Source organism: Verrucomicrobium sp. BvORR034 (assembly GCF_000739635.1).
Classification (GTDB): Bacteria; Verrucomicrobiota; Verrucomicrobiia; order Verrucomicrobiales; family Verrucomicrobiaceae; genus Verrucomicrobium.
In genome coordinates, this window is sequence record NZ_BATQ01000125.1 from 1 (window position 1) to 57,499 (window position 57,499).

Below are 57,499 nucleotides of genomic sequence, written 5' to 3' on the forward strand. Positions count from 1 at the left end.
AACTCATCAGATATTTCCTCCACCCTCAGAGGGCGGTTGAAACTGCGTTCAGAATACAAGGCATCAAATTGATCCAAAGACAAGTCTGTCATACTCAATATATTGGATAGTTACTCTAATCGATTCGCCATATCCCTCCATCAGCCCAGTATGAGCCTTTCCCATACCGTTGCGCAACCATTTCTTGCCTCAGTTCAGAGTGCAAGTCCCTTAAGGCCTCCTCTCGTTCGGAGGTATAGCATGGGCTAAAGGTACCAAACAAGTTATGTGCAACCCTCCCAAAATATCCCGGATTCTTATCCGGTGGAAGTAAATCGCCCGCCAATTGAGCAGCCACAAGATCAATCTGTCCCGCAGGCGACTCGAAGTAGACTTGTTTGGCCATTGCATTCACGTCCAGTATAGGAGCTAACACAGCAATACATGCTGTTGCACCTCTCATTCCTACACGAGTCGATGCGCGGATGCGCTTGGTCAAACTTTTTGAGAATGGTTGCCCTTTCGAGATGCGGTTGCTGGCTTCAGCAAATGGCGACGCCTTTGCAATCGTCGCTTGCGACTCAGTCCGACTGACCGAATCAAACCACTTGATGTACGCATCGTTCGAATTGGTGACTGCACGCTTTATCAGCTCCGAGGCTCGCAATTCTGCCTCTGCAGCAGTTAGGCTTTGGCCTCGCGTGGGATCTAGCCCATCCTTTTTCATGCTAGCGATGACACCAGGCAGAGCTTCGTCCACGAGCTCGGTGTAGTATGGATGACCTGCATTACCATGAGGATGAGCGCTCTTCAACCTCATCAAGTCAACTTGCTTTGCAACAGCACCGTTAATTCCCGCTTTCTCCATCGAACTTACCGGGATTTGACGGTAGTCCCTCATAGCCTGTCTTGTGGCATTTTGCCCAATGGTGGCTGTTGGCTCGGCCTGTTATGGGGTGTCACTTTTCTTCTTTGGGGTAGATTTGGACCCTTGGCTGAGAGCCCGACCGAAGGACGCCCTGCAACCACAACGTACCGTCTGGCTGGCACCCAAGCGTCAGAGTTCCACCGCCACCGCCACCTTTTGTAAAACTGACCATCAAACTATCATCAACCATATAGAGCATCTTGGGATCCAAGAATCTCGAACGAGGCGACAAGCCTGCGAGCCAGTCGTTTGACAGAATCAGGTTGTCGCGAGCTTCAGCTTCCAAGATTGCCTTAAGATCCTTGGAAAGCCACTCCAAGTCAGACTCCGTGGTTAGGTAATCCCGCAATCGATAGAGCCGCTCATCCGGCCGCGTCGCTCGATCCACATAGCCCACGAAAAGAGCGCATGCACTTCCAAGCACAAACAATAGTATCGCATTCACCGTCCTCATCATTGTCTATTCACCTGCCTGCGCCTCCAACTTCTTGATCAGTTCGAACAACTCCACAAAAGTGCTGCCATCAGGATTCACACCGGGTATCGATCTCAGTTTCTCGGCATATTTCCTCAAAGGCCCCACCGAGCGAACCGTGCCGACTCTTCTCAAACCCATAGCGGCTACTGCAGAGTATCCAAACTCGTTGTCCCCTTCCTTCTTGTCGCTGAGGAACTCAATGAGGATCGTCTCGTTCTCCTCGCAGGGGTACTTTGAAAGGATCGACAAACACCTGTCCTTCACGACATCTCCCAACGGGCCATCGTTCCTTCCCAGCAGCGGTCTTAGCCTGAATCGGACCCACTTCAACTCGTCATTCCCCAAATCACCACGCGCCCGAAGCGCATCGAGAACAAAGTACACATGTTCGAAATCCGCCCTCCCGCTGATCAACTTCTCCGAGAGAGCCACAAGCGCCGGTGCAAGCCCTTCAATGTGCGCAGACCTTTCAATCTCCCAGCCTTCAAGCGTGCCTGTAGCCAATCTCTCGCATAAGTAACGCCCCGAGGAAGGCTCACCGACTTCATCCAAAGACGAACTCCCCGCTGCATGCAAGGCGACGATAGCAGCAATGATCTGAAGACTTTGAAGGATCATCTGGGGACCGTTTCCACCACTTCACAACAAAAAAGCCGACGAGGCAATCCTCGTCGGCTTTTTAAATGATGCGACATACTAGATGCTACTTCTTGGAAGCAGCACCCGCAGGCCTGCTTACTTGCCAGCGATGTACTTCACGAGGTCAACGCAGCGGTTGCTGTAGCCCCACTCGTTGTCGTACCAGGACACGAGCTTGAAGAAGCGGCTGTTGAGCTCAAGGCCGCTGCCGGCGTCGAAGATGGAACTGCGGCTGTCGTGAATGAAGTCGGAGCTGACCACTTCGTCTTCGGTGTAGCCGAGGATGCCCTTGAGGTAGGTCTCGCTGGCATTCTTCATAGCAGCGCAGATTTCCTTGTAGCTGGTTTCCTTCACGGTCTTCACGGTGAGGTCCACCACGGAGACGGTCGGGGTCGGCACGCGGAAGGACATGCCGGTGAGCTTGCCCTTCACTTCCGGGATGGCAAGGCCGACGGCCTTGGCAGCACCGGTGGTGCTGGGGATGATGTTGATCGCAGCGCTGCGGCCACCTTTCCAGTCCTTCTTGCTCGGGCCGTCCACGGTCTTCTGCGTGGCAGTGTAGCTGTGGACGGTGGTCATGAGGCCCTCTTCAATGCCGAAACCTTCTTTGAGGAGCACGTGCACCACCGGGGCAAGGCAGTTCGTCGTGCAGCTCGCGTTTGAGATGATGTTGTGGGACTCGGCCACATACTTCTCGTGGTTCACGCCCATCACCACGGTGATGTCTTCATTCTTGGCAGGAGCGGAGATGATGACCTTCTTGGCACCAGCCTTGAGGTGGCCAGCGGCCTTCTCAGCTTCGGTGAAGAGACCGGTGGACTCGATGACGATGTCCACGCCAAGCTCACCCCAAGGAAGGGCGGCAGGACCTTCTCTCACGGCAAGGCACTTGATTTCATGACCGTCCACCACGAGCACGTCGTCTTCCGCAACATCGGGGCTGGACTTCTTGCTGTACACTTCCTCTTTGGCCTTGCCCTGCGTGGAATCATACTTCACGAGGTAGGCGAGGTTGTCAGCCGGCACGAGGTCGTTCACGGCGACGACGTCGATTTCCTTACCGAGGAGGCCCTGGTCGCAGATAGCGCGAAAAACGAGACGCCCAATGCGCCCGAAACCATTGATGCCGATTTTGATCATGTTGCTAGGGGAGGTAGTAGTTTGAGTCTGACCGTCATCTTGGTTACGACGGGAGTTAGGCTATAGTTGTGATTGGAGGGGGCGTCAACTTGCGAATGATTCACCCAGAAGCAGGAAAAGTGCCGCACTGATGGAGAAACCCGCCCCATCATGCCGACCGTACTGGCCCAATGATGGCCTCTGTCATACGCATGGCCTGCGCGTTCGGCTTCACATCATGCACCCTGATGATTTCCCCGCCCGATTCACGCATCCACGAGGTAAGAGCCACCGTGGGCCACGCGCGATGCTCCAGCCGGGAGTCGCCCAGCAACATGCCCAGCATCGACTTGCGGGAGACACCCAGGACGAACGGCCGATCCTCCATCCGCAATTGGTCGAACCCGTTCAGCAGTTCCAGATTGTGGGCCAGGGTTTTTCCGAAGCCGAAGCCGGGATCCAGAGCCACGCGCAGGGGATCAATGCCCGCCCGGGCCAGCGTGTCCAGCCGCTCGACAAAGAAGTCTCTCACGTCCTGCACAACATCCCGGTAGTAAGGTTGTGCCTGCATGGTGCGTGGGGTGCCCTGCATGTGCATGACGATCACCCCTGCTGAGGTGCCAGCCACCGCCTCCAGCATGCCGGGCTCACGGAGACCGTTCACGTCATTCACAATATCTGCCCCCGCAGCCACGGCCTCCCGGGCCACCTCAGGCTTCATGGTATCAATAGAGATGAGCGCCCGCGTCCGCCCACGCAGCTCGCTGATGACGGGGACCACCCGTTTGATTTCATCCGCCACGTTCACCGGCTCGGCACCGGGGCGGGTGGACTCACCACCTATGTCCAGCACATCGGCCCCATCTTCCGCCATCTCCATCCCCCGCTCCACCGCGAGCGCAGTGCCAAAGAACCTGCCGCCGTCCGAAAAGGAATCGGGCGTCACATTGAGCACGCCCATGACCCAGCCGCGGGTAGTGAACTCATGGTTCTGATGATGGATGCGCCAGAGAGTGCCCATGGGAGGAAATGAAAAGCGCATGGTGGACAGTCCCTTCCTCCCTTCAAGCGCCATTCCGCAGATTCGACAAAATCTGTTTCAAAATACGAGATTCATTGTCCAACAACCTTCCGCTGAAAGTGTCTCAGGCTGCGCGAGATTCCTCAATCGACAATCCCCCCAACTGATCTACGATTTCCCATGGCCCGGCCTTTTATTCTTCTAACAGTGCTGGTGGCGTCGGGTGTGGGTGCAGGTCTGCTGATGCAGCAGCTACAAAAGCCCTCCTCCCCATCGTCCCGCCCCGCCCCTTCCTCCTCCCCCTCGTCTGGCCAGACGTCCTCCAGTAATCAATCGCCAGAGCCAGGGGCGGAACTCGGCTCCATACCCCCACCCCGCCTGCCCGGGTTGGATCCCTCCGTGGACATGGAGGCTCCTCCGCTACCGGGGACTTCTGGTTCAGCCGAGGAGGTCAAAACGCTGCAATCGCAGGTGACCTACCTGCAGGAACAGGTGGACATCCTGCGCAATGAGAACTCCACCCTGCTGGACAAGCTGGCCTCTCTGACCGGGAAAAACCCGATTCTCACGCCTCCCTGCAGCCCGGGCATGAAGTCCCCCTCCAACGAGGAGGCACCTGACTTCGTAGGCATCGGGATCGAGCTGGTGAAAACGCGCGAGATCCAGGACATCCCCCTGCCCACCCTCTCAGTGGACCGCGCGGAGGTGGAGAATCGAATCGCTGCCTGGCTCGCCAAGCAGTTTCCGCCCACCTATGGCAAGCAATTCGGCAGGGCGCTCGCCGCGGTCGGCGCGATACCGGAGCCCGTCGATGCCATCGCGCTGAAGGCCGCCTTCCTCTCCCACCAGATCGGGGGCTGGTTTGATCAGGAGAGCCAGACCCTCCTCATGGCGGAGCATGGGAGCGAGCGGGAGAACGCCCTGGCCCTGGCCTACGGCTATCTCTTCAAGCACTACGGCAAAGCCGTCTTTCCCGCCGAGACCAAGCCTCTGACGCTGGATCAGCGCCTCGCCCGGGAGTCCCTACTGGCAGGCGACGCCTCCCTGACGCGCTTCCTCCACGCACTCCGCCACCCTGACAAAGGGGGCGGCGGCGGCGTCGGCGAGGATCCGGACGACCCCTCCCGGGCGGTCCCTATTCCCAATTTCCTGCGCGAACTGGAGTTGCTCCCCTTTGGGATGGGGTTCGACTTCATGCAGTCCATGCACAGCATCGGCAGCTGGGAGCAGGTGAATGCCACCTACGACCGCCTCCCCACAGCGTCCGCCGAGATCCTGGATCCCCAGCTGTACCTGGCTGAGGAGCCCTTCCGCCCCCTCACCCTTCACCTTCCCGAAAAGAAGATCGCTGGTGCTGCCCCCGTCTGGGAGGATACCATGGGACCGCTGGGCATGGTGCTGCTGCTGAAGCAGCACGTGGCCGAGCCCATCGCCGCTGGCACCGCTCCCGGTTGGGCGAATGACACCTGGCTCACCTACTCAGCGGGAGAAGGGACCCAGCGCGACCACGCTGTCTGGCAGACCCTGTGGAAGGACAGCAATGCGGCGGACGCCTTTTTCTCCGCCATGCGCACCGGGCTCCTCAGCCGGTACAAAGGAGCCACCCCCTCAGCCAAGGCTGCCAAGGGAGTCTTTCAGCTCGATGGCCCGGAGCGTTTCGTGGTCATGGAGCGCACCCACAACGGTCAGGGCGTGCTGTTCATCGATGCCGCCACGGAGGCGTTTGCCAGGGCTGCGGAGAAAACCCTCCTGACACCGTCAAACTCGGGCAAATAGCCGCCCCTCCCGCCCCCTCGATCGCTGGCTCTCATGTTGCCTTCCCAACGGGAACGTGGCATGAAATAGCATCGCTTCTTTTTTCAATCGCACCCATGACCTCAAAGCAAGTATTTTACTCTGGCCGAGTCCAGGGCGTAGGATTTCGATACACCGTCAAGCGCCTTGCCTCTGGCTTCGAGGTCACAGGCTGGGTGAAGAACCTGCCCGACGGCCGGGTGGAGCTACAGGCCAACTCGTATGATGAGGAGGAGCTTGATGCCTTTCTGGAGGACATTCAGAACAGCTCACTGGGCGGGAACATCAAGGAAGTGGAAGTGAACAACATCGCCCCTCTGACCGGTGTCAGAGGCTTTACCATCGTTTCCTGAATACGCGGCCATGGATGCCCCCTCTCCCTCTGCCTCCCCGACACCCGCCGTGACGGTTGAAAACCTCACCAAGGTGTTCAAGTCGGGTTTTACCAAGAAACCGCTTCTGGCCGTCAAACAGCTCAGCTTCGAAGTGAAGGCAGGAGAAGTGTATGGCCTGATCGGCCCCAACGGCTGCGGCAAGTCCACCACCATGAAGGTGATGCTGGGTCTCCTCAAAGCCACGCAAGGCAGAGCCACCATCTTTGGCCGGGACAGCGAGGAGGTGGCCAGCCGGCAGGACGTGGGCTTCCTGCCAGAGAATCCCTATTTCTACAAGCACCTGAGCGGCCGGGAGACGCTCAACTTCTACGGCAGACTCTGCGGCCTGCGGGGTGCCGAGCTCAAGGACCGCACAGAGGCCATGCTGGAACTCACGGGCCTGACTCACGCCGCCGAGCGCCGGGTGGGAGGCTACTCCAAGGGCATGCTGCAACGTGTGGGCCTGGGCCAGGCCCTCATCCATGAGCCCCGCCTTCTCATCCTGGACGAACCCACTGCCGGGGTGGACCCCGTGGGCTCCCGCCGCATTCGCGATCTCATTCTGGAACTCAAACAACGGGGCATCACCATCGTGGTCACCTCCCACCTGCTCGAGCAGATGCAGGAGGTGTGCGATCGCGTGGGCATCATGTCCAACGGCCGGATGGTGAGCGAAGGCAAACTGGAGGAGCTGATCTCCGTGGAGAACCAGACGGAACTCATCCTGCAGGATGCACCGCCGGAACTGCTCGCAAAGATTCGCGCCCTCGTGCAGGAGGCGGGCGGCAAAAGCCAGGTGGTCTCGGAGGGCAAACCTCGCACCACGCTTGAAAAACTCTTCCTCCAGTCCACCACCCAGACGGGTGATGGCGAATGATCTCGATCTGCCCTCAGCCTCCCATGTCCTCAGCCTCCACCCGCTCTGCCTACACGTCCTTTTCGCCAGGTCGCATCTGGACCATGGCCACGCATACCGTCACGCAGCTGATCCGGATGCGTATCCTCGTCTTCATGGGGATCATCAGCATGGTCATCGTGATCGCCGCCTTTGCCTTCCCGGCGGTGAGCCCTGAGCAGCAGTTGAAGCTGCTCAAGGACTGGACCTTTGGCGCGCTTCAGGTGTTCTTCGTCATCATCGCCATCGCGGCCACCGGGCTGTTGATCCCCCGCGATCTGGAGGATCGCACGCTCTACACCACGCTGAGCAAGCCGGTGCCCCGCTATGAGTACCTGATCGGCAAGTTGCTTGGCGTCATGCTGCTGCTGGGGAGCGGCTTGTTGCTGATGGATCTGGTCTTCAGCCTCATGTTGTACGTCAAGCAGTCCCTCATCATCTCCAGCCAGATCGCAGCTCTGGAGAAGGAGCAGGCGGCGACCCCGGAAAACATCGCCTTCATCAAGGATCTCAACTCGCGCTTCGGCCTTACTTATAGTCTGCATGGTGCGGTCTGGGCCATCTTCCTGAAGGCCTCCGTCGTAGCGGCGGTGTCGCTGCTCATCTCCTGCTTTGCCAGCTCCACCCTCTTCACCATTTTGGTGGGCATCGCCTTCGTGATTGCTGGTCAGGGTCAGGCGCTGCTGCGGGAGTGGTTCCTGGACAAGATGTCCGGCTTTTGGCAAAAGTTCTTGAGCGGAGCCATCGCGGTCTTTTGCCCGGATCTCACGCTCTTTGACATCGCTGAGCCCGCCATCCGCGGCGAGATCATACCACTAGGAGTGCTCACAGAGGTAACCGGCATCGCGCTGCTTTACATCGTGGGATACACCAGCGTGGCATACCTGTTTTTTGTGGAGAAGGAACTCTAGTCCGACCACCCATCCCATGAAGAACAAGATCCTTGGAGTGTTGCTGCTGGTCGCCATGGGAGTGGCCAAGGTCCCGCTGGAAGATCGTGTCGCAGCCACGCTGAAGGCGGCCGATTTGAGGGACGCCCCCATTCCGCTGAGCCTACAGGAGGCGATGGGACAGATGGCCTTCACCGCCGCGCTGGGTGGCCTCCGCTCTCTGGTGGCCAGCATCACCTATCTGCGGGCCTATGTGGCCTTTGAGGACCGCGACTGGGGACGAGTGGACAGCCTCATGACCCTGACCACCCGCATGCAGCCCCGGGAAGCAATGTACTGGGATGAAGCCGCCTGGCACATGGCCTACAACGCCGCCACCAGCACCCAGCAGCGCGAGGATCTGCGGGCGGCCATCCGGAACAAAGACTTCCGCGACTACGTCCTGCGAGGGCTCAAGATTGTGCAGGAGGGGCTCGTGTACAATCCGAACAACCCCAAGCTGCTCGTGCGGGAGGCGGAGATCTACCGTGACCGGCTGAAGGATCCCCGCCCCGCGGCGGAAGCGTTCCTGCTGGCCGCCAAAAATGGTGCCAAGCCTTTCTACGAGCGCATGGGGGCCTATGAGCTGGTGAAACTGGGCGAGCCCCCGGACTTGCAGCAGGCGTACGAGATTCTGAAACGACACTATGACAAGGGCTTCCGCTACCCCTCCGTGCTCAGGGATCTCGACATTCTGGAACGGAAACTCAACATCCCCGTCGGTCAGCGAGTGGGGCAGCCTTTGCCCCCCTCCCCGCAGCCTCGCCGGAAATAGTCCCTCTGGAGAGCATTTTTCCTCCACAGACTGCTACGAGTGCTTGACCTGAACCCGGTCCGCGCCACGTTTAGACTTCGCCATCTTCCATGCGTTACGCCATCTTCGGAGACATTCATGCCAACTGGGAAGCCCTGATGACCGTCATGGGTGACGCTCAGGAGCAGGAGTGCACCCACTATGTTTGCGTCGGGGACATTGTCGGCTACAACGCCAATCCGAGCGAATGCCTGGAGTACGTCAAGGCGCTCAATTGCCCTGTAGTCAAAGGCAACCACGACGAAGAAGCCACTCAGGACCGCACGCTCGACGAGCTCAATCCCCTCGCGGAAAGCGCCCTGCTGTGGACCCGACAGAAACTCACCCCTGACCAGAAGCAATGGTTGCGGGATCTGAAGCTGGTGCGCCAGGTGCGGGACTTCACCATCGTCCACGCCACCCTCGATTCCCCCGGCAGCTGGGCTTATGTGACCAATCGCTTCGATGCGATGGCAAGCTTCAGCTACCAGTTCACGCAGCTCTGCTTCTATGGGCACACCCACGCACCTCGGGTGTACGAGAAGGACGACACCGTCCGTTGCCTGCGGGAGACAGATGCGACCCTGCGCCGCGGCGTGAAGTATTTTATCAATGTGGGTTCTGTGGGCCAGCCTCGCGACGGTGACTGGCGGTCCTCCTACGCCGTGTACGATGTCGAAAAGCAGACGGTCAACATCCGCCGTCTGGAATACGACTTGCGCACCGCGCAGCAGAAGATTTGCGACGCCGGACTGCCCCCTATACTGGCGGAACGCCTTGCCCTCGGAAGATGATGGTTGAGCCGTTGCCGGATCTCGCGCAGTACAAGTCGGTCTTTCTGGTCAAACCCAGCTCGCTGGGGGACATTGTGCACACCCTGCCCGCGGCACGGTTCCTTAAGAAAGCCCATCCCGAACTCCTCATCCGCTGGGTGTGCAATCCCGAGTGGATGCCCCTGCTGGAAGGCAATCCGGACATCTCAGAGATCATCCCCTTCCCCCGCAGCCAGTTTGGCCGGATCAGTACCTTCCCCAAGCTCTTTGGCTGGGCGAGAAGCCTGCATACCAGCGCTCGCGAAAAACCCGAGATCGCGCTCGACTTTCAAGGCCTGCTACGGAGCGCCCTCATCTGCCAGGTGCGGGGAGTGAAGCCCATCGTCGGCCTTTCGGACGCCCGTGAAGGAGCCACCTTCTTCTACAAGCATGTGGTGGACGTCGATCCCAAGGCTCACGCAGTCGACCGTTATCTGACGCTGGTGAGCGCCCTGGGCATCCCGCCCCCTGCGGAGGACATCAGCTTCACCCTGCCGATCGGCACCGCTCCGGCAAATGCCCCCAAGGAGGGCAAATTCCTCGTGCTGCACCCCTATTCCCGTGGCGATGGCAAGTCCCTCACCACAGAGGCCATCCAGGCCCTATGCGATTGCCTGGCACCTCACCCGGTGGTGCTGGCTGGCAAGTACGCCAACCCGCCCCAGATTCACGGAAATCACGTCACCTCCCTGCTCAACCAGACCACACTGGAGGAGCTCATCTGGCTGCTGCGCCATTCCCACGCCTGTGTCAGCGTGGACAGCGGCCCCATGCACATGGCCGCCGCCCTCCAGCCGCGGACGCTGGCCATCCACACCTGGAGCAATCCTCGCCAAGTCGGGCCCTACAATGCGAATGCCCGCGTGTGGAAAGGTGGCCGCATCGCCCCGCGTCTCGATTTCTCCGAGGAAGAAGGCGAGGCGGATCAGGCCGTGGCCATTCGGGACATCCGGCGCATTTCAGATTTCATCCTTGGCGAGTGGTATTGATGCCGCGGGCTGCCCGTTTACGGGGACCGGACGCAGACCACCGCGCGATCAAGATGTCTCCCTGTTGAGGAAAAGCGAATGACATCCGCCGGGCTCAGGCTTTCATGAGCCATGCCCCTCCCTGACAACAACTCCCGACCCTGGCGGGCTCGTGCCTTTTTTCTCACCCGCAACAAGCGCTTTCTGGTTCAAGGGGTGCTCCTCATCCTCGGCTTTTTCGGCGTACTGGCAGCACTGACCCACGTCATTCTCCAGTTGGACGCAAAACCGGTCAAAGCTGCCACAGCCGAGGAGGACGAACAAATCGTCGAAGAGTTCCACCGGCTGGAACAGATCCCCAACGCCCAGCCCAGCCGCTTCTCCGCCTGGGTCCGCAGCACGGCCATTCTTCTGATCGGCTTCGAACCCGCGGATCGACCGCCCTTCGATCCCGTCGCACTCACTTTTGGTGACCTCCACCTGGAACCTGTGGTGCGAAAGCATGCCTCCTCGGCAGATGCGTACCCACTCTTCAGTGCCTATGTACGCTGCCTTTTTGCGGCACCCGGCACCGACTTCCGCGCTGACCGAAACCTGCTGGTGGCAGCAGCACAACAACGCCCCGCACTGCGTCACGCTGGCGAATTCCTGGGAGATTTTTACTACTACGGTGACTCCGATCCTGCCAAAGCCCTTCCCTGCTACATGCAGGAAGTGCCGTATGCCGATGCTCAGTATGCCCGTCGCATGGCATTGCATGTGGCCCTCCAGTTGGATGACGTGGACGCATTGCGACAACTTGCCTCGAACCCGGTGGTCCTCAGTGATGCCAGCCCGACGCAACTCAAGAATCTGGCATACAAGCTCAAAGATCCAAAGATCGCCCTGCGAGCCACCGCCGCACTACAAGTGTCTCGCTGGTCCTACTGGCCGATGGTGTGTCTTGCGCTGTTCGCAGCCGCCATCTGGTATCTTATTCTCATACAGTCTGGCCAACTTCGACCGCACCGCTGGGCGCGCTACCTCCCTGCCGTGCTGGCCGGAGTTCTGAGCGTGGTCCTTCTGAACTGGCTGCAAATATACAATGACTACCAGCCAAAGCCAAACCCTGAAGACAACCCCACCAAGCAGCTGATCCACTGGATCCTCTATGTCGGCATTCCTGAGGAGGGCTTCAAAATCGCCTTCTTTGCGTTGTTCCTGCCTATTCTGCTAAGACAACGGTCTCGCAAGGAAGCCGCCCTCACGGCTGGATGTGTAGGGCTGGGGTTCGCCTTCAACGAGAACATAGCCTATTTCGTCGACCCCGGTCCACATACCGCAGCCACGCGCCTGCTCACCGCCAATGTGCTTCACTTCACTCTCACCGGAATCCTGGGCTTGCACCTGTATGAACTTTTCCGGAGCCGCTTCCATTCCGCCACCAACTTCATTATCGCCTTCCTGGCCGTCAGCGCCGCTCACGGCATGTACAATTTCAGTGGCAGCTCAGTCGGGCTGAACTGGGAGATAGACATCGCCCACATCATCATCGTTGCCGTCGCGACCAAGCTGTATTTGCAGATCCTGCATGAAGATCACGAGCCCGCAGGCTCTGGCAGCCCCATCTCACGCACCAGCGTGTTCTGGTTTGGCACCTCCTTCATTGTCGGCATCCTGATGATCGTCGCGGTCGTGCTGAGCGGGAGCCTGGAGGGCATCTCTGCCACCCTTGCTCAAGCCATCGCCATGGTCCCCGTAGCGTTGATCTACCAGCATGAGTTCAATGAAATGAGAAGGTAGGCGGGTGGGACACGTCGCCAGATTGCAAACCGGGCGCAGCCGTCCGGCAATCTCGCACGTGCAACCGGAATTACCCGGCACCGTCTGACCACGCTTACGGATCAATCACATTGTCCCGCAACACCGCTCCGCCATGAGGCACGGAGATCGGCTTTTGCTCCCCCAAGCCGTAGTCGGCGGCCATTTTCGGACTGTCCACCAGGTTCACCTTCCGGATCGTGTTGCCCGTGATCTCCACTTCTCTGGCGGCACTGACGGAGATGCCATTGACAGGGCAGCCTTGAATCACATTGCCAGCAACAAGGATTCGGGCGTTCCCCTGAAAGTGCGATTTGTCATCCTTCAAAGGATCCCTCCTGCCCATGATGGTGATGGCTCCGGTGGTGTAGTTGTCCGCCTGCCTGAGATTGGCCCCCAGCCCCACGTCAGTGATGTGATTTCCGCGAATCACAAGATCGCTGCACCATCCCGCTTCGCGCCAGAAGGCATACTCAGGACCGACGCTGATGGCCACTCCCTTCAGACGTTCAAACCGGCAGTTCTCAACCACACCGTCATTGCTCATCAACCGCAGTCCGCGCGCCCGGTGATCATGAAAGGCGCTGTCTCGAATCTCAAACCCAGGGGCACTGGTGGCGGGAATGTCGCAGAAGTCCCCGGGCTCCACGCCTGCCACCTGTTCCTTCAGCTTGATGACATAGAAGACGCCCTCCCCCTCCCCTTTGGAAGTCGGCCAGATCTTCTTGATATCAGCCAGCACGCCGGCGTCTGGCTTGTCCCACAATGAGGCTGCCTCGACCCTGCCAGTCGCCGCAATCGCATAGGTCGGTGGTTTCAGGAAACGAACTTCGTCTCCCGGGCGGATCAGAAGATCAAACCTCTCGCTCTTGTGCGCTCGCATGGAGACGAAGGAACGGTCGTCCAGCCACTTGACCACCGGCAGCATCACGCCATGCAAGTTCACGGCATCATCACCCATGAAGGAGAAGTCACAGCCCTTGAGCACCGGGCCCTTGCGCGCATAGGCGGCGTTGAATGCGTCCGCGGAGGTGGAGAAAAGACGATCCTCCCCAGCTCCCTCAGGTCGTGGGCCAGGAACCACCCTGACGTTCTCGTACACTCCGGCGTCCTCCGCAAAACGGACCAGAATGCCGATGCCCGGAGCAGAGTGGATCGTGGTGTTGATGAATCGAACCTTTGCACAACCGCTTCCCACCAGGACCCCAGGCTTCTTCCGGACGTTGAGCACGACGCGGTCGCCCACAGTGAGGTGATCCATTCCCGCAGCATGTTCGCTGAAGACCAGCCGGCCTTTGTCCGGAGCCAGCCTTTCGATCTTCCTAGGGTAGTAGTCGGGCGCCCCCTCCTTCCATCGGGGCGAGTCTTTCTCGAACAGATGCACATTCTTCCCCTCCAGATAGACAGGTCCGAGCTCTGGATATCCAGGGCTCACCTGAAAGTCCGCCGTTCTTCCCGTGCGATCCACCGCGGTCAGTCGCCCCTGGGTGAACGGTAGCGGATCGTAATCCAGCGTCAGACCATCCACTGTGACGTCGACGCACTCTTGAAACTGCAGCGCCGTGGCATCAAGATCCGTGCCCACCAGTGTCACCCCTCTGGCGATGATAGAGCGGCCCTTCAGCTTACGCAGGACAAGGCCCTCCTTGGGCAGGACATATCGACCGGGCGGAAGGACCAGCGTGGTATCCGCGCCCGCTGCAAACTCTTTCACTTTTGCCTGAAGATCCCATGTCGACTGGGCAGCAACCAGCCCACCATTGAAGACCGAGATGAGGCAAAGGCACATGCCCAACGCCATTGGGTTCCGTTTTTTCATTTCCGTGAGTGTTTTCGCATTCATCCCGTACACCGTCGGTTTTTAGAAACAACTGATACCGGACGTCGCAATCTCAGTTCCCAAAAAACAGGAACGGCGGCCCGCAGGCCGCCGTTCAATTGCTTGATCAGGTTGCCACAAGGGCGGCCTATGCCGCCTGGCTGGTGGCGTCAGGTTCGATCATGCCGTACTCACCGTCCTTGCGACGGAAGAGAATGGCGAGACGGTTGCTGTTGGCGTTCTGGAAGACGACGAACGGGCGCTCACTGAGCTCCAGATCCATGATGGCCTCATCCGGAAAGAGAGGCTTCATACGGAAGTTCTCGCGATGGATGATGACCGGCTCGATGTGATCGTCCTCGGTCTTGTGAAGGTCAACTTCGTGGAAAACATGCTCCGCCAGATGCTTGATGGATCCGTTGCGCGGGCGGTGGTGGGTCTTGAGGAGACGGGTCTTGTACTTCCGCATCCTGCGCGCCAGCTTGGAGATGCTTTCATCAATGCTGGCGTAGATGTCGGTGCTGACGCTGTCCACCTCAATGGTGATGTGGTTCGCGCAGTGGAGGATGATCTCGGCTTTTTGTCGCTCTTTCTTCTCGACGTCGAGAATCACCTTGGCGTCGATGATTCGCGGGTAGTCGAGGTGGAGGTTCTCGATCTTCTTCTGGGCATAGTCACGCATGGACTCAGTCACACTGACGTGGCGTCCCGTTACGGTGATTGGCAGGTTTACGTTATGCACTTGCATGGTTGTTCCTCCTTGTGGGTTTCCACCATCCACTTGATGGGTGGTGGTTTACATACTGAAGTTTTCGCCAAGGTATCGCTCCCTTGCCAGGGGATTGTTGACGATCTCATCCCGGGTGCCGTGAAGCAGCACGCGTCCCTCATGAATGAGGTAGGCGCGATCCACGATCCCGAGAGTTTCACGGACGTTGTGATCCGTAATGAGAATGGCCAGCCCGACGCTTTTAAGCATGAGGATGATTTTCTGAATATCCTCAACCGCCAGAGGGTCAACCCCTGAGAACGGTTCGTCGAGCATGATGAGTTTAGGCTCGGTCACGAGGGACCGGGCAATGGTGAGCCGGCGCTTCTCACCACCGGAGAGGGTGAGCGCCAGGTTGTCCGCCACGTGGTCAATGCCAAACTTCTCCATGAGTTGCTGGCACTGCATTTCCCGTTCCTCGGGCGTATAATTTTGCGTCTCCATGACGGCGAGGATGTTGTCTCTCACCGAAAGCTTGCGGAAAATGGACTCTTCCTGCGGCAGGTAACCCATCCCCAGACGCGCCCGCTTGAACATGGGCTCGTTGGTGGTGTCCAGGCCTTCGAAGAAGACCTTGCCGTCGTTGGGCTGCACCAGGCCAACGATCATATAGAATGAGGTGGTTTTGCCCGCGCCGTTGGGACCAAGGAGGCCCACAATTTCGCCGCGACGGACTTCAATATCCACGCCATTTACCACAGTACGGCCATCATAGACCTTTTTCAGACCGCGAGTAAAGAGGAGAACTTCACCGTTTGCAGAGGTGTCAAAATTCTCCTGCTGACGGGCGAAAAAGTCCTCTTCCTGATCGGAGGTTTCATTCTCCCCGAGGTCGAGTTCATCAACGGCCTGGCCGGAGTTTCTGGGCTCTGGCAGCTTTGTCTTCCCTTTTTTCCTCACTGTGGTGCTCCTTGGGGCTTGCTGAGAGTGGGTGTGACGGCACCGGGAACCGCAGCAGCGGCAGCCGGTTTCTTCTTCTCCTCTTGCTGAATGATCTTGGTGGTTGCAGGACCGTTTACCTTGAGCTGTCCATTGTTGAGGATGGTGATCGTCGTAGAAGGATCGGTTGCCAGGATCAGGTTGGTGCCCTTTTGAACCTGCGGATAATCACGCATGATCATGTCACCCGTGGAGCCGACAAAGGTGGCGTGGCGGCACGTGCCAATCTGCATCTCCCCAGTGTCGCTGAGTTTGTTGATGACGACCTTTCGGCCCTTGGCAATCGCCTGCTTGATATTGCTGTTGTCAGTGGACTCACTGACGGCGCCTGACTTGCCAGCGGCACCTTCCTTGGCCAACTGCCCCGCCGTGGCACCCGTCGCAGCGGGCTTCACCTCTTTTTTGTCAGCGTCCTTCACCATGTAAACCTCAAGGGTGTCGCAGGTCAGATGGAACTGCGGGTGTGTCACTTCTACATCGCCTGTGAACACGCCCATGGACTGGCTTCCATCGAAGAAGCTGGCAGAATCCGGGCCGGTGGCCGTGATGGTGGTCTGCTCCGGGGCTTTTTTCGCCACTGGCGTCAAAGGAGTAGCTTTGAGCGGCTGCGGCTTGGGTCCGGGACCGTCTGCGGTCAGCACGGAAGGCTTCGTGGCGACGGCACGCGGCGGCGCGGGGTCCGGCACCCGCAGAGTGGGGATGACCGTCTCATTCTGCGCCAGCAGGGCCTTGCCTTCGGGAGAGATGGTGGAGATCGCCTGGCTCAACCGCGCATCTGACTGGGCCACACGGGCTTTTTCAGGCGCTTGGTTCGAGGGAGCAACATTCGACTTGGCGTCCGCCATGAGTTTTTCCATGCGTCCGGTGTCGGAAGCCTGCTCTCGGGTCCGGCGTTGGAGTTCAGTCTGACCGCTGGCGCGGGCTCGCTCCAGCACCCGGGTGGCCTCGGCCAGAGCCTTGGCGGCCTCATCCCGGCTCTGCGAGGCGGAACCAGGCGTCCGGTTGGTCTGGGCCAGCAACCCTTGTGAAAGGGCGGCGAGGCCGATCATCGTCCAAAGTGTCTTCATGGGGGGCTTGCGGAGTGGGATCATTCGCGGGGAGAAAGAGTAATCATCAGTCAGGGGCCTTTGTGCAGAGGGAGGCAGGCCCATCATTTCGCACGTACAGCGGGAGGAGTCGCCGGAACAGCTTCAGCCTTCGGCACAGGCGCAGCGACTGCAGGTTCACGCAGGGCCGGAGCAGTCGCCGGCGCGCCACCTGCCGGTGCGGAAGCAGCAGGTCGCTCCACAGCCTTGGCATTGATGTCCAAGGTGGAAACCTTCGGAGCCGGGTCGCTAGCGGCCCCTTCGGTCGAATCTTCGTCCAAATTCATTTCCAAGGGCTGCCCATTCGGTGCTGGAGCGGTATTGCTCATCGCATCGCCATTGGTAAAACCTTCCGTGTCGAAGATGACCATGCGCACATTACCGGTCATCTTGCCCTGCTGGGTCTTGGTGTCGAAGACCATGCTGTCCCCTTCCATCTGGAAGTCCTCACGGCTGATGCGGCTGCGCTGCTCGCTGCTCAGCGTAGCGCTCGGCATATGATAGGTGGCGGTCTTCAACTGCACACGCACATCCCGGTCCTTGGTCGGGCCGAACATCCGGATGTCCATCTTCTCGATGGCCATGTTATCCTCGTCCAGGCGGGTCATGCTGCCAGCACGCATGAGCGAGTTGGGCCGGCCATCACGAAACGAGGGAATCTTGACGTCCAGATTGCGCTGTCCCACCGGAAGCATGCGGCCAAACGGACCCAGCCCCTGGGAACTCGTCACCGCAGCCACACCTGTCGCTCCATCGGGAGCGCCAGTCAGAGACTTCTCCCCGCCCTTCTGGGCTTGGGCGAGCATCGGCATGGTGGCCAGAAGGAGCAACTGCCATGCCACGCGAGGCAGCAAGGAACGGCGCCAGGAGGCACGGGGGCCATTATTCACGGGCGATATCATGGATTCGCAACAGTTGTTGAATCAACGCCGGGAGATCCGCCAGGGGAATCTGGTTGGGCCCATCCGAAAGAGCTTCGGCGGGATTGATGTGGGTTTCAAGGAAAACCCCATCGCAACCCGCAGCCACGGCAGCACGGGCCAGCACCGGTGCCAGCTTGCCATCACCTCCCGTAGCAGTACCCAGTCCACCGGGTCGCTGAACGGAGTGAGTGGCATCCATCACAACTCTGTAGCCAAGTTCTCTCATCCAGTAAAGCGACCTCATATCGGCGACGAGGTTCTGATACCCAAAGGTGGTTCCGCGTTCAGTAAACGTAAAATTTTCACAGCCAACCCTTAAGAGCTTGTCCGCCACGTTCTTTACATCCCATGGGGCCATGAACTGCCCCTTTTTCACGTTCACCGCCCGGCCTGTCCGGCCTGCGGCGAGGATGAGGTCCGTCTGGCGGCTCAGGAAAGCTGGGATCTGCAGGAAGTCGATCCACTCGGCCGCTTTCGTCGCCTCCTCCGGGCTGTGCACGTCGGTGGTCACCGGCACTCCAAGTTCTTTGCCAATGGCACCGAGGATGCCACACCCCGCCTCAAGACCCAGTCCGCGATAGCTGTTGCCTGCGCTGCGGTTGGCCTTGTCATAGCTGGCCTTGAAGACCCACTGAATGCCCAGGCCATCGGCGATGCCCTTGAGTTTCCGGGCCATGTCCCAGACAAAGGCCTCACTTTCGATCACACAAGGACCAAGGATAAAAACAGGGCGCACGCCGTCAAAGCGCACACCTTGGCCAATTTCAACGACGGGGAGGGAGGAAATGAAGTCAGCAGGCAAGGGAAGAAGGGAGCGATAGTGTGAGAACGATTGTACGAAGGACCCGGAAAAAGGCAATGAGGCTTTAGCCCCGCCTTGCCACTCCGTCCTCAGGAAAACTTGCCCGTTTTAACAAATTCCAAAATGCGGGCAGTATCGCCTTTTGCAGCCCATACGACGCGCAGGAAGTCAGCGGGATGCAGGTGATGCCGGCTCAAGAATGCGCGATCACCACCGCAGAAAAACATGGTGTCCGGATCCATCTCCCCCCGCAGCTTGGCCTCTGCCTTGGCAATGATGCGGGGCAGCCAGGGAATGCCGTCCAATTCCGCCGTCTTGGCCGGGAGTTCTGAGGGCGGTACCACGTGAGTGCTGGGCTGCCCCTTCTGCTCGATCAGGAAGTAGTCGCGACGGGCAGCAGTAATAAGCAGCGCTGACTCCGGTGTGGGCTCCAGCCCCTCTGCGGCACAGCAATCCTCCACAAAGTCAAAGAACTCACGGGGCTTGCAGCCGATGGCCTTCAAATTAGCGAGATCCTCCTCGTCGAACCACGCCTCATAGTCGGTGTTACCCTCTTCGTATTCGTCGCAGCAGCTCACGAACATTTCGCCAAATCGGGCGGCCCACTCGTACGCGTCACTCATGTTGGATGGGGATCTTTCTGGGGTTTGCAGTTTTGAATGCGGAAACACGTTGCGCATAAGGCGCCTGCGGCATCATAGGGATAACCGCCCGACCGTCAAACGCCCTTCTGCACCACATGAGTTTGTCCGCCCCTCTCACCCACATCCGCCAGCAATGGCAGCGTCTCACCACGCAACATGGACGGGCGGGAGCCGTGCTGCTGCTGGTGTTGGCAGCTCTGCTGGTGGGCAGTGTGGTGTACACTTTGGAAGCAGAAACCCCATGGGGCAAGACGGTGCAAAAGCGTCTGGCAAAAGGACGCGAGCTGGACGTGCCGGAGTACCGCATCATGGGTCTCTGGTGGGCCAGCATCGCCAGCGCCGCGGGAGCTGCCCTGCTGCTCGCCACCTATCGTGCCTGGTTGCCCAAAAAGACGGACAAGCTGCCTTCTCAAAGCCGCGGTGCGCCAGCATGGTTCTGGGCGGCAGTGCTGGCTATCACGCTGGTGGGCACTTGGGAACGCGCGCCTCGGCTGCATCACAGCCTCTGGAATGACGAGGAATATTCTCTGCGCGTCTACTCCCACGGGGAATGGGTGCACAAGGACGGTACCACTATTTTCAAACCGGCAACCTGGGAGAAGACCCTCTTCGACAACGGACATGGAAACAACCACGTCTTCACCGCCGCCGCCGCACGCGTTTCGCTCCACATCTGGCGGGCCTTCACTGGGGCCCCTGCGGGAGCGTTCGACGAGGCCGCGCTGCGCATGCCTTCGTTTCTGTCATCGTTGGTGACGATCATCATCGTGGGCTGGTTGGGCTTCCAGATGGGCGGCCCCGCGGTGGGCTTGACCGCCGCAGCCATGCTGGCCATCTCCCCCTGGCACATACGTTATTCAGCAGAGTCCAAAGGCTACTCCACCATGCTGGCCTTCATGACGGTGAATCTGGCCGCAGCTCTGCTGGCCTCCCGGGATGGCCGCCTGCGCTGGTGGCTCATCTTTGCCGTGGCGGAGGCCGGTTACCTGCTCTGCTTTGCGGGATCTCTGTATGTGGCGGTAGCGGTGAATCTCTTCCTTGCGGCAGAGTTCTTGATCTCCGGACGTCGCCGGGAAATTCTGAAGCTCATTGGCTTCAATCTGCTGGGAGCCCTGCCGGTGATCTGGTGGATGGGACCCAGCGTCCCGCAGATCGTGGCGTATCTGAACAACCCCGACTCACCGCGCCTCGACATGGGCTGGCCCTGGGTGCGGGATTTGCTGTCAGGATGGGCCGTTGGCTGGGGGCACACCAATCCCCTCCCCGAGCTCCACACTGGCTCCAGTTGGGAGCTGGAGATGGCGCATGCTGGATGGCCCTTCAAGATCCTCATGCTGGGTGTGCTGCCCTTGCTGGCGCTTCTGGGTTTCGTCGCTGCCTGCCGCAAGCCAGCATCCCAGTATCTCGGAGTGACGGCTGTGACTCTGGCTGCCGCGCTGGCCTATGCTCATACCGCCCTGAAGCACCAGCCCATGTGGGTGTGGTACTTGATCTACACCGTGATCCCCATGGTGCTCGTCCTGCCTCTGGGCGTCCAACTTTTGACCCACCGCAAACCTCGACTGGAAGCCGGATTGCTGACGCTCCTCGTGGGCGCATTTGCGTGGGCCACTTGGGACTCCACCGGCAAGATCCGTGAACACGACCGCCAGCCCATCCGTGAAACCGTGGAGTACGTTCGTTCGCAAGCCCCCAATGCCCTCACCGGCACCTTCGGCGTGAGCGATCGCCAGGCCGAAAGTTACGACCACGATGTGCAGGTGCTGAAAACCCCCGCTGATCTCGACGCCCTCATCAAAGACGCCCAGACCCGCTCTCTGCCGCTCTACATCTACCTCTGCGGAGAGTCCGTCACCGGCCCCCGCCACCCAGAGATGTTCCAGCGGGTGAAGCAATCAGGAGAGTTCGAGATGCTAACCCATCTCCCGGGGACGGAAGAGATGTTTGGGTACCACGTTTATCGGTGGAGAGGAAGTCAGGGGTAGGATGGTGATGCAGATCAAACCACAGAGACACAGAGGAATGACTTTTTAGACAGAATTTACAAAATTAACAGAATGGGATTGGGGTTCGAGAAACACGCTGCTCAAAACCTGAACCCTAATTTTGTGAATTCTGTCTGAACCTCAGTTTCGTTTCTCCATGCTCGCTGCGCCTCACGGCTTATTTCAACGAACTTCCGCCACCTCCACCGTCTCCGCGCCTTTCCCCAAGGTCGGCAGGATATCCGCGATGAGCAGTTCCTCGCGCTTGCGGCATCGGAAGATGCTGACACGATCATAACCCGCATCCTGCACGGTGCGCAGGGCGTTGACGAAACTTTCCGCCACCCGGCTGGGCTTGTGGGAGTCGGATCCCAGCACCACAGGAATGCCGCGCTCTTGCATGAGCTTGAGCATGGGCAGACTCGGGTTCATCTCTGAGTAGCTTTTGTGCACGCCGGAGGTGTTGAGCTCCATGGCCACGCCGGTTTTGGCAATGCGATCGAGCGCCTGCACCGCCTCGTCTTCCCAGTCCTCAAACTTCCAGTCATCAGCATGGTAGTTCTTGATCAGGTCCGGGTGAGCCAGGCTGTCGAACAGGCCCGTCTCGGCGGAGGCGGCGAGGTTGTCAAAGTAGCTGCGGCGGAACTCGTCTGGGCCCTGCTGCTCGAACCGGGCCCGGTACTCTGGTCCCTGCCAGTGCACGGAGCCAAGGATGTAGTGAAAGTCCGCCCGCTGGTGCAGCCCCCTCGCCCAGTCTTCAAAGCCCGGGAAATAGTCGCTCTCCAGCCCCAGCCGCACCTCCAGCTGACCGGCAAACTTTTCACGACACTTCTCCACGAGCCCGACATACTCGTCGAACTGCGAGTCTGCCATGCGGACGCCCGGCCAGAAGCCGCGGGGCATTGGGCTGTGACAGGTGATGATGATGCCTTTGAGCCCCTGCTCCAGTGCGCGACGGGCGTATTCCTCGGGTTCTCCCCACGCATGTTTGCACAAGGTGGTGTGCATGTGGGAGTCGAAATAGATCGGAGCGGAACGGGGCATTTTCTCAACTAGCATCAATCACGGTACGCGCAAGGTGGCGTCCCAGATGATGCGGGCGGCAGCCGGGATCATCGCACCCGCCCGCGGAGGAAGCGCACCTCCTCCCGCAGGGTCTCCAGTTCCTGCTGAAGTTCCTCAATCAGATGGAGTCCTGCCAGATTGATGCCAAAGGCGGATCGCATGGACTCCATGCGGCGGAGTTTCCGGACCGCCTCATCGTCAAAGGTCCAGCCTCCATGCACCTCCTCACTCAGGGGGGCAATAAAGCCGTGCCGACAGTACACTGCGACAAGGTGACGCGAAGTGTGAGTCAACTCCACCACCACTTCCAGAGAATGTACCGTCTGGGTTTCAGAATCAGCAGGATCAGTCGGATTCATGGTTGCTCAGGATCGGGGGTTAAAGTGAGACTCGGACGCGAGCTTCTGCCAGAGTGCGAGTTCTTGATCGCTCAATTGAGTGGGCACCTGAATGTGGGCGATCACGTAGAGATCGCCTCGCTCGCCCGATTTGCCTTGGGGCAAACCCTGCCCTTTCAGGCGAAGCTGACCATCCTGGGTGGTTCCAGCGGGGATACGCACCTTGATGCCGCCCTGAAGACCACGCACGACCACCTCCGTGCCCAGCACAGCCTCCCAAGGGGCTAGATCGAGGTCGTAGTAGAGATCCCCTCCCCGGGCGCGAAAATCAGGATGCGCGGCGTAGCGCACCTTCAGGTACAAATCCCCTGCTCCGCCGCCCCCTGTCCCCTCTCCGCCATGGCCCGCCACACGAATGCGCTTGCCCTCCGGTGCCCCTGGGGGAATGCGCACCGTGAAGGACTTTGTGTCCTGCTTTCCAGTGCGAGGATCGGTGGTGGCCAGGGAAATCGGACGCTCCGTTCCATGCAACACCTCATTAAGCGTGACCAGGATGTCCCCCTCCACATCGTGCCCGCGTCGCGGTCGGTTCGCCTGTCGGTGCATTTCTTCGGCAAACCCTTCCTCATCGCCAAATCCGTGGAACTGGCCGCTGCGACCGCCGCCGCCAAAATACTGCTCAAAGAAGTCACTGAAACCCGTGCCATCGAAATGGAACTCCTGGGCAGAACCTTGGCCCTGCGCTCCCGTAGCGCTTGCGTAGCGTCGTCCTCCACTCCATTGCGGCGGCGCCTGCCCCTGATACTGCTCCGCTTCGCGCCAGTTCGACCCAAGAGTATCGTACTTCTGACGCTTCACGGGATCACCCAGCACCTCATAGGCCTCGTTGATCTCCTTGAACTTCTCCTCCGCCGCCTTCTTGTCCTCAGCCACATCCGGATGGTGTTTCCGGGCTAGCTTGCGGAAGGCCTTCTTGATGTCTTCCTCCTTGGCGTCCCGGGCGACACCAAGAGTTGCGTAGTAGTCCTTGAATTCCACAGACATGATACGGTTGGAAGCACAGGTCTGAAGCTGTCACGGACAAAAAATCTTCGCTTCCCCGCCCGCCTCGCAACACAATTGTAATTGACCGGTATCCACTGTGAAAGACAATGGCAAAAACCGCTTGGCGTCAACCTTCCCTCATTGCTGGGCCTGCCTCGAAGACCAACGAGGGAACTCGCACCAAGTATAGCCGCCCGCCTCCGATGAACTCCCCCTCTCTGCAACAATCTGACAACTCCGACCCAACGGCAAAGCTCCTGGCCCAGAAGGATGCTGTCCTGCTCAGCACCAAGAATTACCTTCGAGCAAAGCTGACGCGCTGGATCATACGCACCGCTATAGGCGCAATCCTGTGCACCTTCCTCGCAACCCAGTTCACTTGGGGCAAATGGGTGCTCATCGTCTGGCTCCCCTTGGCCATCTTGTCTTTGACCACCCTCCTCTTGGGCAACCGTAAGATGCAACGCATGGCGGCAAAAATCGAAGACACCGTTGCCGCCATTCAATCAAACAACTCGCCGGAACGCTGACTGGCGCACCATTGTAAGAAGCGAAACACCCCCACCTCTCCTTGTCCTACCCTCCATGAAGCAACTTCTGGCTCTGTGCATGATGGCTGTCGCTGGACTGCCAGCCTCAGCGGCCGAATCCTGGTTTACCTGCACGATCGCCGCCGAGAGCGTCACCATTCGCGAGGGAGAGGTGCCCTGGATCAAGGTCAGAATCGGCAACCATCTTGGTAGAGATGTGGTCTTGGTAGGCAGCCTGGATGGCTCAAGCTATGGGATGCGCTATCCGAAGTGTGGCTTTGAACTCAAGGATCCCGTCGGAAAGCCGCTCAAGCTCTCTCCCGACTCCCGGTGCGGCAACATGAACGAGCTTCGGGCCGAGGACTTCGTTACGGTGCCCACCGGAAGAGATTTTGATCCGTACGGACCCGGCTTCTTTGGCGCGTGGCAGATCCATCAGTTTTCCCAGCTTCCGCCGGGAACGTACATCGTCAGATTTTACTATCAGACCTCCACGAAAGGGATGCAACAGTACTTCGGCGACGAACAGATGTCGGCAGAACCAAAGGTCTCACCGGCGATCCAACAGCTGTACGAAAAGGTACCCGGCCTCAATTTGAGGAGCAATGAACTCAAGATCACCGTCACGGCCAAAAATTCCGGGTCAGTCCAGCCCGCAACCCGTGCGAAATAAGCTCAAAGCACCTCATACCACCCCCGTCCGTGGAGCACGGAAGGTGAACAGACCCGCGAACGCCCCGCCCTTCATGGGCCTCGCCCCCTGCTTTCGTCGGGCATCAAATTGTTCACGACGGGCTTCGAAGAACCCATCCACAAACGTCCTTCGCCCCAGGGCCACGCCTTCGGTGAAATACGTCACCCGATGCCGCAACGTCTCTGCCAGTGTGAGTGTGCCGCCTTGGGCGTGCACCTGCTCTACGACCTCGCGCTTGATCCCCTTGCGCAGCACCTGGCTGTCGGAACCGTGACCACCTCGAACCTCCTCCCCTTGACCAAAGAGCCACACCCGATAGCCAGAAAGCACTCGGTCCGCACTGGGCAGCCGCTGCGCGGCACCAGACAGATTCCGCTCGTGCGCACGATGCTCGTTGGTGATGGTGTAAAGGGCTGACAAAGCCTTGCGCCCACCCGCCACCGCCTCGGCATAGCTACACCAGCGGTAGTCCTTGGGATCATCCACGAGTCCCGCGCGCAGCGGGTTGAGATCAATATACGCACTCATGATGGAGAGAGTGGCCAACTCACCTTCCAACAGCACGCTGGTGAACCGCTCCTCCCAGAGCGTGCCCTTGCGGCTCTCCCGCTTATTGAACCAGAGACTGAAACGCTGCTTCAGTTCTTTCATGAACTGGCTCACATCCCACATTCGGCCCAGGTACCTCTCTTTGATTTCATCGGCCGCGCCGTTATGCCCTTGGCTGCGAAATGTCTCCAGCGTCTCTTTGAGCATCCGCACTGCCGGCTTGGAATAGATCAGTGCGGCCTGCTTGAGCAACCAATCATCAGAGAACCCCTCCCCCTCCGGCCGCTTCCTGACCTCCACCAGGATGTGGAAGTGATTGGACATCACGCAGTAAGACAACACACGCACCTGGCAAAAGCCCTCATAGGCCCGCATGAGCCGGACAAACTGCTCCTTCTCCTCCGGCCCAAACGCCAACCGCCGCTCCACCACCCTGGAAATACAGTGATAGTAGGCAACCGGAACCATCGGATCGGCAAAGTAGCGGGGCGAGGCCATGCTCGCCCATCGCACACTAGATATTTGTAGTCAATCGATTCCCCTACAAATAGCCTGTCTTTTAGTGAGTGAGAGTAAGAGTGATCGCCTTGATCCCCATAAATAGCCTGTCTAATTGGAGGAGAGATGGCCAAATAGACCGACTCCAGTTTCAGGCCTGCGCACTCATCGAACTGCGCTCGCCTTGGCCACTCGGGCCTGCCCCGCCTCCACCCCACCCGCGGACGATTCCACTCCATCGATTCGGTAACGCCTGTTCATGTAGAGATCATCGGCCACCTGAAACAACGCCGTGGCGTCATCGACTATCGGGGCGCTGCGGGGGTCCACGCCGGGCAGTGGCGCCATCTTCCCACTTTTGGGATTCCCTCCAAAGAACTCCATGCTCTGGTTCAACCCAAACACGACCATCCGTTCATCCCGATAGGACGCGACTTCCCGATTGTGGTGCATCAGCACCTTGGCAAAGGGAGTCTCAGGGGTGTGCAGAAGATCCCTGCCGAAGAAGAGAGATTCGTAGGGCTGCCCGGTGAGTCCCAAAATGGTCGGCGCCACGTCCAACTGGCAGGCCAGCATGGACTGACGTTGCGGCTGCTTCACTACAGCGGGGCCAAGTACGAGCATGGGGATCTCATAGCTCTTGATCGGGACCGCCTGGCTTCCGTAGACCCGCGCCCCATGGTCTGCCACCACGACAAACAGCGTGTCCTGCCAGAAGGGTTCCTTCTTCACCTCCTGGAAGAAGCGTCCCAGACACCAGTCCACATAGCGCACAGCGAATTCTCTCCGATGCTCATCTGGGCTCTGCGAAATCCGCCCTTGAGGATAGTCTGGCGCCACTTTCCCATCTTCGGGATGCAGCGCATCCAAAGGCGACGGCCCACTTGCGGGATAGGTAAAAGGCACGTGGTTTGAGACAGACAGCATCGTCAGGAGGAATGGTTTCCCCGTCTCATGCATTGACCTCATTTCCAGGATGGCCCGGGCATAGAGGTCCTCATTGCTGACGCCCCAAGCATTCGTGAAGACAGGCTTTTCGAAGTTCCCCTGATGCAGAAAGCGCTTCCACCCATTTTTGATCGCAAAGGGACCCATGCCGTCGAACAGGCTGCGTCCGGCATACATGAAGAGTGTCTCATACCCCTGACGGGTCATCACCCGGCCCAAGGTCTCGACGTTCTCCGTCCGGTCGCGCGCGACAATACTGTCACCTGGGAGCGGCGGAAAGCTTGCCAGAATACCCTCGAACCCGCGAATGGTCCGGTTGCCGTCGGCCCAAAGGTTGTCAAACAGCCAGCCTTCCTCGTTTGCCAGCCGGTCCAGGTGCGGAGTGAGGGTATGAGGAGTGCCGTCTTTCTTGGTGCGGCCCAGACTCCCCCAGAACTCGCTGCCCAGACTCTCTTCCATGAGCAGACACACGTTGAGAGGCCGGGAGCCCGGCCGTCCATGAATCTGACGGCGGAGATTGTAGACATCGTGCGGGTCCACGTAGGTCGAGTCCGGCGTGGCCAGCAGCGCCTTCACCCGGCGGTAGGCTGCCTCACGGTCCATGTGGGGATAGAAGGCAGTGTAGTCAAGATTTCGCGTCACGGCCGCCGTCACACCAGCGACCAGCCCGTTGTTCCCCAGCTCGTTCATCACCCGGTCATGACTCTGCTGCCACGGGACCAGAGGCAGAGTCGCCGTAAGCAGGACCACGGGCAACACCCAGCTCAACGCAGATCCAGCGCGCCGCGGTGAAGAGGCGGAAGAACTCCGGGCCGTCTGACGGGCCGGGCCTGCCAGCTTCAGCAGCAGCCAGGTGATCACTGAGCCCCCTGCCATCACGCCTCCTAGGATCCAGCCCAGCGGAAACGACTGGTACATGTTGGCAAACACCTCATGCGGATAGATCAAGTAGTCGATTGCCACCGTGTTGAACCGAGAATTGAACTCGGCAAAGAAATTGAACTCCGCCACCAGCAGGAACACCTGGAGCAGCCAGGAAAACGCCAAGAAAACGGGGAGTAGCGCACGGGACCATCTCCCGGGAGTCTTTGGTCCGCGGCTCGACGTCATGGCACACCACAACCCAAGCGGTGTACTCAGCAGCAGAGACACCACCAGATCCCGGTGCAAGCCCACCAAAAAAAGGCGCGCGTAGGAGCCCAGAGGCTGCGGCTCCACTGGGTGGAATCTCGCTACGAGCAACACCCGCACCAGCTGAAATCCTACGAAGAGGAACAGCGCATTCCACAAAGGCAGCCGGAACCGGCTCACTACCTCCATCAGACGGACGCGGGCCGACCGCGGAGGAGCGGAAGGCGTAGAACTAGAGGAAGAAGGAGCAACATCAGAAGGGCGCGACATGAGGATTCTGTCACGCTATCGGCCCGATCTAACGGTGCGGTGACAATCCTGTAACATTTGAGTTAGACTCTCGGAAAGATCCGCATTGGCAATGCCTGAGTCGCTCGCGCGAACTCCCCCAAACAAAAAAGCGGGACCCCTCGGGCCCCGCTTCAAACTTGTCTGGAAATGGACCCCTACAGCGTCAGCCGGTCAGGCTTGCCGACGAAAGTCCTCTTCAAGCCTGGCAGATTCACGAGGAAGACCAGAGCAGCCCCCATGTGATACCAGAAGTCGAGCTGCATCAGACGGCTCACACTCAGGTGGAACAGGATGATGATCACCCCGTAGAAGAAGGCCCAGCGCCGCCCCATCAATGCCAGGAAGGCAAAGAGCTCGATCAGCAGGCCGCTGCCGAACAACACCCGGGCAAAGTTGGGATGCTCGTTCATCATCGTCACCACCGACTGCAGGGAGTCTGGCACCGGAGTGAGAGTGTCGTAATACTCGCTCCAGTTGCTCTTTTGGAGCTCAACCGAAAGATTGGGGACATTTTGAATCCACTTCCAGTCCGAGTTGTCCAGCTTCACCCAGCCGCAGACCACGTAGCTGGCGGCAAAGATCACCATCGAGACATAGATCACCTTCTGGTGCACGGCCAGATCGGGGAACGCCCAAGTGGACGGCGGACCGCCCAGTTCCTGCCTCCGGGGCCAGATGTAGGCGATGAACTGCCCCAGCACGATCATGGAAATCAGCTGCGTGCTGTGGTTCGCAGCCCCCTGAGAGTTGGCCAGAGTGCCAATCCCGATGCTGAAGAACAAGGCCGGGAACAACGCCAAAGCCGGGGCAACGCCCGCCACATAGGACAAGAGGCCCAAGATGGTGACGGTCTGCCAGAGCCAGATGGGGCTGAGGGAACGCAGCCAGTCCAGATTGACCAGATGAGTCAGGCCAGTGAGCTTTTTGGGATCGGCAGCGCCCAGGCTGGACACCTCCCACTTGATGGCAAAAAACACGAGGAGCGCGAAGCCAAGGCGCATGAGAAGGAGTTCCACGGAGCCAAGGTGGAAATCGCCCGCGTCGAACCGCGAGCGGCGATGGGAAGCTGCTGACATTGCGTTGGAGGCAGAAAGATATTTCATAGGGCTTTTTCAGCCACGAGTTGAGGGGCTCCGGTGGCGATTGTCCCCGATTCCACAGTGAAGACCTTGTAGTAGAGGCGCAGGCCCTTCACTTCCCCGCCCACCTGGGCCAGGTTGTGGGGCTTCAGCTTGGGAAAAAGCTTTTCTCCCAGCTTGGCACCTGCCGCACTACGCTCTTCCGGCAGGGCATCCCGGGTATCCCGGCCCTTCGGATTGCAGATCTCCTTCAGTTCTGTGATGAAAACCTTCTTCTGGGTACTGGAGCTGGTTCCGAAGAGCTTTTCCATGGGCAGCACCCGATCCGTCTGGTCGGTCACATAGAGAACATCCGCCTCCTTATCGAGGTGCGAATACATCGGAAAATTCGAAAACGGATACTGTTCCCCGACGACCGCAAGAAAGACGGTCGCCGCCAGGACGTGTCGAAATGGAACTTTGCGCCACAGTCGCTGCAGCATTCGGACAAATTCAGGCATGCGGCATGAAACCGAGATTGCGGGTGGAGGCTAGCAGGATTTTGGCAATTCCCTCAGAGATTTTGATCATCAATAAAAGAAACTGGGTGACAAAACGGAAAAGCTTCCTATACATTGCCAGCCCGGAACGCCGAAGTAGCTCAGAGGTAGAGCAGCGCATTCGTAATGCGCGGGTCGCGGGTTCAATTCCCGCCTTCGGCTCCATCTTTTCGTTGAAAATCAACGTGCTGCAAAAGGGGTTCCAAAAACTTCCGACTCATGGTTGCCTCACCGAGTGCCCCCTCAACCAGGGAAGTAAATCTGAAAGGGAAGTCCGCTACGACTCTCCACCCCTTCCCGCCTCTGCCATGCGGCGGAAAGCGCCGGATGAAGTGACCGACGGACAGGAGCCTCCAGATCTACGGCAGAGAGCCTTCGGGCTCTTTCCTCACTCACACACACTCTCCCGTTTGATCTAGATCATTACAGAGACTTTTTTCTTACGAGCCTTTCTCATTGGAGGACTTTCTCCTTAATATTGCGGGGGCACTTGAGGCAGACTTGAGGATTCATCTGTCGGTGATTTGCCGGTGGTATGCGGGTAGGTTGAGAGTCTCTTGCCTGTAGCTTGACGCTCCCTTGCGGGCGACTTGGGGCTGCTTTCTAGAAAGTATTGGAAATGGGCACTCGGAATGCCGTCAGTTCCTGAAAATCGTTCCGTGGGCCAGCGCGTTCCTTACCACCTTGTCCAACTGGCCGATGGCGAAGGGCTTGGCCATGTATTCGATATAGCCGGCGGCGGCGGCCATCGTCACATCCTGTTTGGTGGCACCCGCGCTCATCGCGACGGCGTAAATCGAGCCCTGACGCAAGTCAGTCTCCTTTAACAACGTCCACCCATCTCCATCGGGGAGGTGTTTGTCACAGAGCAGGAGGTCGTGTTCGCTTTCCTGAAGCTGCTTGCGGGCGCTGCCCATGTCGCTCGCCTCAGTGACGAAGTGACCATGCAACCTGAGATACCGGGAGAGAGCCTTGAGCGTATCGGCATGATCCTCCACCACCAGGATTCGGAGCTGCCTTTGGGATGGAATGTCTGCCATGCGCATCAAGGCTACCGGGACGGTTGATGGACTCAACCGCCGGCTCCCCCCTCAATTGCGGGGTATACTCTCAAAGGTGATTTTTGTAGTATGAGCTCACGAAAGGTTCAAGGCCGCTAATCCGCGAAAGCGCCTTTGAGTTTTTCAAGCTGCCCCCGTAGCTAATGCGCCTTGGGAGAGTTGGAGTCTCTCCCAAGGCGTACTGCGTCCATCACCTCGTTACCGGCTTGGACCACCGCCTGCACCTCATCATCTTGTAAGTTGAAATCGGGACGACTCGGGTTAAGGCGGGATTCAAATCCCCGCATCCTGCCCCCTCCCGATCATGCTCTACGGCCTTCTCACCGGACGAACGTCAGTTGTCGCCGCACTCTTGCTCGCTGGCGCAATCATTGGCAAAAAACTGAACTTCAAATCCATGGAGGACAGGGCGAAGCAAGATCAACTGACGCAAAAGTTTGCCCCTGCCCTGAACCAAATGTCGGCCGAGGCGCTCTCTGATTCCACCTGGCATTACGATGGCCCGCTGGGGAAGCTTGAACTGCGCTTTCTCGCTGACGGAAAACTGGAGTGCACCAGAGGCGCCTCTACGGAGTCCGGATCCTGGCGTATCAATGACGTGATGTTGTTCGCGTCCATCCCAGGCGAGACCTCCGAGCATGGCGGGATCTTCCGTGAATCGACCGCCAAGATTGAGGGAGCAACCCCCAAACGATGGTCAGCCGTGCGAAAGACCGCAGCCGACGAGTGAGCGACCGAGAGGTTGCACCATCGAACCTGAACGAGTTACCCCGGTCCAGACGCGAGTCAGGCCGCCTGCCGCACGGGCATGGTGAAGGTAAAGCACATCTCACCTTCTTCTGACACCGCCTCAATTTTTCCACCGTGAGAGGCGGCAATTTCTGAGGCGATGTAAAGTCCCAATCCCAGCCCCTTCTCCTCCTTAGCACCGGGTCCGCGCATAAACGGGAGGAACAGTTTTTTCAACTCCTCCTGGGAGATCGGGTGGGTGCCGTTGCGCACTGAGAGAGTGAACTTTTCCTGATCTGCAGACGCCCGGACCGCCACGGGCACACCCGGGAGGCCGTATTTCATCGCGTTGGAGAGGAGGTTGGAGAACAACTGCCCCATCCGGTTGCGGTCATAGGAAACACGCTGGTTGATGGAAAATTCGCATTCGATCACCGGCTGCTGCTTGATGGTCTGCTCCTGCTCGACGATCTGGCGGAGCATAGGCTCCAGGGGAGCATCGGTGAGGTCCTTCAGGGAAATCCCGCCCCCCAATCGGCCGCGCGTGAGATCCATGACATCGTCCACGAGATCAGAGATCTTCGCCACGTTGCGCTCCATCATGGCGACGGTGGCTTCCTGATCCTCGTTCAGCCCTCCCTCCTTCAACATCAGGGCTCCCATGGAGATGGCTCCCAGAGGACTGCGCAGATCATGCCCCAACACGCCAATGAACTGCTCCCGGCGCTGGGAGACCTGACGCTCAGCATTGACCTGCTGTTCGCTATCCGCGATCCGCTCCAGCGCTCCCAGGTGGCTGGAGATAAGTTCGGCAAAGAGCCGGAACATGCCCAGGACCTCCGGCGTATTCAATCGGTGTGGCCGGGGGTCAAGGGCGCAAAGCGTCCCAAAGAACTCTCCCCCTGGGAGAAAGATGGGCATGGAAATGTAGCTCTGGAATCCATACATCTTGGGCGTGTGGTGATCCCGGTACAGGGGATCCTCGCTCACCTCATCGATCACCACCGGCAGCCTCACACACCTGACCTCATTGCAAATGGTCGTCTCCAACTTGAGCTCCCCACCCGGTTTCAGGCCAAACTCAAGGTAGTCCAACACGCTGCAAACCATCCACCGCTCTTCCGTCACACGGGCGACGGCGGCAAATTTCATCCCAGTCGTGCGGCACACGACATCCAGGATGGTCGGTACCGCCGAGATGCTGTTGATCGCAGCAACATCGCGTTGCAGGAGGTCTTCTGGCTCTGGCATGGGTCGGAGGTTTGGGAGAACCGCAAAATCTAACCCGCTTATTTCCTATTGGGAAATAAATATCTAGCACTCCCGGCTCTGCGAAGATCAGGGGTCCACTCTGAACTTTTGCACCTTCACCCTTGGCGACTGGTCCAGCCGCCAGGGATGCGGCCAGGGAGATTTCCCTCCAGCATCCTTGTCAGGTCGAACTGGCATTCCAGATTCTGAGGCTTCAGGCACAATGAGAGCAGCACTGATCGTTGCACGCGTCTGTTCACTGATTTCAGGCCGGGGAAGGACAAACTCCACGAGGGGCTTTAGCTTGAGGACTCCACCGTCTTCTCCCCCTTCCATCAAAGGCCACTGCGGTACAACAGGAGCCAACAGATCAGGCATTCGGAACTCCGCAGGTGACTGCCCCAAGAGGAAGGGCACCCAGGCAAAAGTTCCCAGTAAGATGGCAAACGTGATGGACGGAGCTTTCATCATGGATAGGTAGGGCCTTTGAACCTCCACAAGCCCATCGGTTCAAAAAGCTATTTCGCGATCTCCTTCTTCTCAGGCTCGCCGCCCTTCACCACCACCTGATCCTTCTTGTTGTACACGATTTCCGGCTTTCCTTTGTAGATCTTGATCTTGCCCGTAACAGCAATGTCCTTGCCCCGGAGGCTTTCCAGATACTCCTTGCCGAAGATCGGCACGATGACCGCGGGCACGTAAGCCGTAAAGGTGTGGTTGGGATAGACGCCCCCCATGTTGATGAAGGCGTGACCGCGCTCGGTGATGTTCACGTCACTCACGATCCCCTCTATGGTGCCGTTCTTGCCATCGAGTTGCAGAGCCTCCTCAGGCGTAACAGCTTGAACCCTCCCCGGCAGGCCTGCAAGCCAGAGGCAGAGCACCATGGCAAAAGTACTGAAAGCAAGCGATCCACGTGAAGTCAGGCGCATGGCGGCATTATCTCCAATCTGTGGGGTGACGTCAAGACTCGCGCTCCCCTGTCACCGCCCCACCCTGCCTTTGGCACTCATGTAGAGCGGCTTCCCTTTGGCGTACTGCAGCCTCATGTTTTGCAACTGGTTGGCTGCCGACTCCGGGAGATCCTTGAGCGCCAGTGCCCGCTGCAGCACCTTGTCTGCCGCTTGGAACTCCCCGCTCTCCGCATGAGCCGAGGCGAGGTGGGACATGTTTTGCCAGTCCTGCCACTGGGTCAGTTCACAGGCCCGCGTTCCCTTGGCCACCGCCCGTTTCCCATCCCGAATGGTGGGATCGGGCGCCATGGCGAGCACCAGGGCCTGCATGCTGAGCGCCTCGGACATGTCCGGTTTCAGTTCCAGCATTCGATCCCCGTCGCGCAGGCATTCGATCCAGCGCCCTTCATTCAGATAGAGCAGCGCCCTCAGTGTCCAGCCTTCCAGGCTTTTGGGCGAACGTTCGACCACGGCGGTAAAGTCTTTCTCAGCGAGATCGGGCTTGCCCAGCATCTTGTACAGCCTCCCTCGCTCACATTGCACCTTCGAATCACTGGGGGTGATGCGGAGCACCTCACTGTAGTCAGCGACAGCCTTCTCCTTCTCCCCTTTTTCCTGCCAGGCCTTGCCCCGCAACTGGTAGAACGTCTCCTCTTTGGCTGAAATCCCGATCGCCTCCGTGGCAGTTTGCACCGCCTGATCCCACTGCCCACGCTGCACATGGATGAGAGCCTGCCCTCCCAGGGCTGTCGCCCGATCCTTGGGCTCAGGGTTCAGTGCTAGAACCTTGGAGAGGAGGTCAAATGCCTTGTCATAGTCCTTTTGCAGCAGGGCGATGTTTCCCGCCGCCAGCCAGCCTTCCACCGTATCGGCCTCCTTCGCGGCGGCGACCGAGCCCCAATTCTTCCCTGTCTGCCTGAAGGCTTCTTTTTTCACATAGAGCGCACGGTGCTCTTCTATCCCCTCCCGCTCAGGCGCTGAAGCCTCCAGCAGAGCCAGCGCTTTGTCGGCGGCTTCGACCGCTTTGTCGAACTCACCCGCCTGGGCATGCGCGATGCCCAGGACATCCAGTGACTTCGACGACTTCCATTGCAACAGTTCCCCCGCCTTCTTCGCGGCCTCGACCGCCAGCTTGCCATCACGAAGGTGCTCGTCGGGACAGGAACCGTAGAGAATCGCCAACCCCGTCCAGCTGGTTTCGTCATTGGGAAAGAGCTTCACGGCATTTTGATAGTCCCTCTTCGCTTGCGCCCAATCGCCCATGCCCGCATAAACTTGGGCACGATTGCACCAGGCACTGTCGTGCCCCGGAGCCAGCTTCAGCGCGAGGCTCAGATCAGCGATGGCCTTGTCCCACTGCTGGGTGTGCAGGTAAAGCACTCCGCGATTGTTCAGAGCGGAGACATTGACCGGATCCAGACGGATGGCCTCCGTGTAGTTCCGTTCCGCAGCAGGGATGTTGCTCTGTGCATAGTAAACAGCCGCCCGTTTGTCATAGTGCAGGGCTGTTTTGGGCTCGAACCTCACCGCCTCGTCACAATCCTCCAGGGCCAGATCATACTTGCCCATCTTCATATGCAGACTGGCCCGGCCGCTGTAGAATGCCGCCTCTTTGGGCAAAAGCTTGATGGCTTGAGTATAGGCCGCCAGTGACTCCTCCAGGCGGTTCAGGCCAAAAAGCGATTCCCCCATGAAGTACCACGAAGCGGGCTGCTCCGGCCGCAACTTCTGCGCCTGCTCAAAGCACGATACCGCCTTTTCCCGCTGGCGTGTCCCGTTGTAGGCAGCACCGAGATTGATCAACACCACGGTCTTCGTAGTGGTACTCAGGTCCGCCTTGAGCGCACGTTCATAGGCATTGATCGCCTCATCGAAGTTCCGGTTCCTCTGGGCCGACTGAGCCTTTGCCAGGAGTTTGGCCAAGTCTTCCTGCTCCGCAGCAGGAGCATTCAGGGCGAGCACGAAGAGCAGGCACGCAAGGCTGAGCGCTTTCATGGCGGCCATGCTTTCAGGCCGTCAAAAAACCGTCAATGCCAGAATTGTAAGCAGTCTGCGACGAAGCTTGAGACGGCACCCCCACGCCTTGACCCTATTTTCCAAAAAGCGGCACCACACCTTTCAGCAAATCAGCACCGCTTTCCATGACTTTGCCTGCGGCGTCCTCCGTGGTCTTGAGCACTTCCTTGCCCACCTCCGCGGCGCCTTTGCCGGGCTCACCTCCTGCCGTTCCCAGCACCTCGATCCCCTGTTCCGCGAGGCCCAACGGCGCGGCGATCAATTCCTTCCCCATGGCGGCCAGAAGGCGGTTACTCAGGTCTTCTCTCGGTGCGTCCACCGTGCCCGTGAGGCGGACCTCCGTCCAGGCAAAGCCGGGCGGGCCACTGGGGCGGCTCTCCGTGAAGACCTGCGTCTGTGCTCCGGGCATCCAACGCAGGGCATCTGTGGACACCCCCACCTGGAGGGTGCCGTTCAGGTCCTTGCCTTTGATGTCGAGGTCCCCTTCAATGCGAAGCAGGCCGCTGGACTGTAGGACCAGCTTTCTGATCTCCAGGTCGGCTCCACGTCGGGTCACATCTCCTTTGGCCTGCTCAAGCGCCACCCGGCGAAAACGATCGGTGCGGGTGAAGTCGGCAATGCGGGTCAGCAGAGGCAGATTCTCCACCACCCCGTTCTTCACCGTCACGCTGGCAGAGAGGACGCCAGGCTCGACAGCATAGTCCGCCTCCAAGACCCCGTGCAGTTTATTCTGCCAGGCTGGCGGCAAGACATGCCGAAGTTCAAGATGCGTGACTGCGCCGGAGAACTTCCACGAACGACCGCCCTCGAAAGGCAGCTCGCCCCGTGCCGTGATTTCGCTGTCGCCCAGCCAACGGGCCGCGCCGTGATTGATGGTGAGAGCCCGGGAGTCCAGACGGGCGTTGACCACCTGCAGTTTGAGTTCGTCTTTCCAGCCAGGTAGCAGCAGCTTGCCGCCGCGCCCTTCCAGCGCCCAAGCTCCGGCATCGACTGCCGGTTTGCCGGTCACCTGGACTTCACGCAACCGTGTGCCCACAGCTCCCTTCGAAGGGCCGACCTCCAAGGAAGCGACTTCAACTTTCTGAATATCCGTCCGCTGCGGGATCCAGCCTTGCAACCAGGCAGGTGCTGAAGGTGGAGCCACGGGCGTTGGCGGATCAACCACGACCAACACGGGAGCCTTCTCACCGACAGATATTGCCCCTGGAACCGCTGGCGACGGAGGAGGAGTGAGTTCGAGCTTCAACCAGTCCATGGCCACGACCGGGACGCGCCACACCCCTTCGCGAATCCCGCTCCAGTCCACTTGGGACTGCACCCCTTCAGCCTCCACCTTCCGCCAGCCCGTAGGTTGCCCTGGCGTCAGCGAGGCGGTGGAAATGTAGGCGGCGGGGCCGGACCACTCCAGGGTTGTCAGCTTGGCCTCCCCCTGCGCCAGCTGTCCAAGCCGGGCCTCCAGCATCACTCGGATGGCATCGCTGCGCAGGTAGTTTTGCACCCAGAAGTAGCCGTAGAGGCCGAGGGAGGTGACGATGAGGACGCACGCGAGCAAGCTCCACAGAATGAATTGCTTGATCGGACTGGGGCGATGGGAACGACGGCTCATGAGTTTGCCAACGATGGAGAAAACGGCGCGCAGGCACGTTAGACAAGTTTTTCTCGCCAGCCCATCAAATTCCGCTTTAATCCCCCGGCAGCCTGAAACGCTCTTCTCATGCTCGAACTCCGCAATATTTCCCTGACGTTGGAACGCGACGGAGAGTCGCAGGCCCTATTGGACGACGTGACCTTCTCGGTGCCCACCGGGCATCTGCTGGCCATCGTCGGCCCCTCCGGGTGTGGCAAGACCACGCTGCTGAAGACCATTGCCGGCCTCAAGGAGGAGGACAATGGCGAGATCCGCTGGCAGGGGCGCAACCTTGCTGAGGATGGAGATCTGCACCCCTCTGAGCTCGGCTACGTGCCGCAGTTCAGCATCGCGCATGACCTGCTGACGGTGGAGGAGTGCGTGGCCAGCGCCGTGGCCCTGCGCACCCGCCAGGCCGACCACGAGTCTGCATGGGCGGTGGTGGAGCAGGTGATGAAGCAGACCGGACTCACCAACCTGAGCGACCGCCAGGTGAAGGTGCTCTCTGGTGGCCAGAAGCGCCGTCTGGGGCTGGCTCTGGAACTCGTTACCAACCCGAACCTGCTGCTCTGCGACGAGGTCACGAGCGGTCTGGACCCGAAATCGGAACGGGAGATCACCCAGCTCCTGCATGATCTGGCCCGTCAGAATGACAAGCGGATCGTCATCAACGTGACCCACAGCCTCACGAACCTGTCGCTCTTCGACACCGTGCTGGTACTGCATGAGGGCCGGGTGGTGTACCACGGCCCTCCCCGGGCGCTGAACCACTACTTCAGCGTGGAGCAGGCGGAGGACATCTACCCGAAGCTCGCCCGCCGCAGTGCCGAGCGCTGGGGTGACTCCTGGGCGCGACACCGCGACTCCTACTACAAGGCCTACAAGCTGGCCCCCGCAGAGGAGGTACCGTTTGCCGATGCAAAAATCGTGGAGAACCGCGAGCCGGACCGCATCAAGCTCCCCAGCGCCAAAGCCCTGACGGATGAGGATGAGTCTGACCTGAAGCAGCCGAAGGATAGCGACAAAGACTCCGCCAGCAAAGAGCCGGAGGAGGAGGATTCCTGGGCCAAGCACAAGAAGAATCGCGACAAAAAGAAGGCAGCCGAGGAAGAAGAGCACAAGAAGCATCACAAGCGCCATGAGCACGATGTGGAGGTGGATGCGCCGCATCGACTACCAGGCGTCTTCGCTCAAACGCGTGAACTCCTGCGCCGCCGCTGGACCATCTTCAGGCGTGATCGATCCCAGATGTGGCTTCACGCCGCCATGCTCTTTGGTTTCCCCCTGCTGGTGGTGATCTTCGGCTTCGAAGGCGTGCCCCAGGTGCGCCAGATGTCCATTCGGCAGGATGCAAACGTGCTGCTGGACATCAAAGAACAGATCGCTCACACGGGGAGCCTACAGAGGGCGGGAGGCCTCGTATCCGGTCTGGTGCTCATGCAGGTGGTGCTGGTCACCCTGATGGCATCCAACAACGCCGCCCGTGAGATCGCGGGCGAGCGTGACATTCTGGAGCGCGAACGCCTGGGAGGTCTGCGCGCCATCAGCTACTTGTTGAGCAAGATCCTTTTCCTGGGGACCTTCGTGCTCGCGCAGGCTCTATGGATGGGACTCTTTGTGGAGATGTTATGCAACGGCATCCCGGGGGATCTGGTGGTGAAGTTGGTGCTGCTGGTGATGGCCTCGGGTTCAATGACGGCCGTGTGCCTGGGCATCTCAGGACTCATGCGCTCTCCAGAGAAGGCCACCATCCTCAGCATCTATCTGGTCGGCTTCCAGCTCCCGTTGAGCGGTGCCGTGCTCACCTTGCCCAAGGCGATCGAGCCCTTCATCCAGCCATTCATCGTCGCCTATTGGAGCTGGTCCGGCAGCCTCAGCACGATGAAGAGCACCTCCTTCTACGATGCCGTGAAGGCAGTGACCAACACCAGCCTGGAACCTGCCAATCTGGCCATGTTCGTGCTAAGCATCCACCTCGTCGTCGGACTCACGCTGGCCTACGCCGGGATCAAGAAATCGCAATGGGATTGACCCCCACCCTCCCGCAGGCAAGATTCACAGAATTCACCGCACAAAAGACTGGAGTTTGCCACTCTCACCTGCACAGAATCTGTGGGATTAATCCGCCCTGCTGAATTCTCCTTTCACGCCGTCACCGCACCCCATTGCCGCCCCATGGCCCGCCGAGCCAAATCTTCCCTCAGTCCCGTACACATCGTCATCATTGTCGCCGCCGTCGCGGTCTTCATCTGGGGGGGCTACACCCTCATGCACCGCACCTCGGGGGCCAGCTTCAACGGCACCGCCCAGCTGAGCGTGCGGGAGTACCTGGAGAACTCCAATGCGCTGAGCGGCAACACCTACCAGATCGAAGGCACCATCGAAGAGCGCCTGGACAACTGGCGCTCGGCGGAAGGGCGGCTTTTCAGCGTGTTGGTGGAGGACAATTCCGACGCCTCTCCCCTACCCGTGCTGGTGCCCCAGAAGCTGAACAGCACCAACATTCAACGCGGACAGCGCTTCAAGTTCAAAGTCACGGTGCAGGCTGAATCCGGCGTGTTGGAGGTGGTGGAACTCACCAAGTCCTGACCCGCTCTCCAACCTGCCTTCCGGCTCGTGCCGGACCGACGCTACCGTTTCTCTTTTTTCCTCTCAGTTCACCACCACCCTCAGGTCCCTCAACTCTTATGTCGCTCCGTACCCGCCTGCTTCTGACGTCCGGCGCTCTGCTGCCTACCCTGTTGAGCGCCCAAGTCCTGCCGTCGAATCCCCAACCTGCGCCCTCTCAAACTGCGCCCGCATCCTCCTCTGGTGGCGGAGGTCAGCAGCAGAAGAAAAGCAGCCTGCTGGGCGATGCCCTGCCCTTCATGGATCTGGGCGGCGAGAATGTAGCCTGGGACGGCAAGGTGTGGAACGTGACGAACAATCGCATGTTCCAGGCCCGGCTGGAGAAGTACCTGGCCTCGCCTGAGGCCAACACGCCGGAGGATCAGGCGTATCGCGATGTGCTGGAGCAGATCTCCAAGCTGCTCTCCCCCGGTCACAACGGGGGTAATCCCAGCCTCCCTCAGGCCGTGGCCCTGCTGCCCGAGGCGGCGCAGTACAGGATCGATGCCAAACTGTGTGACTCCCTCGCCAATGCCATCTACGGCGTGTGGCTGGCCCAGAAGAACGTGACGAGCCTGCGCCAGACCAACAGCGCCATGTCAGAACGGGTGCGTGGAGAGACCTTCCAGGCCCGGCATTCCACAGCCACGGGATCAGCCTCCGGAAGCGCCCCCCGGCCCGCAGGAGGAGGAAACAACCAGCAGGCGGCCCAGTCCCAGACGCTGCAAACCTTCGCCACCGCCAAGTACATTGCCTCCATCGCGGAGCTGGAGGCCCGCATGAAGGCCAATGAACTGGCCATGGGCACCTCCCAGCTTACGGCCAAAGCCGAGTTCCAGGCACTCATCATCCAGTTCGCCCTTCAGCGCCGGTTTGAGCACGTCGTCCTGGCCTGCCGCTTCTACCGTCACATTTTCTCTGATCCGAGCGGGATCCTCTCCCTGAAGGAAGGGTCCGATGCGGAAAAAATGTTTGCCTCCACTCTGGGCACCTCACCGACGATCAGTGGGCTGGACGCCTTTGCCAACGAGGCCATCCGCGATGTGGATGAGGCCGTGCAGGCGTTTGACAACCTGCTGGAACGCGGAGACCTGGCAAGCGGCTCCAAGCGCATCAGCGAGGCGTTCATGGTGGGCGAATACCTGCCCCGCGTGCGCCGCGTGCCCATGCAGAAGAAGCTGATGGTCCTGGATTTCACGCGGGACTACAACCAGCTCATTTCCGCCATGGAGATGAAGGACTACACCCTGGCAGAGCAGCTCGTGACCAAGCTCATGAAGCTGGCCAAGGACTTCGACTACAGCAAGCCCAAGGCAATGATCGAGACCGCCCGCACGGTGAGTGACATGCACCTGAACAAGGCCAAAGTATCCGCCATGCAGGGCGACCAGAAGGGCAGCGCTGAAGCTCTTACAGAGGCCACCATGATCTGGCCGACCAATCCGAAGCTTCGGGAATTCACCAACATGATCGGCAGCAACGCGGACGTGAAGACCCAGGCCGCTCTGGATCTGGACCGCCTCATCAGTCAGCGGAACTTCCGCCAGATTTACAACGACCAAGGGCGTTATCTCGCCGCGGTGATGGACGATCCGCAGCGCCAGGAGTCGTTGAAGAAGGTGCTCACCGACATGGGCCGGGTGAACTTCTCCATCGCCGCCGCCACGAACCTTGCCCAGTCCAGCAACCTCGCCGGTGCTTGGGAGACCATGGAAAGGACCTACTCCGAGTTCCCCGATGATCCGGAGGTCTCCCGCCTGCGCTCTGACTTCAGCATCAAGGCCACGGAATTTGTCGGGGCCCTGCAAAAAGCCAAACAGCACGAGGACCGCCGTCAGACCGGCTCCGCCCTCGCCTGGTACCTGAAGGCCAAAACGCAGTATCCGCCGAGCGAGTTCGCCCGGGAAGGCATCAATCGCCAGGTGGGCAAGCTGAACGCAACAGATCTCGGGGCCAATCCCTGACCTGAGCGCGGACCCGCCGCAGGAGTGCAGTGCACCCTTAGAACCCAAATCGTTCATCCCCGGGCTGGGTTGCATCTTGTTTGGGAGCATCCATCGTTCCGCTTTGCATCCCTCTGCCACAGAGATCGTCACGCCCCCATCCCGGCACACCCTCACCGGACGTTTTGAATTCGCCCCGGCGCTGGACCGCAAGGGCACCCGCGTGCGCCGGGACGGGTTCACCACCGAGTGGTGGCTCATCATCCGTTGCGCCCCGGATGCCGGACGTTATTTTCGCGAACTGTTTGCCGCGGAGCACCACCGCGTGCGCACCTTGCAGGAGCCCCTGTGGGGCACACATGTTTCCGTGATCCGGGGCGAGAAACCGCCCATGATGGAGCATTGGGCCACGCTCGCCGGACAAGAGGTCACACTGGAGTACTCCCATGCACCGGAGGAAACCAGCGGCTACGTCTGGCTGCCTGTCCATTGTCCGGCAGCCCTGGACTACCGCGAAAGCCTGGGCCTGGAACGGGAACCCGCGCTCCCCCTGCACTTGACGATTGGGAATTGCAAACACGCGGATTGAGGTGTGACAAGGATGCGGATGGAAGAGCGAGGCATCTCAAAAGGAAAGTGTGACATCTCAACCTCACTTCACATCCCGCCCCCAAACAAGCTGGGTTGTAGGGTGACCGCTCCGGCTGCCTCATTGAGGGATATCGCTGCAACGCAACAGCACCCAAAGCTCAACGGTCCAAGGAGCGGCGGTTTGTGCTTGCACAACCGCCGTTCGTGAACGGAGCGGATGTGATGGCCCGATCAATACGCGCCCTTTGCGCCCACGTACTGAGAACATTTCAGCCATGAACCGCTTCCGATTCCAGTGCAATCCAGACGCCACGATACGAGCTCCAACGTCCAAAACGAACCAAGCACCAGAACCCGGAGGGTTCATGACACAACGCAAAAACTTGCCAACGTCACCCCGCATTTCGCAAACACTCTGCCTTGCACAACGGATCAATTCACCCGCCCCCACGACAACACCTCCCCCGAACCCGAAGGGTTCATGATTTATCTCACTCAAGAGAACCAAGCACTAAGCCCTAAGCACCTGCTTCACCACATTCCCATGCACATCCGTCAGACGGAAATCCCGTCCCTGGAACCGGAAGGTCAGGCGGGTATGATCCACCCCCAGTAGATGCATGATGGTCGCATTGAGATCATGCACGTGCACGGGGTCGGAGATGATGTTGTAGCTGTAGTCGTCTGTGGCACCCAAGCTCATGCCACCCTTGATGCCGGCCCCAGCCATGAAGATCGTGAAGCATCGCGGATGGTGGTCACGACCATAGTTGGTCTCGGTGAGCGCCCCTTGTGAATAGATGGTGCGGCCGAACTCCCCACCCCAGACAATGAGCGTGTCCTCCAGCAGACCGCGGGCCTTCAGGTCCTTGATCAGGGCCGCGGTGGGCTGGTCGGTGTCACTGCACTGCCCTTTGATGGCCTTGGGAAGACCGCCATGGTGATCCCAGCCCATGTGAAAAAGCTGAACACAGCGCACGTCCCGTTCCGCCAGACGGCGCGCCAGCAGGCAATTCGCCGCATAGGTCCCCGGCGTGGTCACGTCCGGACCATAAGCCTCGAGCACATGCTTGGGCTCCTTTGAAACGTCCAGCAGATCCGGCACGCTGGTCTGCATGCGAAACGCCATCTCGTACTGTGAGATCCGCGTCTGCGTCTCCGGGTCGCCAAACTGGGCATAGTCCTGGCGGTTGAGTTCGGCGAGCTCATCCAGCTGCTGGCGTCGCAACGTGCGCCCCACCCCTGACGGGTTCGAGAGGTACAACACGGCGTCCCCCTTGTTGCGGAACTTCACGCCCTGATGCTGGGTAGGCAGGAACCCACTGCCCCACAGGCGGTCATACAACGGCTGGTCATCCCGCCGACCGGTGCCGAACGACGTCAGCACCACATACGCCGGGAGATCCTGGTTGTTGCTGCCCAGCCCATAGCTCAGCCAGGAGCCAATGCTCGGTCGCCCGGCCAGCTGCGAGCCTGTCTGGCAGAAAGTGATCGCAGGATCGTGATTGATCGCCTCCGTATGCATGGACTTGATGAAACAAAGATCATCCGCAATCCCGGAGAGGTGTGGCATGAGCTCACTGATCCACGCCCCACTCTGACCATGCTGGGCAAAATTGAAAATGGAAGGCGCTACGGGGAACGACTTCTGCCCCGACGTCATCGTCGTGAGCCGCTGCCCCTGCCGGATAGACTCCGGCAGATTCTCGCTGCGCCGCTTTTCCATCTGGGGCTTCGGATCAAACAAATCCATCTGCGATGGCGCGCCGGACTGGAAGAGATAAATAACCCGTTTGGCCTTGGCCGCGTAGTTGGGGAAACCGGGCAGTCCTCCACCTGCAGGTGCAACCGTGCCCCCGCCCGTCGAGGCACTGGCGGCCCGTCCATCCTGCGCCAACAGGGAAGCCAGCGCTGCCCCGCCCAACGCCGTGGCGCTGCGCCCCAGAAAGATCCGGCGGTTCAAATGATCCTGATAGTGAAAAGCGGCATTCATGGTTCGATGAAAAAGTTTCCCCACTTTCATCCTTCAGGCTCCAGCAAAGAGCCCGAATTCTGTAAATCTGTTAATTATTTCTAAAAGCTCAGTCTCTGCGTCGCTGTGGTCAATCCAAGGAGGCTCTCCTCAATCCCTCGTCACCACGCGGTCCAGGTTCAGCAGCACGGTGGCGGTGGTGGTGTAGGCGGCCAGCTCGGCAGCATCCAGCGCGGCATCAGGTTTCGAGGCGCCCTGACTCAACAAGCCAGCCGCGTCTTCCGGATGCGCTTTGAAGTACGCCAAACGGTCACGCCACCCCTTTAGCAACGTCTGCAACGCCGGCGCATCGATCTCCCGCGCCGTGGCACGCTCATACCCGTAGCGGATATGCTCCTCAGGCGTGGTGCCCTGCTTCATCATCTGCGTGGCCAGGCCTCGCGAAGCTTCCACATAGGTCACCTCATTGAGCAGCGCCAGCGCCTGTAGCGGGGTGTTTGTACGACTGCGTTTCACGGAGCAGATCTCCCGTGAGGGTGCATCAAAGAGCAGCATGGAAGGCGGAGCCGCCGTGCGTTTCCAGATCGTGTAGAGACTGCGGCGGTAGAGCCCGTCGCCCGTGTCCTCCTTGTAGCCCCGGAGGTCCCCATACTTGCTTGTTTCATCCCACACGCCCTCAGGCATGTAGGGCTTCACACTGGGACCACCCACCTTCGGCACCAGCAGCCCCGCCACCGCCAGCGCCTGGTCGCGGATAACTTCCCCACCAAGACGGAAGCGCGGCCCGCGGGCCAGCAGACGGTTGTCGGGATCTTTCTCGATCAGCTCCCGCGTCTGTTTGGAGGACTGCCGGTAGGTCGAGCTCATCACCATCACTTTCTGCATTGCCTTCATGTCCCACTTCAGGCGCATGAACTCCGTCGCCAGCCAGTCCAGAAGCTCCGGATTGGAGGGCCACTCTGACTGCGAGCCGAGATCCTCCGTGGTCTTGCACAGGCCGTAGCCAAAGAACTTTTCCCAGGACCGGTTCACCCACACCCGCGAGGTGAGCGGGTTCGATGGATCAACAATCCACCGGGCCAGCCCCAGACGGTTCAGCGGAGCGCCTGCCGGCAGAGGAGGCAGGAAGCCGGGCGTGGCCATGCCCACCTTGGCCCGGGGCTTGTCATACTCCCCGCGCTCCAGAACGAAGGCGTCCCGCGGCTGCGGCATTTCCTGCATGACCATCACATTGGGCAGCTGCTTCTCGAACTCAGCCAGTTCCTTTTGCGCGGCAGCCAGCGCACGATCTGCCTGACGCAAGGGATGGTCCACCGAGGTGCGCACGTACTTCTCCAGCGTCGCCTTCTGTTCCGGGGTCCGCTTGGCTGCGGGTGTCTCCAGCACCAGCTTCACGCTGGCCATCTCAGAGGTCCCACCTACGTTCAAGGCGGTAGCGGGCAGCGTTGAGGCCGAAATCCGGAACCGTCCGATGTTGTGGGAGTTGAGGGCATTGTGTGAAAGGGTAATCGTCACCTTCGCACCCGCTGCGATGGGCTGCTCGATGACAAACATCGCTTTTCGCGGCTCCTTCTTCTTATGCCCTTCCACCGCCCAGCCCTTGCCGAGCTGGCGCTTCTTCTTCGCCATGGCGAGCTGGCCGATGTCCCAGTCTTTCTGCGAGAAATCGGCGACCGCCTTGACCAGCTTGGCCTGGACGGGGTTACCGCCGGTCTCCGCACTGGTCACGTCCACGTCAAAACCACCGAGCACAAAGTTCCCGTTGGGAGCCCGCCCCAGGCTCTGGTTGGGCAGGCTGACATCCGGAAAACACTCCAGAAGAAACCCCGTGACAGGAGCGTCACCCGTTTTGAGCGAGATCACATAGACGTCCTTGGCGGGATTCGTGCCACTGGCGAGATAGCTGCCATCCGGCTGGCGGGTCAAGGTTGCTCCACCTTGGGACTGCACTGTTTCAGGCTCGAGCGGATGCCACATGGAAGCGGCCGCCGTCGATTCGTCCATCGCCTTTGCCTCCCATTGGGCCACCAGTTGCGGCAGAGACATTGCAGCGACCGCCACCTGATCCGAAGTGGCCGTCACAGTGGCCTTCAACTGCGCCAGCCGGATCTCCTGCTCCGGAGTGGGCACGTCCACGATGGGCGGCGCATTGCCCCCGCTGCGATTGGACGCCCCCTGGATGGTGCCCCGCTCCGGCACGTTGTTGAAGAAGGCAAACATGGAATAGAAGTCCTTCTGCGTTATGGGATCGAACTTGTGATCATGGCACCGGCAGCAGTTGAAGGTCAGCGCGAGCCAGGTTGAGCCCGTCGTCTCCACGCGGTCGATGTTGTTCTCAATCCGCCACTCCTCATCAATGATGCCGCCCTCCCCGTTGAGCCGGTGGTTCCGGTTGAAACCTGTGGCCACCAGCTGGTCCCGGGTGGGATTGGGCAGCAGGTCGCCGGCGATCTGCTGCACGGTGAACTGGTCGAACGGCAGGTTCGAGTTGAAGGCCCGGATCACCCAGTCCCGCCACGGCCACATCTGCCGGCTGCTGTCGGTCTGGAAGCCGTGGCTGTCAGCATAGCGGGCAAAGTCCAGCCACTGCCGGGCCATCTGCTCCCCATACTGCTCGGACTTCAACAGCCGGTCCACCACCCGCTCGTACGCCTGGGGTTCGGTGTCTTTCAAAAATGCGTCCACCTCCGCGACCGTGGGCGGCAGGCCGGTGAGATCAAGGGTCACCCGCCGGATCAGTGTGGCCTTGTCAGCTCCGGGAGACGGCTGCAGCTTCTCCTTTTCCAGCTTGGCCAGTACAAAGGCATCAATCGGATTCACCACACGAGCAGCATGAGCAGGGTCTTCCAGCTTCGGCACCGGGGGCGTGGTGGGCGCTATGAAAGCCCAGTGGCCCTGATACTCCGCCCCCTCGGCAATCCACTGCCGCAGCGTTTCCTGCTGCGCTTTGCTCAGGGGCTTGTGCAGCTTGGTCGGCGGCATGAGGTCGTCGTCATCCGTTGTGAAGACGCGGGTGATCAATTCACTCTCCTCTGGCTTGCCCGGCACGATGGCGAGCGAACCCGACTTGGCAGGCTTGAGCGCCTCCTCCCGGATATCCAGCCTCAGCTTGCCCTTGCGCTCGGCCAAATCAGGCCCATGGCAATGGAAGCAGGTGTCCGAAAGGATCGGCCGCACGTCCCGGTTGAACTCGATCTTCGCCTGGGCGGCTGGGACGAGCGCCACCAGGGAGCAAGACAGGAAAATGGGAGTCAAACGAATCATGAAATGGTGGCGATGAGCAAGTTCCTTGAATGCTGTCAATTGCCGGAATGACGGGATAGTGAAACGAATGTCCGTGATGGACGAAGCGTTGCTAGATTTGTCTTAAATGCGCAGGGAAACTGATCCGGCTCCACGCTGGCAAATGCCACCCAACAATGAGACAGGCAGCCCCATGGAAAACGCCAATCTTTCCTGCCTTCTTAGAGTCGGACATGAGGCAGATTCCCCGTTTGCACTTGCCTTGGGCGGTCTTTCGTCCTTTTTTACATCATGTCTCAGCCGAGTCAGGTGATCATTCCGCCCCAAAGCAAAAGGTGGCATCGTATTCCGAGCTGGATTCTAGTCGCCGTTCTGGCGATCGTCACCTTCGGAATGCTCTACATGGGCATAGTGGGTTATCTTCGGCATCGCAGTATCTGGGACTGCTCCCCCGTTCTGTTCTCACTCTACCTTTGCATCAGCGCGTTGCGGTCTCAGTGGATCAATCTCTTTCCCAGAGTTCTCACAGCAACCGCAGAGGGGCTGCAACTTCAGGCAGGCGCCTTCCCCTTCCGAAAACGGTGGCTTGCCCCCTGGAAAGACGCAGCCCTGCTCCGCTATGACGAGAAGTTGGTCCTTGCGGGAGTCGGGGCCAGGTTCTTCCGCACCGCCACCATTGAGTCCCACCTCTCAGACCCCTCACGGGACATGTTGATCGCACGCCTCAACACCCTCTGTCAGGAACAGGGTATCACATTGCCTTCTGAAGATATCAAACTCAGCCTGTATGAGGCCGAGGACTCTCAGCAGACGGCGGGCGGCACGGATCGCACCAAGTTCTGGAAGGGTTAGTGACTCCCACCATGCGTTTTCATGTCCACAGCGAACCTGGCGGCAAACCGGACAATGAAGATCACGTCCTGGTGCGGCACCATCCCATGGCGCACGACTTGCTCCTATGTTTCCTGGCGGATGGTCAGGGGGGCCGGGCTCATGGTGCAGAGGCATCTCAGAAGGCCTGTAAAGCCGCGTGGCAACTGGCGTGGCAGTCTACTCCTTCTGACCTGCTCGATGTCAGCCACTGGGAGGATCTGCTTGATGAGGTAGACATCGCTGTCAGCGAGACTGGCGGTTACACCACGCTCGTAGGTGCGGCATTTAGCATGGAAGAAATGGCAGGAGGGTCCTGCGGCGATTCCAAGCTGTACCGACACTGTCACGAAACAAAGTCCATTGAAGAATGGACCACTCTCCAACCCCGCAATCCTCCCGTCGGCAGCGGTGAGTGCCAGTTCTTGACCTTTCACCGCGAAGTGATCGAAGGAGACCGATTCCTCATTCTGTCCGATGGCGTTTGGAAGTACTGCGGCTACGAGCCGCTGAAATCCGCGTTCAATTTGCCAGATCTTGTCGTCGCCCCCCTTCATCTTCGCACCGCCACTCTTGAGAGGGCGGGCCGAATCCTGCCTGACGACTTCAGTCTCATCGCCCTTGATTTTAGCTGAACCAGCATCAAATGCTGACAACATGGGCTTCTTCACCTTTTTCAATCGTCGCCCGGCACCCGATGAGGTGTTCGTCAAGAAAAGCACCGAGCCCATCGATCTCGAGATCGACTTGGGATGGTTCCGACTCAACGGGGTCTCACTCGGTGAAGTTCCGACATCGATTGTCTCTGAAGAGGTGATCAACTCCGCCAGCGGAGTGTTTGAACTCGTTGGCCAGGGCATCGAGATTGGGACGGAGCATGGAGTCTTTGACCATGCCTTCATCACCGTGGCTGATTTCACGGGCACCTTGTCCTTAAAAGACAGCCCGCTCACCTTATCGCCCCACATGACTGAGAGGGACATCTTGGCCATCTTCGGTGAGCCCTACTGGACAGATCGGACTGAGGGCGAGACGCTGTTGTTCTATGAATACCTGCTGGGCCAGGTGGAACTGCAGTTTGAGTTTCCTGATGCGCAGGGCCTGACCTTCGTGACTTTCATGCGCAATGGCGTGCTTTCCGTCGCTGAGCAGAGAGCGGCCTACGGCGTGACCAAGCCGTGGCCGCCCGCCTGAAGACTTCTACCGTACTTTCATGAACCGCCGTCACCTTTTGGGAGTTGTCTTCATCACCAGCAGCATGGGTTGCCAGTCCCGGCCGCATGCTGCTGCCGATTCCCAATCCGCGTCTCTGTCGCTGTCACCCGCGACCATCACCCGACTGGCAAAGGCGGGGATTCCCAACTGCACACGCGTCGCGGCTTATGCCATCAATCGCCGCGTGAAGCTGCCCAGCCCCAACGCGACCCTGGTGATCGACGGGACGCTCAACCCTGATCGTCATCCCCTGGAAGGTCGCGCTTTGACCGACCGACAGGTGAATGCCTTTCTGGATGCAACCACAGGGAACGAGCATACGGGAACTCCCTCTTATTGCTTTTATCCGCATCACTCGATTGCGTTCTACAAAGCAGACGGCACCCTCTCGTCGCACTACACCATCTGCTTTAGCTGCCAGACCCATTCGGCGTCAGCAGGCAAGTTTGTCGATCAGCCCGATTTCAAGGCCCTAGGTCGTCTGTTTGAAGAGGTGAAGTTGCGGTAATGTTAGAGAACAGCCCAAGCCTTGCCCCCCTGGACAGATGAAACAACTTCTGCACACACGTTGCCTTGTTGTTGTCGCCGCATTGCTGTGCTTCAACTGTTCTCAGCAAAATGATTCCCAGGCAGACTCCACCCAAGCACAAGAAGCCACCCAGGCATTGAAATCTTTTCTGGACCCGGCGATTCACGAATCAGTCAATGAGGGCGGTTCAACAGAGAATCGATGGGAAGCCCCGCACGTGACCAAGGAGCTTTTTGTCATGACGGAGATGGAGTTTGCCAGGATGCGAGCCTTCGCAGATGGAACCAAGTATGATGGCACGGACATTTCCCCGATCAGACTGCCCATACCACGTAGTTTCTGGCTTCCCATCGCAGCAGAGGGAAGCTACACCTACGATGTGGAGTCGGTTGCCCCACATGCCGACCAGATGCTCATTACCATCCGCTTTCATTGCCATATCGGCAAGCAGGTGTATTCCGACCAGACGGCCACCTATTACATGGCGCAAGAGGCCGGCGGCTGGAAGCTCTCCGAGATCACAACACTCGGTGGGCACAGTCTTCAGGAGTTTCTGATACGTCGAAGCCTTCTCGACTACTCCGACAAATGACGGAGTCCTTCCGCCAGCACCACGCCACCCCCTCCTCCACCTTATGATCAGGCGTCGCCATTTCTGCACCCTTCTGGCCGCGAGCACTGCCGGATGCCAGCACCAGCCAGTGCCCTCCAGCCCCTCTCCGAGTCTTGCCATGACAGAGGCCACGAAGGCGCGTCTGGCAAAGGCGGGAGTCAAGCATTGTGAACGGGTGGCGGCGTATGTCCTCAATCAGAGCGTTCCTTCCCCCTCACCAAGCCTGACCCTGTTGATCGACGGAAAGCTGAACCCCGATCGTTCACCTCTCGAGGGGCGGACACTGGATGACAGGGAGGTAAACACTCTGCTGGATGCAACCACGGGCAAGAACCACCCAAGTGCCCATGCCCGGTGCTTCCATCCCCGCCACGCGATTGCCTTTTACAGACACGACGGCGAAATGGTAGCCCACATGAACATTTGCTTCTCCTGTCGCGGATACCGTGCCCAGGGCATCAAGGTGGTGAGGGAGCCCGACTACGATGCACTGAGACGCCTCTTCTGATTCAGAGGCACCGTAGGAAATCGTGACCCAGCAAGAGGGGAAGAATTCTATGCCGAAATCTCTTATTGCGAGTTAGTCGCAAATACTTATTGCAACCGCGTCTCTCTCGCAATAATGACTCGATGACAGGTGCCAACGGCATCGCAGCGACTCCACCTCGCAGCAGGTCCAATAGGGCCTTCAGCGCCGTCTGCGGGATGACGACTCCTGTTCTTGCACCTCAACCTTCCTGAATCCCTTTGAAGACACCTCAACGCCCATTCTCTATCGGCTCGGGTCGTGGTGACGGCTCCTTCCCCGAAGACTTCCGCGTGCAGATAAACTTCAACAACCTCACCGACAAGCGGCACTTCGTTGGCTCCTATGACAAACTCTACGTCATGCTTGGTGCGCCGTGCGATGTGAACTCCTGGGTGAACTGGAAGTTCTAGCCGCCAACATTCCCCTCCCCCCAGATCAGAAGGCGCGGGGCTGTCACAGCTCCCCGCGCCTTCTGCTTTTCAAAATCCTCCCTTCTTGAAAAACCTCGTGCTCCGCCAGCCGCTTCCCCTCCTCCTGTCTCTCACAGCCCAGTTCTCCGTCACCTTGCCAGGCTCCGCCGAACCACCCAGGGTGCCAGCCCTGGTCCTGGACGGACAGACCCACCAGGCCCCTGAGCTGGATGGCGTACTGGACGATGCCTGCTGGCAGGCGGCCACCCCGGCCAGCGACCTCCGCCAGGTGTTTCCCCGGGAGGGAGCCACGCCCGGAGACGTCACCGAGGTGCGCTTCGCCCACGATCACAAGCACCTCTATGTCGCCATTCGTTGTGATGACCGTGATGCAAGTCAAATCACAGCGCGCGAGCTGCAGCGCGACTCATTCAGCGGAGAGTCCTTTCCCGCCGACGACTTTGTCCAGATCGTGATTGATCCGTTCGGGCGGCAGCGGGACGGCTTCCTCTTTGCCGTGAATCCACTGGGAGCCATGACGGACGGCCGCATTGAAAACAGCACGACCACCGTGGTGGAGTGGGACGGCATCTGGGATGCACGTGCGAAGCGCGATGCCCGCGGATGGACTGCGGAGATGAAGATCCCCTTCAGCACGTTAAGCTTTGACCCCGCCCGCGACTCCTGGGGGGTAAACATCCAGCGGCTCATCCGCCGCCGTGAAGAGATGATCCGCTGGGCACAGCCGACCCAGTCCCGCGACGGTGACTGGCTCACAGACATCGGCCGCCTGGATGGCATGACCCAGCTCGACCAGGGCCTGGGGCTGGAACTCAAGCCCTACACCGTCCTTCGCCATATGGATAGCAAGGCGGATGGCAGTACCACAGAACTCCGCGGCGGTTTCGACGCCAGCTGGCTCATCACTCCGGCGCTGACAGCCACCATTACGGTAAACACTGACTTCGCCGAGGCCGAGGCCGATGTCCGTCAGGTCAACCTGAGCCGTTTCCCCCTCTTCTTCCCGGAGAAGCGCGACTTCTTCCTGCGAGACGCCCCCTACTTCAGCTTTCCCACCAACACCAGCCTGCTTACCCCATTCTTCTCCCGGAACATCGGCCGTAGTGCTGCCGGGGCTCCTGTGGACATTCTGGCAGGGGCAAAGTTCACCGGTCGGGCCGGACCCTACACGCTCGGCATTCTGGATGTACAGCAGGATGGCCACGATGGCCTGCCAGACAAGAACCTCCTTGTGGCCCGGGTAACGCGCGAGCTATCTGAGGAAACAACTCTGGGCATGCTGCTCACCCATGGGGACCCGTATCAGGGGGGCGACAACACGCTTTTCGGCGGAGATCTCACCTGGCGCACTGCTCGATTCTTCGGCAACAAGAACCTCTACACCACCCTATGGGGACTGGGCAGCGACGATGACCAGTCCGGCCGGGATGCCGCCTTTGGCTGGAGCGCAGGCTACAGCAACGCCCCCTGGGACATCTTTGCCACCGTCAGTCAGATCGGCGATGACTTTGACCCGGCACTCGGTTTTCTGGAACGCCAGGGCGTACGGGAATACTTGCTCGATGCTGTGTATCGATACGAAATCAACAACTCCTGGTTGCGCAGCTTCAACATACGGGTGGCGCCGTATCTGATCACCGATCTGGATGACCGGCTGGAATCCGCCAAACACGTCCTGCCCGGCCTACGCTGGGAGCTGGAGAGCGGGGATGAAATCGCCTTCTGGCTCAATCACAAAGAGGAGCAGCTCTTTGAGCCCTTTGACATCCGTCCCGGCAATCTCATCGAACCCGGCGACTACAAGTTCAACAGCGTCGAGGGCGAGTTTGTTGGAGCTCCCTCCCGCATGCTGGCCCCCTCCGCCGGCTTTGAGATCGGCGACTTCTACAACGGTCAGCTGCGCTCCTTCTGGACCCAGATCGACTTCCGCCCCTCACCGCATGTATTCGCCAGCATTGGTTATGAGCAATACGGGGTGGAACTCCCTGGCGGTGATTTCACCAGCCGGTTCCTGACCGCACGATTGAACCTGGCCCTTTCTCCAAGGCTGTCCTGGAACACCCTGGCGCAGTATGACAATGAGTCCGACACCTTTGGGGTGAACAGCCGCATCCGCTGGACCGTGCGTCCCGGCACGGACATCTACTTCATTGTGAACCAGGGCTATGCCGTGCAGGACAAGCGGCGGTTGAAGTACGTGCAGTCTGAAGCAGCGCTCAAGGCGGGCGTGACGTGGAGATTCTAAGACAGGAGAAATAAAAGCCCTTCGGCACTTCACTCAAATTTGCACAAGCCGAGTCGCGGCAGCAGGGCGAAACCTCCGCTCACGACCCCCAGTCTTCGACTCCCCACAGTGCCCCCAAAGCGGCGGTTCCCGCACGCACTCCTAAAACGCTTCGCGTTCAGGTGGTGGAAGTGCTTGGGATGAAGCGGATCTGGGAGCTTACGATGTCGGAGGGAGAGAGAGACGCAAGCCATCCAGGATGTCCTCCACCTGGCGGCGTAGCCGCTGTGGAGTGCGTGCGGGAACCGCCGCTTTCGCACCCCCTTGTGATCTCCTAAAACCCAAGCACTTCCACAGAGCCCATCAGACGGCTCACTGGAAACCGTTCGTAGTTCAATCTTTAGATTGCTTCATTGGGAACGCCACCGCCCGCCTCCGCTCCAACGACCGCTCCACCTTGTCCACATCGGTTGGAAAACGGTGTCAAGCCACCGTACTCCAAGACGCTTCGCGATATTCGGACCTGTTGGAGTCAGCAATGTCATTTCGCAGGCAGCATACCGATGCCCGATCTCCATCACTCCATCACTCCATCACTCCATCACCCCTCTACCCCCACCACGCAAGGGCCGGGGCCAGGCTCAGGGCTACCAGCCCCACCGCTGGCAGCACACGGGGCGCATAAGTCAGCAGGAAGGTGACCGCCAGTCCAGCTACTGCCAGCATGACCGTCCAGGCGACAAGATCCGCCGTCCACTGCCGGGATGTCAGCGCCAGTCCCAATGCCGCCAACAAGCCTCCCGCGCCCAAGAGTCGCCAGACCGCCCTGCCCGCTGGAGCAAGCTCCCGGCCAAACACCCTCCGGTGATGCAGCGGCATGGCCACGGCCAGACAGGCCAGGGAGGGAAAGATCAGGGTCAACAATACGCCACTCATGATTCGATCAGATTCGAGCCTCCTCTCAAGCAACCTCAGATGCCGGTTCATCCTGCGGAGCAGACGGTCGCGTCAGGCTCTTTTCCGGCTGCTTCACCTTCTGCCTCGTCAGCCGCACGGCCGCCATCCACGCTACCAAGCCCAGCAGCAGAACGGCCACATCAAACGCCGCATGGGCCCACTGCCCCGCCTGCATAGAGCCGCGCAGATAAGAACCCGCTGTGAATGCGTCCAGCAGCGGCAGCCCCGAAAACAGGAATGCCACCAGGATCAACTGCTCCCGCCAGGCTCTCATCACGGGCCGGACGCAGACATGCAACAAGGCCGCCCCCCAGGCATACAGGAAACAATCCACCTCCCAGTCACCGCGCCCAACCAGCGACGCGGGAAGCAGCCGGTTGGCCCAAAACAAGGCGCCAATGGCAATGAACAGGCCCGCGATGGTGGCGAGGTTCAACCTCTCCACCAGCCAATGACCGAAGGGCACCCTTCCGGCACTGAGATGCCGGTTGCGACGTTTCAAAGTCCAGAGCACCAGACCGGTGGCCACAAGCACCGATCCCATGAGCCCCATGACGAAGAACCCCCAGCGCAGCCCGCTCCCCGCGAAACGCGCCAGATGCAGACCATAGATGACACTGTGAATGGCGGTGACGATCCCCTTGGGCTCCGTTTTCTGCTCTACAGCCTCGCCGGTCAATCCATTGAACTCGAGCCTCGCTGGTCGCTGCATACCGACCCCGCCTGTATCAAAACGGGAAAAAGCCACCGAGGCCTCCGGCGTGTTCCGCGAGGACACCTCCAGCCTACGCACGCCTGGTCCCTCTCCCGCTGTCCAACTTGACTGCGCTTCGTCGTACAGGCGCAGGATCATGGCCAGATCCGGACTGCCGATTGGGTTTTCGCCCGCCATCTTGACCGCAGGAGGCGGCGTGCCAGCCTCCTTCTCCTCAGGCAACACCTTCTCCGCCCATGGCAGATACATGTGCATGAAGATGACCAGGGCCGAGTAACTGATGAGCAGGTAGAAGGGCAGCGCCAGCACCGCAGTGACGTTGTGCAAGTCCAGCGTGGTACGCGGGCCGTTCCTTCCGGATCGGAAGGTGAAGAAGTCTTTGAAGAACTGGCGATGCGTGACGATGCCGCTAATCAAAGCGAGGAACATGAACATGGCCGCGGCCCCCGCCAGATAGCGCCCCCACGGGTGTGGCAACTGCAGCTGAAAGTGAAAGCGGTAGAAGAACTCGCCTCCCCGCGTGTCCCGCACTTGTGGAGCCGGGCCGGACTGATGCAGAGCAGGCAGCACCTCCCGCTTGAACCCCTGCCGCCCCGGTCCCTCCTGCCACCAGACGGAGGCTGCACCGGAACGCGCATCGGGCAGCTCAACGCCCCAGCGTCCGGCCTTGGGGGCAATTTCCTGCAACCGCGCAAGTCCGGCATGCATCGTTTGGCGTTCTGCAGAATGAGCCGGCATCTCCGGCTGCATCCACCGGGTGATTTCATGGCGGAAGTAGGTGGCGGTGCCGGTCACCATGATGGCAAACAGCACCCAGCCGAGCAGCAGACCTGTCCACGTATGGAGCCAGGTCATGGATTGGCGGAAAGTTTTCTTCATCTTAAACAGCAGCTGCGATCACGACAGGTTTCAGCCACCACACGGCGGCTGCGAGGATCAGGACAGGTCCGCCGATGCCCGCCCAGGCCAGCCAGGCCGTCCGTGCGCAGAACGCCCAGACTACTGCCGCCGCAAAGATCAGGAACGCCGGCATGGAAGCTGCCATCACCGCCTCCTCGCGGGGCAGGGTCAATGTCAACGCCAGAACCACGCTGCTCAAGGCCGCCAGGGCATACCCGCCCCCGATCGCGGCCGCCCAGCGGGACGCCACACCCAGCTTTGCCAGCATTGAACTTCCTGATCTCTTTTTCATAACCATTCTCACTAAAAAACTGCCTGAGGC

The 57,499-nt window shown here is 59.6% G+C and carries 52 protein-coding genes and 1 tRNA gene; 25 read left to right on the plus strand and 28 right to left on the minus strand.

Annotated elements, in window-relative coordinates; all coding sequences use genetic code 11:
• Positions 1-115: 115 nt before the first annotated feature.
• The 4 genes from BV034_RS20385 to folP all read right to left on the minus strand — a co-directional run bounded on the left by BV034_RS20385 (position 116) and on the right by folP (position 4,185).
• Positions 116-880 carry a hypothetical protein gene (locus BV034_RS20385; protein WP_050028826.1) on the minus strand — a complete coding sequence of 255 codons (765 nt, stop codon included), beginning with the start codon at positions 878-880 and terminating at the stop codon, positions 116-118.
• A 487-nt stretch (positions 881-1,367) separates the two neighbouring features.
• On the minus strand, positions 1,368-2,003 hold the full coding sequence (locus tag BV034_RS20395) for a hypothetical protein (RefSeq protein ID WP_050028828.1): 636 nt from the start codon (positions 2,001-2,003) through the stop codon (positions 1,368-1,370).
• Between the two features lie 117 nt (positions 2,004-2,120).
• Positions 2,121-3,164, minus strand: a complete 1,044-nt coding sequence (gene gap, locus BV034_RS20400; protein ID WP_038167438.1) for a type I glyceraldehyde-3-phosphate dehydrogenase — start codon at positions 3,162-3,164, stop codon at positions 2,121-2,123.
• 148 nt (positions 3,165-3,312) lie between these two features.
• Positions 3,313-4,185: a dihydropteroate synthase gene (gene folP, locus BV034_RS20405; RefSeq protein WP_265593245.1), complete on the minus strand. Its 873-nt coding sequence runs from the start codon at positions 4,183-4,185 to the stop codon at positions 3,313-3,315.
• Positions 4,186-4,344: 159 nt separating this feature from the next.
• Between folP and BV034_RS20410 the strand changes: the two genes are divergently transcribed.
• From BV034_RS20410 to BV034_RS20445, 8 genes are all read left to right on the plus strand, one after another.
• Positions 4,345-5,940, plus strand: coding sequence for a hypothetical protein (locus BV034_RS20410; RefSeq protein WP_265593246.1), 1,596 nt, complete (start codon positions 4,345-4,347; stop codon positions 5,938-5,940).
• A 95-nt stretch (positions 5,941-6,035) separates the two neighbouring features.
• A complete protein-coding gene (locus BV034_RS20415) occupies positions 6,036-6,311 on the plus strand; it encodes an acylphosphatase (RefSeq protein ID WP_050028830.1) in 276 nt (91 codons plus the stop codon).
• Between the two features lie 10 nt (positions 6,312-6,321).
• Positions 6,322-7,209 carry an ABC transporter ATP-binding protein gene (locus tag BV034_RS20420; RefSeq protein ID WP_050028831.1) on the plus strand — a complete coding sequence of 296 codons (888 nt, stop codon included), beginning with the start codon at positions 6,322-6,324 and terminating at the stop codon, positions 7,207-7,209.
• Between the two features lie 23 nt (positions 7,210-7,232).
• Complete coding sequence (locus tag BV034_RS20425; protein ID WP_265593247.1) at positions 7,233-8,138, plus strand: hypothetical protein; 906 nt, start codon at positions 7,233-7,235, stop codon at positions 8,136-8,138.
• Positions 8,139-8,154: 16 nt separating this feature from the next.
• Complete coding sequence (locus BV034_RS20430; protein WP_050028833.1) at positions 8,155-8,931, plus strand: hypothetical protein; 777 nt, start codon at positions 8,155-8,157, stop codon at positions 8,929-8,931.
• Between the two features lie 89 nt (positions 8,932-9,020).
• Positions 9,021-9,743, plus strand: a complete 723-nt coding sequence (locus BV034_RS20435; RefSeq protein WP_038167429.1) for a metallophosphoesterase family protein — start codon at positions 9,021-9,023, stop codon at positions 9,741-9,743.
• The gene (locus BV034_RS20440) at positions 9,740-10,750 is read left to right on the plus strand and encodes a glycosyltransferase family 9 protein (protein WP_050028834.1); all 1,011 of its coding nucleotides are present in this window, start codon (positions 9,740-9,742) and stop codon (positions 10,748-10,750) included. The genes BV034_RS20435 and BV034_RS20440 overlap by 4 nt, the downstream gene beginning before the upstream one ends.
• A gap of 111 nt (positions 10,751-10,861) precedes the next feature.
• Positions 10,862-12,511 carry a PrsW family glutamic-type intramembrane protease gene (locus BV034_RS20445; RefSeq protein WP_050028835.1) on the plus strand — a complete coding sequence of 550 codons (1,650 nt, stop codon included), beginning with the start codon at positions 10,862-10,864 and terminating at the stop codon, positions 12,509-12,511.
• A gap of 94 nt (positions 12,512-12,605) precedes the next feature.
• On the opposite strand, the gene BV034_RS20450 is transcribed toward BV034_RS20445, so the two are convergent.
• The 7 genes from BV034_RS20450 to BV034_RS20480 form a co-directional block, all read right to left on the minus strand.
• Positions 12,606-14,348 carry a right-handed parallel beta-helix repeat-containing protein gene (locus tag BV034_RS20450; protein ID WP_265593248.1) on the minus strand — a complete coding sequence of 581 codons (1,743 nt, stop codon included), beginning with the start codon at positions 14,346-14,348 and terminating at the stop codon, positions 12,606-12,608.
• A gap of 148 nt (positions 14,349-14,496) precedes the next feature.
• Positions 14,497-15,096, minus strand: coding sequence for a ribosome-associated translation inhibitor RaiA (raiA, locus tag BV034_RS20455; RefSeq protein ID WP_050028837.1), 600 nt, complete (start codon positions 15,094-15,096; stop codon positions 14,497-14,499).
• A gap of 48 nt (positions 15,097-15,144) precedes the next feature.
• Complete coding sequence (gene lptB, locus BV034_RS20460; RefSeq protein WP_081887980.1) at positions 15,145-16,017, minus strand: LPS export ABC transporter ATP-binding protein; 873 nt, start codon at positions 16,015-16,017, stop codon at positions 15,145-15,147.
• Positions 16,014-17,123: a hypothetical protein gene (locus tag BV034_RS20465; RefSeq protein ID WP_265593249.1), complete on the minus strand. Its 1,110-nt coding sequence runs from the start codon at positions 17,121-17,123 to the stop codon at positions 16,014-16,016. Before BV034_RS20465 ends, lptB begins: the two co-directional genes overlap by 4 nt.
• Positions 17,124-17,206: 83 nt before the next feature.
• Complete coding sequence (locus BV034_RS20470; RefSeq protein ID WP_050028839.1) at positions 17,207-18,031, minus strand: hypothetical protein; 825 nt, start codon at positions 18,029-18,031, stop codon at positions 17,207-17,209.
• Entirely contained in the window at positions 18,024-18,851 is an 828-nt protein-coding gene (kdsA, locus tag BV034_RS20475; protein ID WP_050028943.1) for a 3-deoxy-8-phosphooctulonate synthase, read from the minus strand. The genes BV034_RS20470 and kdsA overlap by 8 nt, the downstream gene beginning before the upstream one ends.
• A 104-nt stretch (positions 18,852-18,955) precedes the next feature.
• Positions 18,956-19,489 carry a hypothetical protein gene (locus tag BV034_RS20480; RefSeq protein WP_050028840.1) on the minus strand — a complete coding sequence of 178 codons (534 nt, stop codon included), beginning with the start codon at positions 19,487-19,489 and terminating at the stop codon, positions 18,956-18,958.
• Between the two features lie 116 nt (positions 19,490-19,605).
• On the opposite strand from BV034_RS20480, the gene BV034_RS20485 reads away from it, so the two are divergent.
• A complete protein-coding gene (locus BV034_RS20485) occupies positions 19,606-21,495 on the plus strand; it encodes a glycosyltransferase family 39 protein (protein ID WP_050028841.1) in 1,890 nt (629 codons plus the stop codon).
• 183 nt (positions 21,496-21,678) lie between these two features.
• On the opposite strand, the gene BV034_RS20490 is transcribed toward BV034_RS20485, so the two are convergent.
• From BV034_RS20490 to BV034_RS20500, 3 genes are all read right to left on the minus strand, one after another.
• Positions 21,679-22,539 carry a histidinol-phosphatase gene (locus BV034_RS20490; protein ID WP_050028842.1) on the minus strand — a complete coding sequence of 287 codons (861 nt, stop codon included), beginning with the start codon at positions 22,537-22,539 and terminating at the stop codon, positions 21,679-21,681.
• A gap of 68 nt (positions 22,540-22,607) precedes the next feature.
• Complete coding sequence (locus BV034_RS20495; RefSeq protein WP_050028843.1) at positions 22,608-22,919, minus strand: chaperone modulator CbpM; 312 nt, start codon at positions 22,917-22,919, stop codon at positions 22,608-22,610.
• A 6-nt stretch (positions 22,920-22,925) separates the two neighbouring features.
• On the minus strand, positions 22,926-23,942 hold the full coding sequence (locus BV034_RS20500; protein WP_050028844.1) for a J domain-containing protein: 1,017 nt from the start codon (positions 23,940-23,942) through the stop codon (positions 22,926-22,928).
• Between the two features lie 203 nt (positions 23,943-24,145).
• Here BV034_RS20500 and BV034_RS20505 point away from each other — a divergent pair, with 203 nt between their 5' ends.
• Together BV034_RS20505 and BV034_RS20510 are read left to right on the plus strand one after the other, a co-directional pair.
• Complete coding sequence (locus BV034_RS20505) at positions 24,146-24,472, plus strand: hypothetical protein (protein WP_265593250.1); 327 nt, start codon at positions 24,146-24,148, stop codon at positions 24,470-24,472.
• A 55-nt stretch (positions 24,473-24,527) separates the two neighbouring features.
• Positions 24,528-25,145 carry a hypothetical protein gene (locus BV034_RS20510; protein ID WP_050028846.1) on the plus strand — a complete coding sequence of 206 codons (618 nt, stop codon included), beginning with the start codon at positions 24,528-24,530 and terminating at the stop codon, positions 25,143-25,145.
• 12 nt (positions 25,146-25,157) lie between these two features.
• On the opposite strand, the gene BV034_RS20515 is transcribed toward BV034_RS20510, so the two are convergent.
• From BV034_RS20515 to BV034_RS20530, 4 genes are all read right to left on the minus strand, one after another.
• Complete coding sequence (locus BV034_RS20515) at positions 25,158-26,213, minus strand: transposase (protein WP_050028847.1); 1,056 nt, start codon at positions 26,211-26,213, stop codon at positions 25,158-25,160.
• Between the two features lie 165 nt (positions 26,214-26,378).
• On the minus strand, positions 26,379-28,208 hold the full coding sequence (locus tag BV034_RS20520; protein WP_265593251.1) for an LTA synthase family protein: 1,830 nt from the start codon (positions 28,206-28,208) through the stop codon (positions 26,379-26,381).
• Between the two features lie 530 nt (positions 28,209-28,738).
• On the minus strand, positions 28,739-29,686 hold the full coding sequence (locus tag BV034_RS20525) for a hypothetical protein (RefSeq protein WP_265593252.1): 948 nt from the start codon (positions 29,684-29,686) through the stop codon (positions 28,739-28,741).
• Positions 29,683-30,042 (minus strand): hypothetical protein, encoded by a 360-nt coding sequence (locus BV034_RS20530; RefSeq protein WP_265593253.1) that lies wholly within the window; start codon positions 30,040-30,042, stop codon positions 29,683-29,685. The genes BV034_RS20525 and BV034_RS20530 overlap by 4 nt, the downstream gene beginning before the upstream one ends.
• Before the next feature lie 249 nt (positions 30,043-30,291).
• Between BV034_RS20530 and BV034_RS20535 the strand changes: the two genes are divergently transcribed.
• Positions 30,292-30,366 (plus strand) — tRNA-Thr (locus BV034_RS20535).
• Positions 30,367-30,839: 473 nt separating this feature from the next.
• Here the strand turns inward: BV034_RS20535 and BV034_RS20540 are convergent.
• Positions 30,840-31,241, minus strand: a complete 402-nt coding sequence (locus BV034_RS20540) for a response regulator (RefSeq protein WP_050028851.1) — start codon at positions 31,239-31,241, stop codon at positions 30,840-30,842.
• Positions 31,242-31,566: 325 nt separating this feature from the next.
• Here BV034_RS20540 and BV034_RS20545 point away from each other — a divergent pair, with 325 nt between their 5' ends.
• Positions 31,567-31,992 (plus strand): hypothetical protein, encoded by a 426-nt coding sequence (locus BV034_RS20545; RefSeq protein WP_050028852.1) that lies wholly within the window; start codon positions 31,567-31,569, stop codon positions 31,990-31,992.
• Between the two features lie 56 nt (positions 31,993-32,048).
• Here the strand turns inward: BV034_RS20545 and BV034_RS20550 are convergent, their stop codons facing one another.
• The 4 genes from BV034_RS20550 to BV034_RS20570 form a co-directional block, all read right to left on the minus strand.
• Positions 32,049-33,242: a GAF domain-containing sensor histidine kinase gene (locus BV034_RS20550; protein WP_050028853.1), complete on the minus strand. Its 1,194-nt coding sequence runs from the start codon at positions 33,240-33,242 to the stop codon at positions 32,049-32,051.
• A gap of 518 nt (positions 33,243-33,760) precedes the next feature.
• Positions 33,761-34,174 (minus strand): hypothetical protein, encoded by a 414-nt coding sequence (locus BV034_RS20560; RefSeq protein WP_265593254.1) that lies wholly within the window; start codon positions 34,172-34,174, stop codon positions 33,761-33,763.
• 51 nt (positions 34,175-34,225) lie between these two features.
• Positions 34,226-36,190, minus strand: coding sequence for a tetratricopeptide repeat protein (locus BV034_RS20565; protein ID WP_265593255.1), 1,965 nt, complete (start codon positions 36,188-36,190; stop codon positions 34,226-34,228).
• Between the two features lie 94 nt (positions 36,191-36,284).
• Positions 36,285-37,817: a hypothetical protein gene (locus tag BV034_RS20570; protein WP_050028857.1), complete on the minus strand. Its 1,533-nt coding sequence runs from the start codon at positions 37,815-37,817 to the stop codon at positions 36,285-36,287.
• A gap of 108 nt (positions 37,818-37,925) precedes the next feature.
• On the opposite strand from BV034_RS20570, the gene BV034_RS20575 reads away from it, so the two are divergent.
• The 4 genes from BV034_RS20575 to BV034_RS20590 all read left to right on the plus strand — a co-directional run bounded on the left by BV034_RS20575 (position 37,926) and on the right by BV034_RS20590 (position 42,977).
• Positions 37,926-39,869 (plus strand): ATP-binding cassette domain-containing protein, encoded by a 1,944-nt coding sequence (locus BV034_RS20575; protein WP_050028858.1) that lies wholly within the window; start codon positions 37,926-37,928, stop codon positions 39,867-39,869.
• Between the two features lie 144 nt (positions 39,870-40,013).
• On the plus strand, positions 40,014-40,427 hold the full coding sequence (locus BV034_RS20580; protein WP_050028859.1) for a hypothetical protein: 414 nt from the start codon (positions 40,014-40,016) through the stop codon (positions 40,425-40,427).
• Between the two features lie 98 nt (positions 40,428-40,525).
• Positions 40,526-42,409, plus strand: coding sequence for a hypothetical protein (locus tag BV034_RS20585; protein ID WP_050028860.1), 1,884 nt, complete (start codon positions 40,526-40,528; stop codon positions 42,407-42,409).
• Positions 42,410-42,512: 103 nt separating this feature from the next.
• On the plus strand, positions 42,513-42,977 hold the full coding sequence (locus tag BV034_RS20590) for a hypothetical protein (protein WP_265593256.1): 465 nt from the start codon (positions 42,513-42,515) through the stop codon (positions 42,975-42,977).
• 513 nt (positions 42,978-43,490) lie between these two features.
• On the opposite strand, the gene BV034_RS20595 is transcribed toward BV034_RS20590, so the two are convergent.
• A complete protein-coding gene (locus tag BV034_RS20595; protein WP_050028945.1) occupies positions 43,491-44,972 on the minus strand; it encodes a DUF1501 domain-containing protein in 1,482 nt (493 codons plus the stop codon).
• Positions 44,973-45,101: 129 nt separating this feature from the next.
• Positions 45,102-48,215, minus strand: a complete 3,114-nt coding sequence (locus BV034_RS20600; protein WP_050028861.1) for a PSD1 and planctomycete cytochrome C domain-containing protein — start codon at positions 48,213-48,215, stop codon at positions 45,102-45,104.
• Positions 48,216-48,485: 270 nt separating this feature from the next.
• Here BV034_RS20600 and BV034_RS20605 point away from each other — a divergent pair, with 270 nt between their 5' ends.
• The 8 genes from BV034_RS20605 (at position 48,486) to BV034_RS20640 (ending at position 54,626) form a co-directional block, all read left to right on the plus strand.
• Positions 48,486-49,046, plus strand: a complete 561-nt coding sequence (locus BV034_RS20605) for a hypothetical protein (protein ID WP_050028862.1) — start codon at positions 48,486-48,488, stop codon at positions 49,044-49,046.
• Positions 49,047-49,057: 11 nt separating this feature from the next.
• Positions 49,058-49,699, plus strand: coding sequence for a hypothetical protein (locus BV034_RS20610; protein ID WP_050028863.1), 642 nt, complete (start codon positions 49,058-49,060; stop codon positions 49,697-49,699).
• Between the two features lie 22 nt (positions 49,700-49,721).
• Positions 49,722-50,258 (plus strand): hypothetical protein, encoded by a 537-nt coding sequence (locus BV034_RS20615; RefSeq protein WP_050028864.1) that lies wholly within the window; start codon positions 49,722-49,724, stop codon positions 50,256-50,258.
• 19 nt (positions 50,259-50,277) lie between these two features.
• The gene (locus tag BV034_RS20620; RefSeq protein ID WP_050028865.1) at positions 50,278-50,787 is read left to right on the plus strand and encodes a hypothetical protein; all 510 of its coding nucleotides are present in this window, start codon (positions 50,278-50,280) and stop codon (positions 50,785-50,787) included.
• A 37-nt stretch (positions 50,788-50,824) separates the two neighbouring features.
• The gene (locus BV034_RS20625; protein WP_265593257.1) at positions 50,825-51,400 is read left to right on the plus strand and encodes a hypothetical protein; all 576 of its coding nucleotides are present in this window, start codon (positions 50,825-50,827) and stop codon (positions 51,398-51,400) included.
• A gap of 139 nt (positions 51,401-51,539) precedes the next feature.
• Positions 51,540-51,929, plus strand: a complete 390-nt coding sequence (locus tag BV034_RS20630) for a hypothetical protein (protein ID WP_050028867.1) — start codon at positions 51,540-51,542, stop codon at positions 51,927-51,929.
• Between the two features lie 239 nt (positions 51,930-52,168).
• Complete coding sequence (locus tag BV034_RS20635; RefSeq protein WP_050028868.1) at positions 52,169-52,360, plus strand: hypothetical protein; 192 nt, start codon at positions 52,169-52,171, stop codon at positions 52,358-52,360.
• Between the two features lie 85 nt (positions 52,361-52,445).
• The gene (locus BV034_RS20640; protein ID WP_050028869.1) at positions 52,446-54,626 is read left to right on the plus strand and encodes a DUF5916 domain-containing protein; all 2,181 of its coding nucleotides are present in this window, start codon (positions 52,446-52,448) and stop codon (positions 54,624-54,626) included.
• A gap of 588 nt (positions 54,627-55,214) precedes the next feature.
• Here BV034_RS20640 and BV034_RS20645 read toward each other — a convergent pair.
• Genes BV034_RS20645 through BV034_RS20655 form a run of 3 tightly spaced genes read right to left on the minus strand, consistent with a single transcriptional unit; the run spans position 55,215 to position 57,469 of the window.
• A complete protein-coding gene (locus BV034_RS20645; RefSeq protein ID WP_050028870.1) occupies positions 55,215-55,541 on the minus strand; it encodes a DUF3325 domain-containing protein in 327 nt (108 codons plus the stop codon).
• Positions 55,542-55,566: 25 nt separating this feature from the next.
• On the minus strand, positions 55,567-57,156 hold the full coding sequence (locus BV034_RS20650; protein ID WP_050028871.1) for a PepSY-associated TM helix domain-containing protein: 1,590 nt from the start codon (positions 57,154-57,156) through the stop codon (positions 55,567-55,569).
• A gap of 1 nt (position 57,157) precedes the next feature.
• Positions 57,158-57,469 (minus strand): DUF3649 domain-containing protein, encoded by a 312-nt coding sequence (locus tag BV034_RS20655; protein ID WP_050028872.1) that lies wholly within the window; start codon positions 57,467-57,469, stop codon positions 57,158-57,160.
• Positions 57,470-57,499 lie beyond the last annotated feature (30 nt).

What these genes read in the sequence shown, in the direction of transcription:
- BV034_RS20650 (WP_050028871.1), bottom strand. Translation starts at nt 57,156, where the DNA reads ATGAAGAAAACTTTCCGCCAATCCATGACCTGGCTCCATACGTGGACA.
- BV034_RS20495 (WP_050028843.1), bottom strand. Translation starts at nt 22,919, where the DNA reads ATGAATCCGACTGATCCTGCTGATTCTGAAACCCAGACGGTACATTCT.
- BV034_RS20645 (WP_050028870.1), bottom strand. Translation starts at nt 55,541, where the DNA reads ATGAGTGGCGTATTGTTGACCCTGATCTTTCCCTCCCTGGCCTGTCTG.
- BV034_RS20510 (WP_050028846.1), top strand. Translation starts at nt 24,528, where the DNA reads ATGAAGCAACTTCTGGCTCTGTGCATGATGGCTGTCGCTGGACTGCCA.
- BV034_RS20550 (WP_050028853.1), bottom strand. Translation starts at nt 33,242, where the DNA reads ATGCCAGAGCCAGAAGACCTCCTGCAACGCGATGTTGCTGCGATCAAC.
- BV034_RS20465 (WP_265593249.1), bottom strand. Translation starts at nt 17,123, where the DNA reads ATGAAGACACTTTGGACGATGATCGGCCTCGCCGCCCTTTCACAAGGG.
- BV034_RS20580 (WP_050028859.1), top strand. Translation starts at nt 40,014, where the DNA reads ATGGCCCGCCGAGCCAAATCTTCCCTCAGTCCCGTACACATCGTCATC.
- BV034_RS20605 (WP_050028862.1), top strand. Translation starts at nt 48,486, where the DNA reads ATGTCTCAGCCGAGTCAGGTGATCATTCCGCCCCAAAGCAAAAGGTGG.
- BV034_RS20410 (WP_265593246.1), top strand. Translation starts at nt 4,345, where the DNA reads ATGGCCCGGCCTTTTATTCTTCTAACAGTGCTGGTGGCGTCGGGTGTG.
- BV034_RS20505 (WP_265593250.1), top strand. Translation starts at nt 24,146, where the DNA reads ATGAACTCCCCCTCTCTGCAACAATCTGACAACTCCGACCCAACGGCA.
- BV034_RS20610 (WP_050028863.1), top strand. Translation starts at nt 49,058, where the DNA reads ATGCGTTTTCATGTCCACAGCGAACCTGGCGGCAAACCGGACAATGAA.
- BV034_RS20575 (WP_050028858.1), top strand. Translation starts at nt 37,926, where the DNA reads ATGCTCGAACTCCGCAATATTTCCCTGACGTTGGAACGCGACGGAGAG.
- BV034_RS20395 (WP_050028828.1), bottom strand. Translation starts at nt 2,003, where the DNA reads ATGATCCTTCAAAGTCTTCAGATCATTGCTGCTATCGTCGCCTTGCAT.
- gap (WP_038167438.1), bottom strand. Translation starts at nt 3,164, where the DNA reads ATGATCAAAATCGGCATCAATGGTTTCGGGCGCATTGGGCGTCTCGTT.
- BV034_RS20445 (WP_050028835.1), top strand. Translation starts at nt 10,862, where the DNA reads ATGCCCCTCCCTGACAACAACTCCCGACCCTGGCGGGCTCGTGCCTTT.
- raiA (WP_050028837.1), bottom strand. Translation starts at nt 15,096, where the DNA reads ATGCAAGTGCATAACGTAAACCTGCCAATCACCGTAACGGGACGCCAC.
- BV034_RS20560 (WP_265593254.1), bottom strand. Translation starts at nt 34,174, where the DNA reads ATGCGCCTGACTTCACGTGGATCGCTTGCTTTCAGTACTTTTGCCATG.
- BV034_RS20480 (WP_050028840.1), bottom strand. Translation starts at nt 19,489, where the DNA reads ATGAGTGACGCGTACGAGTGGGCCGCCCGATTTGGCGAAATGTTCGTG.
- BV034_RS20625 (WP_265593257.1), top strand. Translation starts at nt 50,825, where the DNA reads ATGAAACAACTTCTGCACACACGTTGCCTTGTTGTTGTCGCCGCATTG.
- BV034_RS20570 (WP_050028857.1), bottom strand. Translation starts at nt 37,817, where the DNA reads ATGAGCCGTCGTTCCCATCGCCCCAGTCCGATCAAGCAATTCATTCTG.
- BV034_RS20385 (WP_050028826.1), bottom strand. Translation starts at nt 880, where the DNA reads ATGAGGGACTACCGTCAAATCCCGGTAAGTTCGATGGAGAAAGCGGGA.
- BV034_RS20630 (WP_050028867.1), top strand. Translation starts at nt 51,540, where the DNA reads ATGACAGAGGCCACGAAGGCGCGTCTGGCAAAGGCGGGAGTCAAGCAT.
- BV034_RS20540 (WP_050028851.1), bottom strand. Translation starts at nt 31,241, where the DNA reads ATGGCAGACATTCCATCCCAAAGGCAGCTCCGAATCCTGGTGGTGGAG.
- BV034_RS20600 (WP_050028861.1), bottom strand. Translation starts at nt 48,215, where the DNA reads ATGATTCGTTTGACTCCCATTTTCCTGTCTTGCTCCCTGGTGGCGCTC.
- BV034_RS20545 (WP_050028852.1), top strand. Translation starts at nt 31,567, where the DNA reads ATGCTCTACGGCCTTCTCACCGGACGAACGTCAGTTGTCGCCGCACTC.
- BV034_RS20595 (WP_050028945.1), bottom strand. Translation starts at nt 44,972, where the DNA reads ATGAATGCCGCTTTTCACTATCAGGATCATTTGAACCGCCGGATCTTT.
- BV034_RS20615 (WP_050028864.1), top strand. Translation starts at nt 49,722, where the DNA reads ATGGGCTTCTTCACCTTTTTCAATCGTCGCCCGGCACCCGATGAGGTG.
- BV034_RS20430 (WP_050028833.1), top strand. Translation starts at nt 8,155, where the DNA reads ATGAAGAACAAGATCCTTGGAGTGTTGCTGCTGGTCGCCATGGGAGTG.
- BV034_RS20485 (WP_050028841.1), top strand. Translation starts at nt 19,606, where the DNA reads ATGAGTTTGTCCGCCCCTCTCACCCACATCCGCCAGCAATGGCAGCGT.
- BV034_RS20425 (WP_265593247.1), top strand. Translation starts at nt 7,233, where the DNA reads ATGTCCTCAGCCTCCACCCGCTCTGCCTACACGTCCTTTTCGCCAGGT.
- BV034_RS20565 (WP_265593255.1), bottom strand. Translation starts at nt 36,190, where the DNA reads ATGAAAGCGCTCAGCCTTGCGTGCCTGCTCTTCGTGCTCGCCCTGAAT.
- BV034_RS20435 (WP_038167429.1), top strand. Translation starts at nt 9,021, where the DNA reads ATGCGTTACGCCATCTTCGGAGACATTCATGCCAACTGGGAAGCCCTG.
- BV034_RS20525 (WP_265593252.1), bottom strand. Translation starts at nt 29,686, where the DNA reads ATGAAATATCTTTCTGCCTCCAACGCAATGTCAGCAGCTTCCCATCGC.
- BV034_RS20450 (WP_265593248.1), bottom strand. Translation starts at nt 14,348, where the DNA reads ATGAAAAAACGGAACCCAATGGCGTTGGGCATGTGCCTTTGCCTCATC.
- BV034_RS20515 (WP_050028847.1), bottom strand. Translation starts at nt 26,213, where the DNA reads ATGGCCTCGCCCCGCTACTTTGCCGATCCGATGGTTCCGGTTGCCTAC.
- folP (WP_265593245.1), bottom strand. Translation starts at nt 4,185, where the DNA reads ATGCGCTTTTCATTTCCTCCCATGGGCACTCTCTGGCGCATCCATCAT.
- BV034_RS20620 (WP_050028865.1), top strand. Translation starts at nt 50,278, where the DNA reads ATGAACCGCCGTCACCTTTTGGGAGTTGTCTTCATCACCAGCAGCATG.
- BV034_RS20655 (WP_050028872.1), bottom strand. Translation starts at nt 57,469, where the DNA reads ATGAAAAAGAGATCAGGAAGTTCAATGCTGGCAAAGCTGGGTGTGGCG.
- BV034_RS20415 (WP_050028830.1), top strand. Translation starts at nt 6,036, where the DNA reads ATGACCTCAAAGCAAGTATTTTACTCTGGCCGAGTCCAGGGCGTAGGA.
- BV034_RS20490 (WP_050028842.1), bottom strand. Translation starts at nt 22,539, where the DNA reads ATGCCCCGTTCCGCTCCGATCTATTTCGACTCCCACATGCACACCACC.
- BV034_RS20585 (WP_050028860.1), top strand. Translation starts at nt 40,526, where the DNA reads ATGTCGCTCCGTACCCGCCTGCTTCTGACGTCCGGCGCTCTGCTGCCT.
- BV034_RS20500 (WP_050028844.1), bottom strand. Translation starts at nt 23,942, where the DNA reads ATGTCTGTGGAATTCAAGGACTACTACGCAACTCTTGGTGTCGCCCGG.
- BV034_RS20530 (WP_265593253.1), bottom strand. Translation starts at nt 30,042, where the DNA reads ATGTATTCGCACCTCGATAAGGAGGCGGATGTTCTCTATGTGACCGAC.
- BV034_RS20440 (WP_050028834.1), top strand. Translation starts at nt 9,740, where the DNA reads ATGATGGTTGAGCCGTTGCCGGATCTCGCGCAGTACAAGTCGGTCTTT.
- BV034_RS20420 (WP_050028831.1), top strand. Translation starts at nt 6,322, where the DNA reads ATGGATGCCCCCTCTCCCTCTGCCTCCCCGACACCCGCCGTGACGGTT.